Here is a 57,671-nt window from a genome sequence, read left to right as displayed (position 1 = left end):
GCCCGCCGCCTCGGAGTCCGGGATCGGGTGGTGGCCCGCCGCCGTGGCCGCTGCCGCCGTTCTGCTGGTTGTTGTCGTGATTGCGCTGCTGCGTAAGCGAAAGAAGGTCAAGTCGTGAGCATCCCCGTAGTCGCGGGCCTGATCCTGCTGGCGGTCCAGGGCCCGACAACCACCGCCACCACGACGACCACCACGCCCCCGCCGACCACGACGGTCACAACCGTGCCGTCCCAGAGGGTCGCCGCTGAGACCACCACCACGACCGCCCCGGGCTGCGACCTGACCCCCGCCAACGCCCGCAAGGGTGACTTGATCTGGGGCTTCAAGAAGAGCTTCCGCCAGTACGTGGGTGTCGGCCTGGCAGGCGCCACCGGCAACTCCATCACCGCCACCAACGGCGCCACGATCACCGCCCTGGACGAGGTGGTCCGCGACGGAGTCCCCAACCCGAGCGGGATCCCCACCGGCGCCTACCGCTTCACCTTCGACTCAGCCGATTACACCAGCCCGACCCAGTTCACCGCCCGCTACCGCGGAACCGTGACGTTCGCCTACCCCACCCACTTCTTCACCCTCTTACTATTCGATCCCTGGGTGACCACAGCCAACGGCACCACGATCCTGCACGCCGACATCGAACTCAAAGCGACCCCAGGCGCCCCCACCCAACCCACCAACCTCCCCGACGTAGACCTAGCCCGAGTGACCCCACCCGCGGCAACCCCCACCAACGGACTCCTGACCTGGCAGGCAGCTCCCGCCACTCTCACCAGCGCCGAAGCCTTCGCGGGTTTCTACCAAGCAGGCGCTGCCATGGACCCCGTGGCCCTAACTCTCGCCGCAGATTGCGCCACAACCCCAACCACACCCCCCACCGCCAACCCGGTCATCCCCCCGGCGGCCACCCCCACAGAGAACCTCATCCCCACCGCGCGTTTCCGCCCCACCCCGGGGTTGGCATCCACCGGCGTCGCTACCGAGCACAGCCTGTGGGCGGGCGTTGTTCTCCTGCTGGCCGGTATGGCCTTGGTACTGGCCGCATACCGTCCGGGTCGGCGGACCTGACGTCCGCTGCGGTCATGGTTGGTGGCTCTCGGACCGGACCAGTTCCTCTACCCGGGCACGGGCCGCGTCCAGGGAGGAGCTGGCTTGTGGTTGGGGCGGGACCTGACGGGGGCGGGTCGGCACCGGCGACTCCGAGTGTCTAAGTAGCTTGCCAGGTGGGCTGGGGCGGATCTGACGGAGGCTGAGGTGGAGTGGGGCACGCGGAGTGGCGGGTGTTGCCGGAGGTCGACTGTTATTGGTGGGCTGGCAACTGTTTCCCAAATCGGGAACCCGGGGCCCGTGAGCGGTGTAGAACCATGATCAGTGGAACGAGGATCACCGCTTCGGTGGAATGACCGGGGTTGCTCGGGTCCACCACAATTTCGGGGTTCTCGAAGGGGGAGCCGAGTGGGTCGCGATCCGGGGTTCGACGAGTTTGTGCTGGTGGTGGCTCGGGGGGTGGTGGCCGAGCTCGCGCCGGATGAGTCGGTTGTGGTGGATGTCGTGGGGCGGGAGTTCCTGCGCGACCCCGATCGGGTGTTGGCCGGGGGTGGGCGGGCGCCGGTGCTCGGGTCTGGGATCGGCACCGTGGTGACGATGGTGACGCCGGTGGCGTTGGCCGTGGGGGCCTCGGTGTACCAGCACCTGGTGGACAAGGCAGGCGAATCGCTGGTCAAGGGGAGCGCGAAGCTGGTGCGCAAGATCTTCCGCCAAGAGGAGAGCGCCTCAGACGACGTGCGGCGGGTTGTGGTGGCGCGGGCGGTGGAGTTGGGCCGGTCGGCGGAGGACGCGGAGCGGATCGCCGATGCGGTGATCGCTGAGTTGGGCCGTGACGACGCCGCCTGAGGGGCGGCCCGCTGGGGCTGGGGTTCCGGCGGGGACCACGTTCCGGTTCTTGACGTTGGTGGGGCTCGCGCTCGCGATCACCACCTACGTCGCGGACCACTTCGCCACGTTCGCCGCCTCCGGGCAAGGACTGGCCAGGATGCGCTGCCAGGTGACCAGCGACCTCTACGCGGGCGCCATGATCGTGCTCGAGCCCGACGAGAGCAAGTGGCGCACGTACTACGACTGCATCTACCGCCTCCGCGCGCCCCAGATGCTCTGGGTCGGCGGCGGCCTCCTGCTGCTCGCCCTGGTGGCCTGGCTGTTCTACGTGGCCCAACCCGCCTGGCGGATCCGACGCGGCAGGCTCGTGCTGTTGCGCGAGGTCCCCGCGTTGTGGGACCGGCTTGAAGGGACCCTCACCGAGCTGACCGGCAAGGCCGGGCTGGCCACGATGCCCGAGTTCCGGCTCGACGCGCGCAGCACCAAGGCGGGGGGTCTCGCGTTCGGCACCCACCGCAGGCCCATCGTCTGCCTTGACGTCGGCCTGGTGCTGCTGCACGACCGCGACCGCCCCGCCTTCGAGGCCGTCGTGCTGCACGAACTGGCCCACCTGCGGCACCGGGACGTGCCGATCACCTACGCCACGATCGCGATCTGGCGGTCCGTGCTGCTGGTCGCCGTCCTGCCGTTCATGGTCAGCATCCTGCGCGACGCGTTCGTGCGGCTGGGGCAGCCGAACTGGCCGTACCTGGTGTGGTTCCCCGCCTTGATCGCCCTCGCTTACATAGCCCGGCTCTCGGTGCTGCGCGCCCGCGAACACCACGCCGACGTTCTGGTCGCGCACTGGACCGGGGCGCAGGACCCCTTCCGATCGCTGCCGGACCTGGCCACGCCCCGGTTCGGCAACCACCCCGGCCGCACGGCACGGGCGGCCATCACGGCCAACCCCGTTCTGTTGCTGCGCCCCGGGTTCTGGCCGTTCTTCCTCGGGGGCCTCACCTGGCAGGTCGTCGCCAACACCGCGTCCTTGGGGCTGCAACTCCTGTGGCTGCGCGCGGACTCCCCCGGGCTGGTGGTCCAGGACTGGGCGTGGTCGCTCGGCGCGGCCGCCCTCGTGTGCGTGGCCGCCTGGCGCGGTGCGGAATACGTGCGCTTGGGCGGGGAACGTCGCCGGGTCTTCGTCCAACCGGGGCTCGGCATCGGTCTCGGGCTGGCGGTGGGCGTCCTGTTCGCGCCGACGGTCCTGGCCGATCCGCAGAACCTGCAGGTGTCCCCGCTTTCCCTGGCGCTGCGGGCGCTGGGTGTGGTCGTCGCCGTCCTGCTGTGCGGTTGGGCCGGGTGGTGCGCGTTGCGGTTGGGCGAGCGCGCCCGTGGCGTGCGGGGTGCCGCTGTCGCTGCCGCGACCCTGGTCGTGTGTTGGGGTTGCTTGGGGTGGCTGCCAACCGCGCACGCGTACACGCTGTCGTGGGACACGCACCTGGGTCCCGCCGCTGCCAGGCTCGGCGAGCTCGCGGGTGGCGGGTTCGACGCGGCGGTGCTGAAAGCGGTCTTCCTCACGTTCATCAGCAACACGGACCCGATCGGCAACACCATCGCCCTTACCTTGGTGTGGTTGGTGCCCGCGGTGCTGGTGCGCCCGCCTCGGGCCACGTTCGTTGTCGGCGCGGTGGGCATGGCCGTCGCGGCAACGGCTGTCACCGTCCTCGCGTGGACGGGTAAGACCACACCCGAGGGCGCGCTGGCGTTGACCGCGGCGCAGTTGGTCGCGGTCGCGATCGTCCAGTTGGGAGCGGCGTTGGTGGCGCGCCGCGCCGGGGTCACGTCGGCGTTGATAGCGGCGTGGCTCACCGGTATCGCGGGATGTGCGGCGATCTGGGTCGCGCACGGTGCCGCGGGCGGGGTCGACGCGATCCTTGCCAGGCGGCCGATGCAGGTGCTCCCGTTCACCGCGGTCGCCGCGGCCGTACTGGCAGCGCTCCTCCTGCGGCGCAAGGCAATGTCCCGGCCGGTGCGGCGGGTGGCGGTGGTGCCCGTGGTAGTGCTGACCGCGATCGCGTTGGTGTACCACCCGGTGGCCGTACCGCCCGCGGTGGCCCTGCTGCCACCGCAACCGACCGCCGCGGTGCTCGATCCCCAAGCCGCGCTGGAGATCTGGACGCACGGGGGTGGGTTGTCGTTGCTCAACAACGCTACACGGGCCCAGTACGCGGCGGCCATCGGCATGACGACGACCGACCGCGGCGCGGAAGTGGTTCGCTGCCAAGAACTCCTGGCCCACGTCGATGCGGCCCGTGCGTTCCCCGGCCCGCCGGTGCCGGAGGCTCGGCGACACTGGGACGCGATCCTGGACGCGCAGCGGCGCGGTGCCGACGAGTGCGTCCGCCTGTTCGCGAGCCCTGGCGGCGACCCGACACCCGTCACCGAGGAGTTCGCCGACGCCAACACCGAGATCATGGCGCTGCTGCGCCTGCTCCCCTTCGGCGAGAGCTCCATCCAGGCCGCGATGCCGAGTACCACCCCCGCGCCGAGTACCGCCCCGACGACCAGTGCCGCCCCGACGACCACCACCGCGCCGCCGCCAGTGGAATTGGGCCCGTCGCTGCTCACCGCCACCGACCTGCCCGCGGGGTCCAAGGAGGACCCGCCGTCAACCGGTGGCGGTGGCTCGTCGGAGGTCAAGCTGGAGCCCGCCGAGTGCGGCGCGACGATCGGTCCCCCGACGGAGAGCCAGGTGTCGCGGAAGTTCACCCTGCCAGACGGGGCGTGGTTGACCCACACCATCTACCGGTACCCGGGCGACGCCGCGGCGGTGTTGCGGGAGGTCGAGGCCAACTACACGCGTTGCCACCGCTACCGCGTGATTTCGGGCTCGATCGTCCAGGACGTCACCACCGACGTCGTTGGCGGTGTGCCCTGGGTCGCCGACGTGACCTACCGCGGCCCCTATCTGACGCTGCACAGCCGCCAGGTCTGGATCCTGAAGGGCACCACGCTCAGCGTCGTTTCCCACATGGGGAAGCGGGTCGTCAAACCGTCCCTTATGGACAGCCTGGTCGCGACGGCGACGGCGCGGTTGCCGTGACGGGTCTCAGGCGGGCAGCACGCCGCGGGACACGCGCTCGGCGATGGCGGCGACCATCTTGCGCGGGCGGCGCGGGGAGAGGTGGGCGTTGGCGGCGTTGAGCAGACCCGGCACGAGGTAGCCGCGGTCGCGGTCCAGCGCGCGCAACGTTGCGGCGACGACGGCTTCGGCCGACATGAACTTTCCGCCGATCGCAGCCTTGCGCCCGACCTCCACCGTGTCGAAGAACAGCGTCTCGGTGGGGCCGGGGCACACGCACAGCACGGTTGCGCGCCCCTTCAGCTCCGCGCGCAAGGCGAGGCTGAAGTTGAGCACGAATGTCTTGCCCGCCGCGTACGTTGCGAAGTACGGCGTCGGTTGCAGGGCGGCGGTGGACGCGACATTGATGACCGCGCCCCCGTTCGCCAGCACCTGCGGGATCAACGCCCTGCTCAGCGCCACCAGGCTGACCACGTTGACCATCAACTGGTCCCGGTCCCGGCCGTCGGCGATCTCCTCGAACCGGCCCGCCGTGCCGAACCCGGCGTTGTTGACCAGGGTGTGCACCGAGATGCCCTTCGCGGTGAGCCGCCCCACGATCGCGGGCACGGCGTCGGCGGCGCTCAGGTCCTGCGCGATCACCTCCGCGCGCACCCCGTGGGTGTCGCGCAGGCGCCGGGCGAGCTCCTCCAAGCGCTGTTCGCTACGCGCCACCAGCACGACGTCGTACCCGCGGGCGGCGAACCGCTCGGCGAACTCGGCACCCAACCCGGCGGACGCCCCGGTGACCAGTGCTGTGCTCATGGCCCCACTCCTCTACGGCTCGATTATCTGCACCATATGTGTAGCAGATAAGTAGCTAACTGCACCAGCTCTGTCGCAGTTAACGGTCGCGAGGTAGCGTACGGTCGTGGCCACCCAGGAGCGCCCCCTGCGCGCCGACGCCGAGCGCAGCGTCCGCACCATCCTCGAAGCGGCGGAGCGGGTGCTGGCGGCCAACCCGGCCGCGTCGCTCGAGCAGATCGCTGAGGCCGCGGGTGTCGCCCGGACCACAATCCACCGCCGCTTCGCCAACCGGCAGGCCCTCGTGGACGCCATGGTCCGCAACGTCCTCGACCAACTCGACGTCGTCATCGAGTCGGCCCACCCCGACACCGCGCCGCCCCTGGTCGCCCTGCACCAGATCACCGCCGAGGTCCTGCGGGTCAAACTGGGCTGGCCGTTCGCCATGACCGAGTCGTTCGCCCCCGGCTCCAAGTGGGCCCAAGGCCAACAACAACTGGTGACCCGCTGCGTCGCCCTGCTCGCCAGGGCCCAAGCCGCGGGCCTGGTCGCCGCCGACGCCGACCTCCCGTGGACCTGCCAGGTCTACTACGCCCTCATCGGCGAGGCCGCCCACAACACCACCGGCACCGACCCCCACGAACTGGCCACCAAAGTGATCGACACCCTTCTCCACGGCGCCGGTCCACGCCCCTGATTTTGGTGACACCCCGCGCCAAATAGGGCACCCTGAAGCGGCGACCTCGGCGATTGTGAGCGCCTTGGCCGTGCTCTCGATTACCTCGCCAATCGGCGGATGCAAGTTCGCCGGGAACATCACCGAATTCGCTCCGGTCGCGCGGAGTGGGAAATCGGTAACCCATTCGCGGTGCGGGAATCCGCACCGCGGCGTACTTCCCTGACCTGCGGTGTGGATGACTGACCACACAAACAGGAAGTGAGAGGTAGTCCAGCTTTCCGGCGGTCGGCGAGATATCGCCACCGGAACCACCTGTGCGGGTGATGTTCTCCCGTGAAGCGGGTCTGCCTTGCGCCGAACTTCCGCCTTTGCTGTCCTTGTCGGGCGCGTGGCGAATGTCCACAACTTGACCACTGGCCCGCCGTAACGGCCACCTGGGTAGCGCGATCTTGTGAAGGCGAGTGGGGTGCACGCGACATCGCCAACCCGAGCGGAGGTGGACGGGGATGACCCGAATTTTCCTCAGCTACTCCTCCGCCGATTCCGAGATCGCGACCAGGGTCGCCGGGGTCCTGCGCGAGCGCGGTGCCGAGGTCTACTTCGAACCACCCCAGGACCGGGGCACCCGGTCGCCGGGGGCCATTGCCCAGGAGGTCGAGCGGGCGGACGCGTTCGTGGTGCTGATGTCGCCCGCCGCACTGGGTACCGAGTACTGCCAGGTGGAGCACCAGATGGCGGCTTACCGCGAACTCAAGGAGCAGCGCAGGCTCCTCTACAAATACAGGGTCGCCGAGGGGAGCAAGGACGGCTGGGGGCGGCTGTGGGACCAGGTGGATCTCCTTCCCCCCGTCTCGCAGAACGAACTGGTCGACGCCCTGGGCGTCGTGCCCATCGCAGGCAGCCCTGGACCTTCCGTCGAGCGATCGCGGGAAGGGCCTTTCCGCAACCGCCACGACGAGCTCAACCGGGTGTTGGACGCGATGAAGACGTCGGGCGAACACGACTTCTGGATCGTGACGGCACCGCCGAAACTGGGCAAGACGTGGTTCCTCACCAAGGTGTGCGCGAAACTCGCCGAGAACTACTCCGACAAGCTCACAACCACCGTCGACCTGCGCGAGCAACCGCTTGACCTGCGCCACGACGCCGACCGCCTGCTCCGCTTGCTGTTCAACGCCGAAGCCGACCCGCAGGGCTCGGCCGATGACCTCGTGGGCGACCTCGTGCGGATCATCCTGAAGCGGGGGCGCCACCACATCGCGGTGCTCGACAGCGCGGAACTGCTGGACCGCTCGACCGTGGAGTCCTTCCGGATCCTGGCGAGCCGGGTGTTCGACGAGGTCAACTCCAAACCCAGCAAGCCCGACACCAGGATGACCCTGGTGGTGGCCAGCCGACGGGCGGGCGAGTGGTCCGGGATGAACTGCCAGGGGGAGCCCGTCCTGGACTTCCGCGTGGTGAACCTGAGCGAATTCGGCGACCGCGTGGTGCGCGACATGCTCAACGAGATCTCCACCGACAGCCAGGTCGAGTTCCAGCGCGACCACGTCACCCAGTGGACCGCCGCGCTGCAGCAACTCAGCGTCGGACTGCCCGCGCTGCTGGTCCGCTCGGTGGAGTGGGCGCGGATCGATCAGTTCTACGACTCCGACGCCTGCTCGGACTACCGCGTGTTCGACACGGTGGTCCGCCCCTACGTCGAGGGGGAGCTGCTCTCGATGCACACGCTGGTCGAACCCGGCGACAAGATCGCCGAACGCTACGGCGTGCTGCTCAAGGCCCTCGAGCTCATCTCGGCGTACCGGATGGTCACCACCTCCCACCTCAAGCACCACCTCGACCACGACGCCGAGTTCGGCGCCGCGCTCACCGAGGCGGCGTGGGCGGTCGAGGACCTGTGGGACGCCATCGGCAAAACCGCGCTGGTCACCGGTGTCTCCGATCTGTGGCACTCGCTGTTCCCGCCGTTCCGGGCGTTGCTGTGCAAGCACTTCCACCGCGACGACGAGCGCAGGCGGGTCGTGCACTCCAGCGCGCGCGAGCTCTACGAGGGACTGGCCGCCAACGGCATCAACGGCAGCGATCGGGTGCGGGTGTTCCTAGAACTGATCTGGCACGAGGCGATGCTGCTCCAGTGCACCGACGCGGGTGGCCTGGCCGCCAAGCTGCCCGACACGGCGGCCGCGCTGGCCAAGCGGGTCATCCAGCCGGACACGTTCGGACCCGCGTTCGGACCCGCCGAGTTCCGCGCGTCGGTGCGCCGACAGCTCCGCGAGGACCGGGAGTTCGCGGCGCTGACCAAGCCGCACAACGGACTGTTCGACGCGGTGCTGACCAGCGTGGCGCAGAACATCGGGGGAGGCACCTGATCATGTCGATGCCCGAGTCCCACTACGTGCCGCGCGCCGCCGAGGGCCTGCTGCTCGCCGAGATCGATCAGGTGCGCGACACCGGGCAGAGCAAGGTGGTCCTGCTCTACGGCCCGGGAGGTGTCGGCAAGACCAGGATGTTGCGCGCGCTCGCGGCGGCCGGGACGCGGGGAGCCACCACCTGGTTGGAGCCGTTGGACGTCGACGACTCCGAGTACTGGGCGCTGGAGAACGTGCAGCGGCGGGTGGCCGAGGGGCTCGACCCCGACGGGATCCACTTCGGGGACTTTCTGCGCTACCTCACCAGCGCCGCCGCGACCCCGGGCGGCGGGGAGAGCGCCTTGGCCGTGCAGACCAGGACCCGCGCCGAGTTCCGCCGGTGCTACGAGAGTTTCCGCGACCGCACCGGCGCCACGGTCGTCATCCCGCTCGACACCGTCGAGGTCATCCGCGACTCGTACCTGCTCACCACCCTGGTGGCCTGGATGGCCGAGCTCCCGGCCACGGTGTTCGTGCTCTCCGGCAGGCCCGCGGACGGCGCGGACACCATCGCCGAGCAGGTGAGCACCGCGGCGGGCGAGCTGACGACCGCCGTGCTGGACCTGGGCGGCTTCACCGAGCAGGAGGGGCGGCTGTTCCTCAGCGACAGCGAGATCGGCCGCCGCCTGCCCGCGGACCTGGTGACCGCGCTCGTGTCGCTGACCGAGGGCCACCCGCTCTGGCTCGAACTCGCCGTCGACTACCTGCGCGGCAACAGCCCACCACCGGAGACCGCGGTCGCGCCGCCGCACCACGAGTACCAGCGCGAGTCCTTCCGCCGCACGCTGATCACCCCCTTCCGCGGCAAGGGCTTCTGGTCCGAGGCGATCAAGCGGCTCGCCGTGGTCCGCCACAGCGTCGACCAGCGGGTTTGGCAGGCGATCATGGCCGACCGGCCGCTGCCCGACGACGCGCCGGACTGGCCGCGCGCCTGGGCGGCGCTGCGGTCGCGGCCCTGGATCCGGTTGCGCGCCAACGGCCAGGACGTCACCCTGCACGACGCGCTGGCCGAGGAGCTCATCCGCAGGCTGATCCCGTTGCACGACCACGACACCTCCTGGCGTCGCACGCTGTGGGCGGCCGCGGCCACCGCGTTCGCCGTGGAGGAGAGGAGCTACGACGACGTCGTCAACGCCATCGACGCCACGCTCGTGGACGACGACCCGCAAGAGCGGGGCAGCGTCAAGACCCAGCAGTTGGCCAGGCTCGATGTCTACAAGCGACGGTTCGACCGGCAGCGCGCGGCCCGGTTGCACTACCTGCTGCTGTCGGACTTCGAGCGCGGGGCCGAGCAGGTCGCCACCGAGTTCCGCGCCGCCGCCGCGCGCGACGACCTGCGCTACATGCAACTCGTGCACCACGAGATCCGCCGGTTCCTGCCCGCAGGCGACCAGCGACCCACCTTCGACGCGATCGGCGTTGTGGTCCAGCGGTTCCGCCTGTGGCTCACCGGCAGACCCGAGAGCTGGCTGGACATCGCGCTGAACGTCGCGCGGTACTTGGTCCAGACCTCGCAAGCGAGGCCCGCCGTGGCCCTGCTCGACGGCCTACCGGCGGTCGACGACCCCGAGTTGGCCTACCAGGTGGCCAGGGAGCAGGGCAACGCCTGGATGCGGTTGCCCGGTGAGATCGTCGTCGCCGACCGGCACTTCCACGCGGCGCTGGGGCACGCGCAGTCCTGTGCCCAACCTCGCCGGGAGCGGCTCACCGCCCAGGCGCGCAAGGAACTCGGCTTCTTCGCCCGCAACATCGGCCGCTGGGACGAAGCCGACGAGCACTACGGCTACGCGTCGGCGGCGATCAAGCGGGCGGGCGCCGAGTCGGAGGTGCTCGGTGAGCAGGCGTCAATCTCGACGAACTGGGCGTACCTGAAGGCGCTACGCGGGGACTACGCGGAGGCCGACGGCCTGGTCAGCGAGGCGTTGCGGGTGCGCAAGACCCTGGGCAGCCCGCTGGGCATCGCCATCTCGCACAGCACCGCGGGCGAGGTGTGCCGCTACGGCCAGCGGTTCGACGAGGCCTGGGGCCACTACCTGCACGCGGAACTGCTGCTGGTGGGGATGGACAACCAGCCGTGGCTCGGGCAGATCTACCAGGAGCAGGCGATCTGCCTCCTGCAGGCCGCGCGCGAGGGGACCGACCTGGAGGAGGACCCGCTCGAGCGGGCCAAGGAACTCATCGACCAAGCGCTGGAGATCTGCCGCGAGCGGGCCATCCGGTGGTACCCGTCGGCGCTCAACCGGGCGGGCCGCATCCACTCGGGTGACGACGCGGACCTCGGGCTGCGGTACCTGCGCGAGGCGATCTGGAAGGCCGAGGCGATCGCCGACGGCTGGTTCCAGTCGGCCAGCCTCATCGAGTTCCTCGAACTCAACTACGCCACCTGGGAGAACACCCACGACGAGGTCTACCGCACGACCATCACCCAGTGGGCGCCGAAGGTCCTCAGCACGATGGAGCAGTTCGAGTTCGCCGACCTGCGCCCCCGCTGGGAGCTGATCAACGCCCACCTCGCGGTGCACGACGCCCTGGGACAGCGCCAGGTGAGCGGGCTGGACGACGTGGCTCGGACCTACGCCCGCGCCCTGCTCACCTTGAACCGCAACCGGGTCGGCTCGCACGGGGCCGCCGCGCTCGACAGCGAGTTCGACCGGTTCGGCGAACTGTTCGCGCGGCTGCCCGCGCCGGTGCGCGGCCAGTGGTACGAGCTCCTGCACGCCGAGTGGGCGGTCCCGGCCCGGCGGCTGGTGGAGCGCCTTGACCGGTTGCGCTGACCCGAACCCCGAGATGGCCGCGAAGCCCGCGCTGTGAAAGGCTCCTGTGATGACGTCGACGGACCGGCGCGTGGTCGTACTGTCCACAAGGGATATCCCGGGCGACCGGGAGCACGTGGTGCACAACTGCGAGGACTGCGCCTGCCCGGTCAGCGGCGAGCGCACCGCGCGCGACCTGCCCGCGCTGGTGGCCGACCCGCTCGTGCGCGCCGGTGACGTGGTCGAGGTCCCGCTCGACCAGGAGCACTTCGCGCTGTTCAGCCCGAACGGCGACGGGGGAGTCGTGGTGCTCGACACCGCGGGCCGCGCCCTGCTCGACACCTTCGCCGACCCCACCCCCGCCTCGGCCGTGGTGGCGGGCTCACCCGCGCTCGAACGGGCGATCCAGACCCTCGTCGGGTTCGACGTGCTGCACCCGGTCGGGAAGCCGCCCACGCCGCGGTTCGAGTCGAGCACCGAGTTGACCGCGTGGCTGCACGTGACCAACAAGTGCAACCTGCGCTGCCCCTATTGCTACGTGCACAAGTCCGACGACTCCATGGACGCCGACGTCGCGAAGGACTCGGTCAACGCCCTGGTCGCTTCCGCGCAACGGCACGGGTTCCGGTCTCTGCGGCTGAAGTACGCCGGTGGCGAGGCGAGCATGAACGCCGCGGTCCTGCTGCACCTGCACGACCACGCGCTGGCGCTGTGCCGGGAAGCCGGGTTGGGGCTGTCCGCGGTGCTGCTGAGCAACGGGGTCGCGCTCAACGGCGCGCTCGTGTCCGCGCTGCGCACCCGCGACATCCGGGTGATGATCTCGCTCGACGGCCTGGGCGAGACGCACGACGCGCAACGCCCGACCGTGGCCGGGAAGCCTTCCGCCGCACTGGTCCTGCGCACGATCGACCGGTTGCTCGCCGCGGGGATCTCCCCGCACCTGTCCATCACGGTCACCAGCCGCAACATCGACGGCATCGCCGACGTCGTGCGCATGGCGGTGCGCCGCGACCTCACGTTCAGCGTCAACTTCTTCCGCGACAACGACTGCTCTGCCTCCTTCGACGACCTCCAGTACGAGGAACAGGCCATGGTGGACGGTCTGGACCGCACCTTCGCGGTCATCGAGGAACTCCTGCCCCGGCGCAGCGTGCTCGGCTCGGTGCTCGACCGGGGTCAGCTGGTCGCACCCCGCAGGCGGGCCTGCGGGGTGGGCGACGACTACGTGGTGATCGACCAGAACGGCGGGATCGCCCAGTGCCACATGGAGATCGCCCGCGTCGTGGGCGACGTCCGCACCGACGACCCGGTGTCGGCCATCAGGTCCGGCACCGGGGTGCGCAACCTCCTGGTCGACACCAAGTCCGGCTGCCGCGACTGCACCTGGCGGCACTGGTGCTCCAGCGGCTGCTCGGCGGCCACCTTCCGCGCGACCGGCCGCTGGGACGTCCAGTCGCCCAATTGCGGGATCTACCGGGCGATCTACCCGCGGGCGGTCCGCTTGGAGGGCTTGCGGATCCTGCGCTACGCCACCACCGCGGACTAGGGGCGGCGGCCGGAGAGGTCCAGCAGGCGGTCCTGCGGTGAGCTGTTCTCGTCCAGCGCACCGCTTGGGCCGGAGCCGAACATCCCAAGCCCACCGATGACCGGCGCCAACCCCCGCATGCCCTCCCAGGTCTGCTCAACGAGTCCCGCGTCGAGCCGCTCGTCGACGCCGAGGGCCCGAGCCAGGTCCCAGGCGTGCACCAGGTACTCCGCGACTCGGAAGCTGACGGCCTGGTGGCCGGGAACAGGACCCATCGGGTGCGGCACAACCCGCTCCAACACCCCGTCCACCGCAGCGGCCCGATCAAGCGCTTCACCCGCTGCGGCAAACACAACCACCGGGTCGTCGTCGCCGATCCAGTCCGCCCCGAGTGCTTGAACCGCGGCCTCTGTGGTGCCACCTTCCAACAGGACGACGGTCATCTGGTCCCCACCAATGACGTGGTTGACCAAGTCGCGGACAGTCCAATCAGGACACGGGGTGGCGGCCCCGAAAACATCGGGCGTGACATGGACAAGTCGACGCCGGAACTCGTCGCGGGGAGCGTGCAGCACAGGATCTCCTATTCGGGGATACGGGAAAGCGGCCAACAAACCTCAGTACGCCTGTCTTCAACGCCAAGCTCGGGGTCGAAATAGATCTCCCGCAACGGCCCCGCCACAGCCAACCCACGCGCCGCGACATGCGCCCCCAGCGGCCCGTAGGTCTCGTCCAAGTCCTCATACCGCCCCCGGTGCACCGCCACAGCCACCATGGCCCCCGGGATGACCAAGGTCGCCGGAACCGCGCTGACCGGCCGGAAGGCGGTGACCTCACCCGCCCCCTCGGTGAACAGCTCCTCGGGGAACAACGCCCCCAACGGCCCCGTCCCATCATCGGGCAACGCCGCGAACGCCTCCTCGCAGAACCGACCGACCTCGATCCGCTGCACCCACCTGGTGAGCCCGACCGCGGGCAGGTCAGGAATCACCCGGTACTGGACCCCCACCGCGCTCGCTGACCCCTCCAGCAACCGCCGAAGCCCCGCGATGGCCACCCGGGTCCGCTCAAGCTCCCCCTCGAGGTGGTCGAGATGAGCCAACAAGACCCGATCCCGGTCATCAGTCCCCGCCGCCCCCAACACCGCCTTGATATCGGCGAGCGGCATATCCAACTCCCGCAACCGACGTATCGTCCGAGCAGGCGTGACCTGCTCCGAGTCATACATCCGCAGCCCGGTATGCGGATCAACCCGCCGAGGCTCAAGCAACCCCAACCGGTGATAGTGCCGCAACGCCTTGACGGTCAGGTGCGTCATCTTGGCGAACTCGCCGATGGGAATCGTGCCGGGCATGGGTTGAGCATCCACGCTCCCCTAAGGGGAGCCGCAACCCCCTCTTTCCTTCCACTCTGCGTAGTCACCCAGCGCCCCTCAGCTGCCCTCAACACCCCCTGATACGGGAATACCCGCCCCCTTGGACACTCGAACGCTGTTGGGTGCCAGCCCAGCTTCTGTCAGGACCAGCCCCACAACCCGGTTCCTGGCCCCTCTGTTGCCACCCCACCCCCCGTCAGCTCCGCCCCTACCCACCTCCCAGCCCGAGGACACTCGACCGCCGCTGTCACCCCAGCTGTCGTCAGGTCCGCCTCAGCCCACAGTGCCAGCCCCTGGACACTCGGAAGATCCGGTGCCATCCCAGCCCGCCCTCGTCGGCCCTGCCAGCCCGGCCCCGCGCTCCTCGGAGTCGCCGGTGCCAGCCCGCCCTCCGTCAGGTCCACCCCAGCCCACCTGCTCAGCCCCTGGACACTCGGACCCTGCGGTGCCAACCTGCGCCCCGTCAGGTCCGCCCCAGCCCACCTGCTCAGCGCGTGGACAGTCGGAGTCGCTGGTGCCAGGCCGGCTCGATGGGGCGGACTTGTTTTGCGTGGGGGGACGGCACCCGTAGCGTCGGTAGCGGACAGGGCCATGCTTTTCGGCCCCTGCTTTGCGGTCCTGCCACGGGTGTCGTAGGGGCCCCACGCAAAACAAGTTCGCCCCATCGAGCTCTTCGCATTGTCGCGGATCTGCACCGATGGCGAAGCCGAGGCGGTTACCGGAGCCGAAGGCGGAGGCCCGAATCCCTTGCCCCGCACTCCCAACCCCGGCCTACGCCAAGATCAACCTGATCGAAAGCCCCCAAATACACAGCTTACCGAGACGCACCGACAACCGGGACCGGCAACCAGCACCCTGTGGACAACCGAACCCGTTGTGGAAAAACACCCTCCGCAAGATCAACTACCCCAAGAGCCCCCAATACACAGCCTACCGCCGCACACCGACAATCCAGCAGCAGCGACCACAGCCTGTGGACAACAGAAGACGTTGTGGACAACCCCGCAAAGATGTCGCAGAACTGTCCTCCTCCCGTCGTTCCCCCACCCCCACTCCACCCCCCATCATCCCCCCATGCGGGCCCCACCATCTTCCTCAGCTACACCTGGTCCGACCAACCCCACATAGCCCGCATAGACCGCGCCCTCCGCCGCATCCCCACCATCCGCGTCTTCCGCGACACCGACACGGCCAGGTTCGATCGCATCACCTCCACCCTGGCCGCTGAAGTCGACAATGCCTCGCTCTTCGTTGTCTTCTACTCCCGCCGCTACCCAACCCGGTATGCGTGCCAATGGGAGTTGACCCGCGCATTCCTGGCGGCGAGCGCCCACGGCAACCCCATGCGCCAGATTCTCGTCATCAACCCCGAACCCGATGAGCACCACATCGCCCCCGTCGAGCTCACCGATGCCGTCTACTACGACTGGCACCGCGATCCAGACCCGCGCAAAGTAGCCGACCTCGTCGCCAAAACCGCAGTAGGGCCCATCGGCAGTCTCGCGGCCAAAGACCTCGACCCGGAAGTCCTCAAGCCCAGGCGCTTCGTGGGTCGATATCAAGACATGTGGACAGTCCACAGTGCACTCCACGGTGGCAAGCTCGCAGCGGTGGTCAAGCCATACGCCCACTCCGTCGCCGTCCTGAAAGCGCCGACGGGCATGGGCAAGAGCTCCACGGCTCGCCACTACGCCTTCCTTTTCCGGGACGCGTACCCCGGCGGTGTCCTGTGGCTGCACATGGATGGCAGTGGGCTGCGCCTCGCGGGCAAGGACGTGCTGACCCACTTCGCTGAGCAGTTGCGGGCGGCGACGCGGTTTGGGGAGCGGTTGGCGGGGTTGTCGCCGGAGCGGGTTGTGCGGGTTGTTGGGGATCTGCTCACCGAGGACGTGCTCGTCGTGGTTGACGATGTCCCGCCCGGGTTGGAGCCGGAGGTCTTGGACCAGCTCGTCGTCCCCTCGCCGCGCGCCCACACGATCATCACCGCGCGCTCCATCACCGCCCGCTGGCCCGTCACCCAGGTCGAACTCGGTGGCCTGGGCGACGAGGAAGCCGAGGAGCTGTTGCGTGTCCACTGGCACGACCTCGACGACCGCGAGCGGGCCGCGGTTCACGTCTTGGTCCAGCGCTGCGGTGGACACCCGGCGACCCTGGCGATCGCCGTGGCCAGGCTCGCCGCGGCCAAGGGGACCGGGGCGATCGAGCGGTTCGACCGGGAGTTGGCGGCGATCGCGCGCGACGGTGTCGACCTGCACGCCGCGCAGATCGACGCCCAGTCCGCGGTCGCGCGGCTGGTCCTCGGGTTCACCGCCGCCCTCGCCGACGCGCCGTTCACCGGTGGGCTCGCCCGCCTCGCCGCGCGCACAGTCGCGGCCTCCCTGCGGACCGACCCCCCGTCCCCGCACCTTCTCCTGCACGCTCGTGTCCTGGCGGGAAACGGCGCCGTACCAAGAGATGAAGCGCTGGAACTCCTCCGGCTCACCGCGGCGAGGCACGAGGACCTCGGTGACGCGCCCTCCGCCCGCGACGCCATCGAGCAGGCGATCCGGCTCGCCGGGCCGCTGTGCCCGACGGGTGACCTGCTCACCGCCGCCCGCCTCGCCGTCGCCGCGCACGACCGCACCGCGATCGACCACGCCACCCTGGCCGTCGACCGCGCCGCCGCGTCAGGTGATCGCGAAACCGAGTACCGCGCCAGGTTCCTGGCCGCCACCGCGCACGACCAGGCAGGCGACTACCACGCCGCCGATGCCGTACTGCCGGCCGAGATTCCGGGGTGGCTGCCCGAAACCGAGCGCCAGAGCGCCCTGGTGGCGCGGTCGGCGGCCCTGCGGCGGCGCGGCGACTTCCGGCGGGCCCTGGCCGTGATCACCGAGGTGTACCCCGGTATCCGCCGCGAACACCCCGGCGGTGCGCACCGGGGGCCGTGGCCCGCCGCGACCGTCGAGCTCGCCGCGGCACTCGTGCTCGCCGGTGCGGTTGAACGGGCACGCGATCTCACCCGTTCGGTCATAGAGCTGTTCGCCGAGGTCGGTCTACCCGAGCACAGCGTCGCCAAGGATGCCGAGGCGACCGACGCCGACGCCGAGATCGCGATCGGGTTCGCCGACCGCAACTGGACCGACGAGCGGTGGCGCGTGGCGACCGACCGCCTCGGCGCGCTCGCCGCGCGCTCGGGCGAGTGGTTCGGACCAGACAACCCGAGGACCCTCGACCTGCGCGTGCGGCGTGCCCAAGCCCTCGTCGCGAGCAAGCGGTCGCGTGAAGCGCTGGACTTGCTGTCCCCGCTGGACACCCGCTTGCTCGCCGTCCTCGGCGCCGACCACCCGCTGCGCCTGCGCGCCCGCTCGATCGCGGGGGCGGCCCGGGTCGCGGTGGCTGACTGGGAGCGTGCCCGCGAGATCCTCGCCGACGTCCTGCCCCGCCAGGTGGCCGTCCTCGGTGCGGCCCACGTGGACGCGATCTCGACCCGCTTCGAACTCGGCGTCGCGACCTTCGGCTGTGGACGCTCCACGGAGGCGTCAGTACTCACCGACCACGCGGCGCGCCTGCAACGGGACAACTACGGGGCGACCACCGAGCGCGCGCTGGAGATGACCGTCCTCGGCACGATCCTCCCGATCACACCGCGGTTCCTCCTACCCGGCCTCCTGCGCCACCGCAGACCCCGCTGACGCCGCGCGCGTTGCGGCGGTCGGGTGAACCCGGCCGCCACGGCGCAACACGCCCGCGTGGGTGAGCGAACAGGTATCGCGAGCGCGCCAAGATGGCTCGCGCGGGGCACCGCTGCCTCCCCGGTCGGTGTCCGCGGAAAGGACCCGCATGACGATCACCCCCGAGGACCTCGTCACCGACCTCAAACCGCTGCGCCAACGCCGGGGCCTGGGCAGCCCGCACGTCGCGCGGCAGATCACCGCCCAGGTCCGCGAGGTCTTCGGCCTCGACGGCGACGGCGCCAGGATGGTGACCGTACTGGCCGAACGGCTGCGCGAGTTGGCCGAACCGTTACCCCACGACCTGCGCCAGGCCGTTCTCATCGCGTACGCCCTCACCCCGCACAGCAGACTGCCCACGCTGACCGACCGGATCGGACTGATCGCGGGCGAGCTCGAGCGCGACAGCCGCACCGCGGTGCGCCGCATCGACGACGGCCTGCTGCTGATCGCCCAGGCCGCGCTCGCCGTCAGGTACCGGCTGCCCGACCCGCCGCCCGCCGAGACCCCGCCGTGGCGCACCACGACGCTGTCGAGCACGGTCGTGCTCGACCAGAACACCCCGGAGGTGTACGAGCGGTGGCGGGTCCTGGTCACCGGCGAACCGCTCGCGGCCATCGACCTGGAGTTCTCCGTGCCGGTCGGCGACGACGTCGGCGGGCTCTCCCCGGACAACCCCGCCGTCGACGTCCTCTACGGCGGGACGCTGACCACCCACCTGCGGCATTCCCGCTCCCGCCTCGGCTACCAGCTGATCCTGCCGCGCGAACTCGACTCGGGCACCGAGCACGAGTACCTGCTGCGCTACACCTTCGCCGACCGCGCCACGATGTCGCCGTTCTACCTGTGCACGCCGCGCTACCCGTGCGCGCGCTTCGACCTGCGGGTCCGCTTCGGCCTGGACAACCCGCCGGTCAAGGTGTGGCGGATCGACGGCGTCCTGCCGACCGAGGTGGACGACCACACCGCGCCGCGCGAACCGCTCGACCTCGACCCGGTCGGCGAGGCGCACCTGGGCTTCACCAACCTCAAGACCCGGCTGTCCTTCGGCGCGGCCTGGACACCGTGACCGGCTCACCGCGAACCCGGACCTGACCGTGCCAACCGCCGCGCGAGCGACAGCAGGAACACCGCCGCGAGCGCGACCAGCACGCCGCCCGAGAGCAGCCACCACGGCGCGCTGTGGCGCCACAACGGGTCGTCCTGCGCGCCGGGGAACCCCGCGAGGTCCACTGTGGACGAACCGGCGGCGTAGCCCCACCTGCTGGGGGCCAACCAGGACACCTCCGCCAACACCGGTCGCCCGGTCACCGGGATCATCCCGCCGCACAACACCAACTGCGCCATCACGACCACCACCAGCACCGGCATCGCCTGCTCGGCCGAGCGCACCAGGCTCGACAGGAACAGCGCCGCCGCGCACGAGGTGAACCCGGTCAGCAACGCCGCGACCGCCAACTCCAGCGCCGGGCTCACCAACAGCACGGCTGATTCCGGCGCGGGCTTGGCCAACACCGTCCCGCCCACCAACAACGTCGCCTGCACCGCGCACACCACGGCGAACACGACGGCCTTGGCCACAACATAGGCCAGCACGGGCAATCCGGCCGCGCGCTCCCTGCGGAAGATCGCCCGCTCCGCGACGATCTCCCGGATGCCGCACGCCCCACCGGTGAACGCCGCGCCCACGAACAGCAACACCAGCAGTTGACCCGCTTCCCCCGGGTCGTCGGGATCCGGTGGGCCGAACCCACCCAACCCGGGCACCGCCAACGCCAGAACCGCCAGCACCAGCGGCATGCACAGCAGGAACGCCGCGTACGCCCGGTCCGCGGCGATCAGCGCGGCGTGCCGCAGCACCAGCGTCCTGGCCTGCGCCCGCCACGAGCGCACCGCGGGCGCCGGGCCCGACCCGCCCGCGCCACCCGGGCGCCGGGCGAGCGCCGCCCGCACCGGTTCCGGCGCGCTGTGGCGCGAGGCCTCCTCGAAGATCTCGGCCCAGTCCGCGGTGCCGAAGCGGATCCGCAGCTCAGCCGGTGGACCCAGGAAGATCGGCACACCGCCCGGTGCCGCCAGGATGAGGATCCGGTCGCACCAGGCCAGGTTGTCCGTGCTGTGCGTGACCACGACCACCGACCGGCCCCGGTCGGCGATGGAGCGCAGCGTGCTCATGATCTGCCGGTCCAGGTTCGGGTCCAGCCCGGAGGTGGGCTCGTCGAGCACCAGCAGCGGGGGAGAGGTCAGCAGCTCCATCGCGATGGACACCCGCTTGCGCTGTCCGCCGGACATGTCCTTGACCCGGGTATCCGCGTGCTCCAGCAGATCCACTTGGGACAAGGCACCGTCCACAGCGGCTCGTCGCTCCGCTCGCCCGGTGTCGGCGGGCAACCGCAGGGCGGCGGTGTACGAGAGCGCCGCGCGGGCCGAGAGCGAGGTGTGCAGGACGTCGTCCTGCGGGACGGTGCCGATCAACGTGCGCACGGCGCCGTGGCCGCACACGTCGGTGCCGTCGTAGGTCACCTGACCCGTGCTGGGCGCGAGGTCGCCGGTCATCACCTTGAGCAGGGTCGACTTGCCCGAGCCGGAGGGCCCGACGACCGCGACGAACTCGCCGGGTGCGATGTCGAGCGACACCCCCGACAGCAGGTTCCTGCCGTCGGGCAGCGCGAGGGTCACGTCGTCGACCACCAGGTGGTGCGCCGACCGCGGCACCCGGCTCAACCCGTGCTCGGCGACCACGATCTCGCTGGAGCCGAGGGTCAGCGTGTCGCCGACCCGCGCCAGCGTGTCCCCGGTGATCGCCGTGCCGTTGAGCAGCGTCGGGTTGCGCCCGCCCAGGTCGGTGACCAGCCAGTCGTCCCCGCTGCGCCGCGCCGCCGCGTGCCTGCGTGAGACCATCGGGTCGACGAGCACGATGTCGTTGTCCGGCGCGCGCCCGATCCGCACCTCACCACCCGGACCCGGCGCCCGCCCGCCGACGCGCAGCACCACCTCCACGGCGTCGGCCAGGCGCACCACCGCCTCGTCGGCGACGGTGAACCGGGACACCCGCGCCCCGCGCAGGCTCGTGCCGCCCGCGGAGGAGCTGTCGCGCACCACCCACCCGCCGTCGTACTCGGCGCGCAGGTGCTCCCGGGACACCGCCGGGTCGTCCACGACCACGTCGCAGGTCGGCGCTCGACCGATGCGCACCACCACCCCCGGCGCGAACGCCCAGCGGCGCGCGCCGGAGGTGACCACCAGGTCCAGATCGGACGGTGCCATCGGCTCAGCCGGTGGTGGTCGTGGTGGGGCTGGAACTCCCGTTCGGCGTCGTGCTCGGCCGCGGCGGCAACCCGGAGACGGGCACCTCGCTGGCCAGGCCGAGCAGCTTCGCCTCGCCGAGGACGAGGGAGTTCCGGCCACAGGTCTTCGTGGTGCTGGTGACGATCCACTGGAACTTCAGCCGCAGCACGTTGGTCAGGTCCAGTTCAAGCGGTACGACCTTGCCGAACTCGATCCGCACGCTGGTCAGCTGCCGCCCGTCGGCGAACACCTCCAGTTGCAGGGTGAAATCGGTGACCTCGGAGTCGTCGGACAGCCCAACCGTCGCCAACCCGCGCCGGAAACCCTTGGACAGGTTGTACTCGGCGGTCCGCGTCTCCCGTGTGCAATAGGAGTCCCCGCCGTAGCTCAGCGAGTGCAGGTACTGCTTGCCGTCCATCGCCGCAGGGCCCTTTTGCGACCACCCGCCCGCGGTCGTGGGGAGTTCGTCGAAGTAGACGGTGACCGCGGGGCGGGCGACGATCAGTTTGGCCTTGCCGTCCACCTTCTCCCCGGCGGCGGGCTCTTGACCCAGCACCGTGCCATCGGCCTTCTTGTCGTCGATCTGGTCGACGATCTCGACCTCCATCGACTGCGGGAGCTTGTCGCGCGCCTCACCCAGCTTCAGCCCGACCAGGTCCGGCATGGACTCCAGCCGGATCTCGGGTCGGGTGGTCCGCTGGGCGGTGGTCGTGGTCTTCCCGCTGCGCGTCGTCGTCTCGGTGTTCTCCTCGGAGCTGCCCCCGGTTTGCACACCGGCCGGGCTTGCTGAGTTCTCCCGGGTGGCGAGCGCCCACCCCCCGCCCGCGGCCACGGCGAGCAGCGCGGCCGCGAGGGCGATGAGCGGCAAGCGCTTGCGCTTCTTGCGCGCGACAGGCGGGGTGACCGGTCCGGGCATGCGCAGCACCGTCTCGTTCGTGTTGCCCTGCCCCATGGGCACCCCGGCGGGCGGTGCCTGCAGCCGCGGCGCGACCGGGATCTGCGCCTGCCAGAAGCGTTGTGCCAGGCTGCCGAGTGCCGCGCTGACCTGCGCCGCCGACCGCGGCCGCGCCGCGGGGTTCTTCTGCAGCAGGCCCCAGATCACCTCCCACAGCTCGTCCGGGATGCCGTCCGGGCGGCCGGGCAGCTTCTCCGCGTGGCTGCGCAACACCTGCAGCACCGTCTCGCCGTGGAAGGGCGTGACACCGCAACACATCTCGTAGAGCGTGATCCCGAGCGAGTACAGGTCGGCCGCCGGGGTCACCGACTGGCCGTCGGCGACCTCGGGGGCGACGTACTGCGGTGTGCCCGCCATCAGCGTGCTGCGCCCGACCCGCGACCCCTCGGCCATCTTCGCGATCCCGAAGTCGGTCAGCCTGGGCGTGCGGATGGGCGCCGCGTCGTCCATGAGCACGTTCTCCGGCTTGACATCGCGGTGCACGATGCCCGCCTGGTGCACCTCGTGCAGCGCGTTGGCGATCCCCGAACCGATGCGGGCCACCTCCGCGGGCAGGATCGGCCCCGTCGCGGTCAGCTGCTCGCGCAGCGTCCCACCGGACACCAGGTCCATCACGATCGCCGCGGTGCTGCCCTCGATCACCAGGTCGTGCACGGCGACCAGGTTCTCCCCGCGCAGCGTGACCAGGATGGACCGCTCCTGGTGGAACCGGGCGACGAAGTCCTTGTCGTCCACCAGATCACCGCGCAGCAGCTTGAACGCGTACTGGTTTCCCTCGTGGTCAGCCCCCCGGTAGACCTGTCCCATGGCGCCGGAACCGAGGAGCTCTCCCAGCGTGTACTGGCTCCCCAACGCTCGTACCATCGTTGTCCCTCACATCCTCAGCCGCGCGGCCGCCCACCCGCAGACGCGTCATGCCGCCCTCCCCGGAGCGGATCGCTCAATCGCAGCACCCGGGTACGAGGTGCGTACAGGACAACTACCGGAAGAAAGGAGGACAAAAGGCGGAGTCCGCCTGGGTGCGGAATCTTTCTCCCTCAAGGATTCCTACCAAGGCAAGCCTTCCACAGTCCGGTCGGGCTAGATTCCTGGCATGGACTGCCGCCACGACGTCTTCCTGTCCTACAGCGGTGCCGACCGCGAGCGCGTGCTGCTGCTGCACCGCGCCCTCCGCGTCGCGGGCTTGGAGGTCTTCCTCGACAAGCGCGACATCCGCCGCGCGCACAGCATCACCACAGAGATCATGGACGGCCTGCGGACGTCGAAGACCTTGCTCGCCTACTTCTCGAACTCCTTCGCCCACCGGTCGGCCTGCCAGTTCGAACTCCACCACACCTACCTGTCCGCGTTGCGCGCCAACGAGGTCGAGCGGCGCATCCTGGTGATCAACCCGGAGGACCCGGCGACCGGGCACCTCAAGCCGCTGCACGTGCGGGCCCACCGGTACTGGAACACCTGGACGTCGGACCGCGAACTCGCCGAGCTGGTGGCGCAGGTGAAGGCGGCCGTAGGCCTTGTCAGCACCCCCTTCCCGGGACTGGACTTCACCGAGCCGGTGACACCGCGCGAGAGTACGCCGACCGTGTCGACCGCCAACTTCGTTGGTAGGTATGACGATCGTTGGCGCCTGCACAGCGCGCTGCACCGCGGTGAGGAGCCGCTGGTGGAACGCGCCAGCGGCCCGCCGGTCGCCGCGGTGAGCGGGATGACGGGGATGGGCAAGAGCGCACTGGTGCGTTCCTACGGCCGCGACTTCGGCTTCCTCTATCCAGGAGGTGTCTACTGGGTATCCCTTGCCGGGGCCGGTGTCGACGAAGTCCGGTACCGGCACACCTCGGAGTTGGTGGCGCTGGACTCGTCCATTGTGGATCAGTCGAGGTCCGGCGTGCTCGCGTGGTGGAGGGAACGGCTCGTCGAGCCCGCGTTGTGGGTGGTCGACGACGTGCCGGGTGACCTCGATGAGGACCTGTTGGCTGAGCTCGTCCTGCCCGGTCCGCGTGTGCACACCGTTCTCATTGGTAGGCATGAGTTCCCGCAGGGATTCGCTGAGCAGGTCCGGGTGCTCGGGTTGGACGCCGAGGAGGGGCAAGCGCTGTTCGCCGCGTACCAGCCGTATGCGGAAGAGGAGACCGCCGCTGTTGCCGAGCTGGTCGCCAGGCTCGGCGGACACCCGTACGCCATCCTGCTCGCGGCACAGGGCGCTCGTGGGCGGGAAGGGTTGTGGGAACTGCGGGATCGGGTCGGCGAGTTGACCTCTGACGCTGCTGTGCTCGATGTGGCGCTGCATGCGGTGCGGCAGGCGATTGTGGGGATCGAGGGTCCACGGCGGGTAGTCCTGGCCCTTGCCGTGATCTGCGCGTCGACACCGCTACCCGCACGGCTGATCGACGAGGTGCTCGCCGTCTTGGCTCCTGGAGTGAGTACCCACGCTCTGCTCGCCGAGATGAACAAGGCTCACTTGGTGGAGCGGGCAGGCGCTGCTTGGCAGGTCCACCATCTCGTGCGTACCGCTGCCAGGCACGACACCGACCCGGGCGCGATGCTATCGACGGCCGCGGTGGCCGCGCACAAGCTGCTCCAACTCGCCGAAGACGACGTACCCGGTCTCATCGAGCATGCCGTCGCATTGCTCGACCACATCAGGGGCTCCGCCTACGCCGAACCCCTGAACGTCCTTGCGGTCAACCACTACGAGTCTCACGGCGCGCCGGCGATGGCGGCCCCGCTGCACGAGAACCTGGCCGAGTTGCACTCGCAGGATCCACGGCATTTGTTGCGTGCCGCCCAAGCGCGAAGGGCCGCGGGGCAGCTGGACGAGGCATCGGCGCATGTCGACCGCCTGGACGCGATGGAACTGGATCCCCAGACACGGCTGCTGGTCGAATCCGTTCGCGCGCAGGTACTCGACGACCTCGGGTCCCACGGTGCGGCGGAGACCTGCTGGCGAGCGATCCTCGCAGGCGAACTGCACACGTTGAGCGTCGCGGAACAGGTTCAGATCCGCACCGCGCGGATCCACAACGTCCGCATGCTCGGGCACCTGCGGCAGGCACGGGATCTGGCCCGCGATCTCGTGGCCTTGCCCGCCCCGTTCGAGCTCCTGGTCCCGGCACACCTGGAGCTCGCTTGGCTGGAGGCCGACATCGGCGACCGCGCGGCCGCACGGGACATCGCCCGTCGGGTCGTGGACTTCTACCGGGAGCGGGCCATGCCCGAGCACCAGAACGCCATCGACGCGGCCATCCTGCTGCACGCCGCCCAGTTGAAGATCTTCATCCTGCAGTCGATCCCGGACCGCGACACCCAGGTCGCTGCCGAGGTCGAGCTCCGTGACCAGTTGGCCGCCGCTCGCCACCAATACGGCCCGGAGAACCCGAGAACACTAGCGCTCGCGGTGACCCACATGGAGGTATTGATTGCCTTGGGGGAGTCGACAGTGTTGTTGGAGCGCTACACGAGCCTGCCCGCCCGACTCGCTCGGCGCTTGGGCGCCACCCACCGGCTTTACTTGCGTTCGCTGTTCCTCATCGGGCAGGCGCACAACCAACTTGGCGACCGTTCCGCCGCCGGGCCGCACTTCACCGGTGCCTATGGCAGGCAGCTCGCGACACTGGGGCCGAACCACCCGTTCACGCTGGAGACCAGCTACGAACTCGGCATGCTGGAGTGGCACGGTGGAAATGCTCCGCGGGCCCGCGAAATCTTCCGAACCGTCATGGCGGGTGCCGACCGGGAGATCGGCCGCGCCAACGACATCTACGGCAAGGCATTTTTCGCGATTCCCCTGACTTTCGCCCCCAGCGGGCTGTTGCGTTTTTTCTGACCGCGTAGAAGTAGAGCACTTCTGGCCCGGCCTGGGGCGTGGCGCTAACGGATGGCATCCAGCAGGCGACTCACCGGCTGAGGTGATCGCATGTCGAAGCCGTTCCTCTCGACTGAGGGCAAGAAGCGGTTGTTTCGCCTGCTGTCCGTGTACGCGACCGCGTTCGGGGCTTGTGCGGCGCTGCAACAGTTCTTCGAACCGTTCACCGAGAACGGGGTGTGGGCGCTGATCACCGCGAGCGCCGGAACCGTGGTGATCGGCATCATGATCCTGGCTTATGTCCTGTTCCGGGAGCACAGCGGGCGCCGCACGGCCTTGTCGGTGTTGGTGCAGGCGGTGCTGGTCGTGGTGGGGGCGTTCGGCGGAGTCCTCGTCGGTGCGTTGCTGCGAGCACCCGTCACCCCACCCGCGGACGGCGCGTCGGGCGGCACCACCACAACGATCACCACCACCACGACCGCGGCGGCCGTCACCACCACATCCGCGAGTCCGACTTCCGGGTCGGGGAGTGCCTTGCCCGAGCCGACCACCGCCGCGCGCACGGACGCCCCGCTGCCGGCCACGACCAAGCCCGAGGTGACCACCCCGCCCGCGTCAACCACACGGCCCCCGCCCCCGCCGCCCTCGTTCGGCATCAGCACCCCGAGCCCAGTCACCTTCTGCACAGACATTGACGGTTGGGGCGACCCTCCCGCGGAAGGCCGAGCCGTGATCCTCGTCCGACAGGTGAAGAGCACCAACGTCTTCTACGAACAACCCATCGACTTCCACGGCGACGGCACCTGGACGGCGAAGGAGGTCCACGTCGGCGACCTGGGCCAGGAAAACGACTTCATGCTCACTGCCCAAGCCATGACCCAAGCGGACGTCGATTGGTACAAGCAGCACTACACCAACTCACAGAGCCCGGTGTCCACAGTCTACGGACGGCCATTGGCCGCCAAGGAAGTCCACCGCTCCAACCAAACCAGCCCCTGCTGACCAGCACCACTGTGCCCACCGTCGAGCGCAAGCCCCGAAGCGGCCCCGCGCGAGTTGACGCGCGGAGCCGTTTCCCGAAGCCGCACAACCGATCCCGGTTAGTGCGCCCTCAGTGCTGCATCCGCCACATCACCAGTAGGCACCGTCGTAAGAGAGATCATCACCCTCGAGTTTCCCAACACAAGGATGTCCACTCACCGATCGTCCTCCCACTTGCTCAACACCGCACCCTCTGGGTCAGCGGACTCCGCGGTCATCGAACCCCATCAACCCGGTGACTCGGACCCACACCGCGGCCCTGGAAGGGAACCATCGAGCTCGGCTACGGCTGGTTGAACTGGTCGACCTCGGCCCAGAAGCGGGCGCGGAGTTGGTAGCGGATCGGGTCGCTGAGGTCCTGTAGACCCGAGGCGTCGGACAGGTCGCGGAGCAGGGCGCGGTCGACCTCGCGGGGGATGGAGGGGCGGGCGGTCTCCAGCTCGGCGAGTTCCTCCTTGCTCCGGCCGCTCGACCAGGAGGTCAGGACGTGGCGGGCGACGCTGTCGATGGTCTCGGTGAGGTCCGCGGGGAAGGCCAGGGCGGTGGTGCTGGAGTACACGAGTCCGGTCGGCGGTGCGGGCTCGGTGCGGGTCGGCGTGGGGCGGGGTCGGTTCGCCAGCAGGGCGGGCGAGGGGACCGGTGCCTGCGCGGTCGCGCCGACGGCGGGGGTCGGTGCGTGTCGCCGGGTGATCGCGCTGTCGAGGTCGTCGGCGGCGAGCAGTTCCAGGTCGTCCGCGGCGGCGTGCAGGTGGTGGCTGACGCCGTGCGGGGCGCCGGTCCGGCCGGGGACCGCGAGGATGATCACCTGCAGGCCGTGCGCCTGCGCCTCCTCCACGGCCTCGGTGAGGTCGTCGTCGCCGGACACGAGGTAGGCCGAGTCGATGGCCGCGTTGCGCGCGTGCGCCACCAGGTCCAGCCCGATGCGCAGGTCGACGCCCTTCTGCTCGCCGTCGAACCCGATCCGCCCCAGCCGCAGCTTGACCCGCGACAGCAGGCCGATCTTGCGCTGGGTGGCGTCCGGCACGCCGTTCTCCGCCGCGTCGTACCAGTGCACCCGCAGCAGGGGCAGGCCCGACCGCTCCTCGGCGTGGGCGATCAACGCCGCCACCAGCCGCTCGTGGTCGGCGCTGATCCCGCCCCGCAGGGAGGTCCCGGTCGCGCGCGTGGCGGCGGCCGCCAGCAGGTACCCGGCGTCGACATACACAGCGCAGCGCGGCGTCACCGAGCCTCAACTCCTCAGCTGTCACGAACGCGCGCGCGAGTGCGCCACGACAGCCCCCAAGATAGTCCGATCGACACCGCCGTGTCCTGCGCGGCGCACCGCGCCGGTGGTTCAGACCTCGACGATCACCTGGTCCAGGTCCTTGCGGACCAGGTCGGGCACCACGGCATCCGCTGCGGGGTAACCGATCGGGATGACCGCGAACGCCTTCTCGTTGCGCGGCCTGCCCAGCACCTCCGACAGGAACCGCATCGGGCTCGGCGTGTGCGTCAACGCCGCCAACCCGGACAGGTGCAGCGCGGTGAGCAGCATCCCCACGGCGATACCGACCGACTCGCCCACGTAGTAGTGCTTGTGCTGCTCCTCCCCGTCCAGGAAGTAGCGCTGCTCGAAGACCACCAAGAGGTACGGCGCGTCCGTGATGTGCGGCTTGTGCATGTCCGTGCCCAACGGCAGCAACGCCGACAGCCACTCCTCGCCCAACCGGCCGTCGTAGGAGACCCGCTCCTCCTCTTCGGCTGCCTCCCGGATCCGCGCCCGCACCTCGGGATCGCGCACCAGCACGAACGTCCAGGGCTGCTGGTGCGCTCCGGACGGCGCCGTGGCCGCGACCGCGATCGCGTCGAGCACCAGCTGCTCGGGAACCGCCTCGTCCGAGAACGCCCGGACCGTCCGGCGCTCCTGCATCCGGGCCCGGAGATCCGCCGCGACCCGCAGGGACTCCTCGACCGGGATCCGTGCCGGGCGGTAGGGGACCGGCGTGTACGGCCTGCTGTGGATGGGAGACCAGGTAGCCATGGCCCGATCGTAACCACGCCGGTGCCCGATAGCACCAGCCCGAAATTGTCAGACCTGACTGGCAGGCTGGGCCGGTGCCAGTTCTGTTCGAGGGTGACCTGCACGTTCACTACGGGCAGTTCTACGTGGAGAGCCAGCCGGGACTCAACATCACCGGGCAGGTGCGCGGCGGGCAGGTCAACGGGCTGTGCGGCGCAGCTGAGCCCGGCACCCTGTTCCTCATCACGGGGCTGCACACCGGCGAGGTCCACCTCACCGTCGAGCTCCACGACGAGCAGGTGCCGGTCACCGACGAGTGGGAGGAGGTCGTCGAGGTCTCCTTCCGGCCCGAGACCGAGTCGGTGCACCTCGTGCAATGGGCGGGGGAGGCGAGTTGGCCGCTGCCCTTGCCCCAGGTCGACTACCGGGTGCGCTACTGCGCGAGCGGGATGGACGCGGCGAGCGACCAGGACAGCCGGTTGGACGACGAACCGCGGTTCGACCGGTACCTCCTGCAGTTCTGGCCCGGGCCACCCGCCCCGGACGTGGTCGTGCGAGAGACCAGCGAGAGTGCGGCCTACTGGAACGCCCACGCCAAGACCCTCCCGCCGCCGCCAACCCCGCAAGAGCGGGCCGAGGCGGAACTACGGGAACGACTCGCCCGCGAGCAAGCGACCAAGGACGCGGTACACGCCGCCGAGGTGCGGCGGTGGGGTGGCAGGTTACCGAGCGAGCGGGTCCGCGCGGTCAACGGCAGCCTGACCATGGTGCAGTTGGACAGCGATCTCGTGGCCGCGATCGAGGACCTCGACGCGGACACCCAGCGCGCCCTCGGCCGCTGGTCGGCCCGCCGGGCCTGCGTCGCGGCACACCTGGCCGAGGTCGACTGGGTCGCGCGGGCACTCACCGCGCTCGACCACGACCTGCCGCTGCCGCAACCGTTCGACGACCACAACGCCGCGTTCGACCTCCTGATCGCCGACCCCAACGCGCCGCACACCACTACCACCTCGCTCGACGGTCAACGCGACAACCTCTCCCAGCAACACATGGCGCTGCCCGCGGTGTGGTCGGCGGCCGCGTCGGATCCACTGGCGGCCGGGCTCGAATCCTTATTCCACGCCATGGTCGCTTACGGCGCGGACTACCCCGCGCTCTTGGCCGAGGTCCGCCAGGAGTTCCCGCGGCTGCGGACCGCGTGAGCTCTCTGTTGGGGTGTAAGGACTTCGTTGTCCTAAGTCGAGGTTGCGTACCTGGCGGCGATCTCGGCGGCCCGGTCGTGCAGCGCGGCGCGCAACCAGTCCGGCGCCAACACCTCCGCGCTCGTGGCGAGTTGCCACATCGCCCACACCGCGTGCCGGGAGTCTTGGAAGGTCACGTCCAACCGCGACCAGCCATCCGGGTCGGTGACCTCGGACCGGACGCCCAGCGCGGTGCCCACCAGGTCCTCCCGCCGCGCCGGGTGCACCCGCACGAGCACGCTGACCTGGTCGCCGCCCTCCCGGAACCGCGTGCTGCGCTCCTGCCAGGCCTGGTCGAGGTCGACGTGGTCCGGTCGCTGCGCGGGTTCGTCGAGTTCCTCGGCGGCTAGGACCCGGGACAGGCGGTAGGTGCGGTCCGCGCCTTCCCGCGTCGCCAGCAGGTAGCCCTGTTCCCGCACCGTGACCAGGCCGATCGGGTCCACCGTGCGCCACTCGGGCGGCTGGTTGGCGGCCGCGTACCGGATGCGCAGCCTGTGCCCGGCGAACACCGCCCGCCGGATCTCGGCCACCACGCTGTCGGGAACCTCCTCGGGGACCACCCGGCGGGCGAGGAGATCGGTGCCCGGGTCGATGAGCAACCGCTGGACCGCGCCCGCCGCGCTCGTCCGGTACCCCTCCGGCAGCGCGTCGACCACCTTGCGCATGGCTGAGGCGAGCGCCCCACCCAGTCCGAACGCCTGCGCGCCGCGCCGCGACCCGGCGACCACCAGCGCCAGCGCCTCGTCGTGGTTGAGCCCGGTGAGCTCGGTCTGGAACCCCGGCAGCAGGGCGAACCCGCCGTGCCTGCCGCGCTCGGCGTAGACCGGGACCCCCGCCGCGGACAGCGCCTCGATGTCGCGCAGGACGGTGCGGGTGGACACCTCCAGCTCGCGGGCCAGGGCCGTCGCGGACAGCCGACCGTGCCTGCGCAGCAGGAGGACCAGCGAGACCAGGCGGTCGGCGCGCATCCGACAACTCTACGGGAATACCTGACACAAGGTGTCGTGATTGGCCGCCAGGCTCTTGCCCGAACGGTGTACACGAATCCAAATGGAGTGAACGTGGCGATGCAGAGAACGGCGATCAACCCGGTGACGTGGTCATCGGAAATGGGCTTCAACCAGGGCGAGGTCGTCTCCGGACACACCCGGACCCTCTACATCTCCGGCCAGACCGCCACCAACCCGCACGGCGCCCCCCAACACGACGGCGACCTAGCGGCCCAGCTGACCCTGAGCCTCGCCAACCTGGAGTCCGTCCTCACCGAAGCGGACATGACCCTCACCAACCTCATCCGCCTCACCATCTACACCACCGACGTGGACCAACTCCTCCGCCACTACGGCCTCCTCGCGGCCCATCTAGCCGCCGCCAAGTCCGCACCCCCCACCACCCTCCTAGGCGTAACCCGCCTAGCCCTCCCCACCCTCCAAATCGAACTAGAAGCCACCGCCGTCGCTTAGTAGCTCCATCCCGGCTATCCAGTGCACCTTGTGGACCCGCTGACGCCGCTCGGGTCCACAAGGTGCACTGGATAGCCGCGACCCGACCGGGTGACTGGCCTCAGGCCGGGGGGCGGGCCGCCGATACGAGGGCCGAACCGCCACCGCCTGCCTCAGGGAGCGTCCGCATGTCGAGTTTCCGGGGCCGTTTGCTCGTCGTGCTCGTCCCGGTCGTGGTCATCGGCTTGGCCGTGTTGTCGGCCTTCGTCGTGCTCAGCGCCACGACGCTGGAGGAGGACGCGCAGCGGGGGCACGGTCGTGATGTCGCGGAGAGCCTGGCCCGGCAGGTCGAGACCCAGATCTCGGCGGCTCGCGCGGCGGAGCGCTCGATCGTCGCCGCGGGTGCCGCGATGCCGGTGGAGAGCCGTCCGCTACTGGACGAGGTGGTCCGCGGGGCGCTCGCCACCACGCCCGAGATCTACGACATGTACCTGTGCTTCGACGCCCCCGGCGACCCGCGCTACCCGTTGTCCAGCGTCTACCAGTACCTCTGGGTCAAGGACGGGAGCGGCACGCCCGTGCGGCAGGACCTCGACGACGCGGCGAACGCCGACGCCATCACCTACGCCTGGTACACCGAGCCCAAGCGCACCGGCGCCGAGAGCACCGTCGAGCCGTACTACGACGAGAACCTGAAGGCGCTGATGACCTCGGTGACCGCGCCGATGGTCCAGAACGGTCGCACGATCGGGGTCGCGGGCGTCGACGTCACCCTCGACCAGCTCTCCAAGAAGGTGAGCGCCGCGAAGGTGTCCGAGCACGGCTACGCGGTGCTGCTGTCTCGCGCGGGCACCCTGCTCGCGGCGCCTGACGCGTCGGTCGTGGGGTCGAAGACCTTGGAGCAGGCCGCGTCCGAGTCCGCGCGTGACACCGCCGCCAACCTCATGCGCTCGGTGGCCAACGGCGGCAGCGGCACCCTGGACGGCAAGGACCCGCTGTCGGCCGACGCGGGCGACGCGGTGCTGACCTGGTCGCCGGTCGAGGGGACGGGCTGGACGCTGGCGACCGTGACCCCCATGAGCGACGTCCTCGCCCCGGTGAGCGCGTTGCGGACGAAGCTGATCGGGTTCGCGCTCGGCATCGCCCTGGTCCTGCTCGCGACCGTGTGGTTCACCACCCGGCGGCTCACCGCCCGGATGCCGGTGCTGCGCACGGCGGCGCTCGACATCGCCCGCGGTCGCCTGGACGTCACCCTGCCGCGGGCCGGGCGCGACGAGCTGGGCGAGCTGTCGGCGGCCTTCGGCGAGATGGTGACGACCCTGCGCGGTACCGCGGGCCACCTCCGCCGGATCGCCTCGGGGGACCTCTCCGCCCCGATCGAGCCCGCCGGTGCCGACGACGAGCTCGGCATCGCGCTCGTGGAGATGCAGCGCGGGCTGACCGCCTCGGTGCGCGCCGTGGTGGAGACCGCCGAGGCCCTCACCGGATCGGCCGAGGCGCTGCGCAGCCAAGCCGACGAACTGCGCGACAGCGCGACCGTCACCCACACCCAGTCGGCCGCCGCCAGCCTCGGCGCGACCGAGTTCAGCGACAGCGTCGCCGAGATCGCCTCGACCGTCTCGCGCGGGGCCACGCTGGCCATCGAGGCCGAGCAGGCGACCGCCACCATGACCGAGCAACTGCACAGCCTCGCCGGGTCCTCCGCCGCCATCGCTGGTGTGGTCGACGTGATCACCAGGATCGCCGCCCAGACCCACCTGCTCGCCCTCAACGCGACCATCGAGGCATCCCGGGCAGGCGAGACCGGCCGCGGCTTCGCCGTCGTGGCGACCGAGGTCAAGGGCCTCGCCGAGTCGACGACGACCGCGACGGTGAGCGTCACCGACCGCATCGCGGCCATCCAGTCCGATGTGGACGGAACGGTCCGGGTGATCGAGCAGATCGGCACCTCGATCCGCGACATGGCCGAGCTGCAGGGCACGATCGTCGCCGCGGTGGAGGAGCAGTCAGCCGCCTCGCACTCGGTCCGCGAGAGCATCGGCCACGTCACGAACGTGGCCGCCCGCACCGAAACCAACGTCCAAGCCAGCCTCGGCCTCGCCGACGACTTGGCCACCGCCGTCCAGCGGTTGGAGCAGGTGAGCAGGAGCTTCCGCCTACCGAACTGACCGGCGCTCACCTTTGCCAACGGATCCCGCGCAACAGCCGCCGTTCATGCGCGCGATTGGCAGTGCGAACCACATAACCTGAACTGGCGGGCCCGGTTGGAATAGCACTGTGCCTGCGGATAGCGCACAAGATCTTGGGGGTGGGTGGACGGAAAGCGACAGTCTCGGGCTGTACTGCTTGGTGCGCGCCAACATCCGGCTTGATGGCGCTAGCGTGAGGTGGGTGCGCACCGAGGAGCTTTCCAATCACCCGTTGGCACAGGTTCGAGCCCTGCAAGCCTCGATCGCCGAGGTCGATGCCCGTCGGGCCGAGCATCTGCGGGCGGTAAGGACGTTGCGCCGTGATAACGCGGCATCTCGGCGGTGGTGGCAGTGGGGGCTGTGGTGGCGGCATCGACGCCAAGAGGCGGTGATGCTGGCGCGGATTCCGCGGGTAGACCCGGCTTTGCAACAGGAGTTGGCCCGGTACCAAGCGGGAGCGGCAGCGGAGGAGCACGCCGCGTGGGAGTTGATGGCGTGCTTCGACGACAGGTGGGCGCTGTTCCTGGGCTACCTCAACCGCCGCGGTGAGGTTGACCTGGTGCTGGTCGGGCCAGGTGGGGTGTGGGCGATCGAGGTCAAGGGCCGCGGCGTGCGTGTGCACGTTGATGGTGAGGAATGGACTTTCGAGAAGTTCGACCGCTACGGCAACCTGGTCGACGACGGAAGGCTCTGCGATCGGAGTGGGCGCAGCTGGGGCCGCCAAGTCCGCGACGTGGCCGGTGCATTGGAAGCATTCCTGCTCAAGCGGGGTGTTCCTGTCCCCGTCAACGCCGCCGTGGTGGTCATGCACGACCGCGCCGAAGTCGGCTCTCTCTATGACCTGCCGATCGTGCTCAGCATCGGCACCGATTACCTGGTCGATCAAATCCGCAGCGTCCCCGCCACTCTGAGCACCCACCAACAAGCCGACGTCGAGCGCTTGATCCGCCAAGACCACGAGTTCCACCGCGAACGCCGCAGCCAACGCCGCCGCTGACCGGTCGAGCCGGGGCGCATGACCGATGCTCCGATCGGGTGGGTGGTCGGACGGGGCCCGTAACGCCAAGATCGTTCCCTCCGACCACTTCGGACGTGGGCCGTCGGCCCGAAGTGTGACACCGGCTCTCGAGGAGGGGACATGCCCACGCTCCGCCGTGGTATGCGGGTCCAGCGTCAGGGGATCAACGCGCAGTGCTCGGTCGGCCCGTTCTTCCAGGGGACCGACGCCACCTACTTCCTCACCGTCCAGCACGGGGTGACCGGGCCCGGGAACAACCGGGTCGTCGAGGCGTGCTTCGACGGGTTCGCCTACACCCGGGTGGGGACGTACATCACCGGGATCCAGGACGAGGCGGTGGACTGGGCGATCGTCAAGATCGACCCCGGCATCACCGTCGACGCCGCGGTGCCGGTGGGGCAGACGGCGGCGAAGTTCGCCAGTGTCGCGGCCCAGAAGAAGCTGACCGCGGTCGGCTACAACTACCAGCAGGGTGGGCCCGCCCTCTTCGAGTCCGCCGACTTCACCCACGGCGACCTCAACGGCAGGGTCGACAACAGCCCCACCTTCCGCCAGCAGTACCAGTGCCGCACCACCGGCGAGCGCCGGGCCAACTCGGGCGACTCGGGCAGCGCGGTGTTCGACCAGGTCGGCAAGCTCATCGGCATGGAGTGGGCCATCGAGTGGGACGGCACCCGCGACCGCCACCTCTTCTACGCCCAGCCCATCATCACCGTCGCCGTGTCGCTCATCGGCAGGCTCTGGGACCTGGAGGTCAACCACCCGGACCACCCGGACTGGCCGCTCGCCAAGCCCATCTCCCAACAACTGGGCTCCGACAAAGCCCGCGTCAAGCAGACCGACCCACTCGTGGCCTTCACCTTGAGCCTGATCCACTGATCTGCGGCGGCCGTGTCGGGCGGTTGAGCACACCCGACGGCTAGCCAACCCTGCTCTCGGCACAGACAGATATATCTCCGTGCGGTGCCTGCCCGCTTCACTGAGCGGGCAACGCTTCCGCGGAGGTCACCCAATCCCAGAGCTTGCAGGCTGGTCCTCGGCGGTTTGATCGACGAGGGCCAGCCCGTCGCGGCCAGCAGTCGGTCAGCCGTGGAACACGGTGAGTTCGCCGTAGGTCGACAGGGTGGCCGTGAGGTCGCTGGATCCGTTGCGCAGGACGGAATCCAGGAACGCGAGACTGGTGGCGGCGACGACGTGGGGGCTTTCGGTGCGGCCGAGGGTGCCGACGATCGAGGGGAGCGGGGGCAGGTACAGGGGGCCGTCCATGAAGGTGAGGTGGGCGGCGCCGGGGATGGTGAGGCGGTAGTTCTTCGCCGTGCCGCGGGTGAGGACGTCGGTGAGTTGGGGCACGTAGCGCGGATCGGTGTCCGGGGTGATGGCCTGGGTGAGCGCGAGCGTCGGCTGGCTGAGGTCGGGCGACAGGGGACCGCGGGGGTAGCCGTCCAGGTCGATGACGGCGTCGAACCGGTGGTCACGCCTGGCGGCCTGCAGTGCGGCGGCGCCACCCATGGAGTGGCCGGTCGCGGCGACTCGGCCGGTGTCGAGGTGTCCGGCCAAGGGGTCGGCGGCTTGGTCGAGAGCTTCCAGCCGGGTCAGCGCGAAGCTGAGGTCGGCGGCCCGGATCGACGTCCAGTCGTCGGCCAGGTGGTCGTCCTGGTCCCGGTCGCCGGAGGAGACGGTCGCGGTGGTGATCGTCCGGCCGTCGGCGAGGACGACGGCGGCGGAGTCGTACGGGTGGTCGAGCGCGGCGACGACGTAGCCGTGGCTGGCGAGGTCCTCCGCCCACGCGGTGTTCTGGGTGCGGACCCCGCTGGACCCCGGCGAGAACAGCACCACCGGGAACCGTCCGTCCGCCGCCGGGGCGTCGGGAATCGCGTGGGTACGGGCGAGCGGAACGCCGTCGAACAGGAAACCCGGCAGGCCGACCCCGCCCGCGAGTGCCTCGGCGACGGTGCGCGCCTCGTCCTCGGTGCGCCCGAGGTACTGCGCGCGCGGTCCCGTTGAGCCCTTTCGCGCGGGGTACCAGAGCTGGGCCACGACCGTGCGCCGGTCCTGCGGATCGGTGGTGAAGGTCTCGGGGCGGTCCGGGTCGGTCCACTGCAGGACGCGGGTGCCGACCGCGAAGTCGCCGGAGGGCTCTGGGAGGACGGGGACGGGGAAGGCCCACGCCGCCACGGGGCCGGTGATGATCAGGCAGGCGCAGACCACCGATCCCGGCAACGCCAACCACCAGCGGACCCGCCGGGCACGGCCTCGCACCAGCGGCATGATGGCGAACGGCGCCGCCACGATCGCACCCGCCAGCACCGGCAGCAGTTGCCAGCGGAGCCCTGTCACGCCGAGCACCACCACGGACAGCAGGAACACCGCCCCCGCCGCGATGGTGAAGCGTGGGCGGGCAGCGGCTGGCAGCCAGCGCGCCACCACCAGAGAGATGGCGCTGAGCACCGTCAGGACTTCTAGTGGGGACAGGTTCAGTCCCGTGATGATGTCGGTCACCTGGCCATATTCAGCGCCGGACCCACGCGCCCACATCGCTCCTTGGACTCGAACCCGGTGCCGCCCCCAGTGGCAATCGAGCACCCCGGCTGACCGGCCGCAGTACGACCACAGGAGGTATCGGGACTCCTACCGTGGTCGCAATCCGTCCCGTCGACGTCAGACGGTGGGCTCATGTGCGCGGCGGGGCCGTCGACCTACCATCGCCATATGATGTCCGAGCTGCGCTGGGCGTCCCGACTGCCGCTGGCGGTGTGGGACTCGCTGCTCCCTGCGCTCCTCCTGCTGAACGTCTTGACCATGTGGACACCCGCGGAGCTACCCGTGGCCGCCGCGCTCACCGTCGCACTCGCGCTGCCCTTGGTGTGGCGGCGCCAGGCCCCGCTCACAGTGTTCGGTGTAGTGGTGGCCGCGGCCTTCGTCCAGTTGCTTGTGGACATCCAGCTGCCCGCGGACGTCGCACTGCTGGTGGCTCTGTACACAGTGGCCGCGAACGCGAGCAGGCGCGTCACGCTCGTCGCTGTCATGGTCGTGGAGATCGGGGCGGCCTTCGCATGTCTACGCTGGGCGACGGACGGCGCGTTCCTGACCCCGTTCGCCGCGCTCACCGCCTTGGTCGTCGCCGCGGCCGCCCTCGGTGTGAACGACCGGACCACGCGCGCCTACCTGGAAGCCTTGCGGGATAGGGCCGTCGTCGAGGAAAGGGCCAGGATCACCAGGGAGATGCACGACATCGTCACCCACAACCTGTCCGTCATGGTCGCGCTCACCGACGCCGCCGTCCACGCGCAGCACCGGTCGCCGGACAAGGCCACCACCGCGATGCTCCAGGTCGCCGAAACCGGCAGGCAGGCATTGACCGACATGCGGCGCTCACTCGGCGTCCTGCGCACCGACGAACTGGACGCGGCGCGCCACCCGCTGCCCGGCATCGCGCAACTGGAGACCCTCGCGGGTCAGATGTGCGCCGCCGGGCTCCCGACCAGCCTCGACATCGACGGTGGCCACACGCACATACCCGCGACCGCGCAACTGACCGTCTACCGCTTGGTGCAGGAAGCCTTGACCAACACCCTCAAGCACACACCCACCGGTACACATGCGACGGTCCGGATCGCGTGCGCCGCCGAGGCCGTCACGGTCGATGTCACCGACACCGGCCCGCAGGCTTCCCTCGTCACCCCCGCTGGCCACGGCATCACCGGCATGCGCGAGCGCTCGGCGGGCTACGGGGGGACGGTGCTGGCCGGACCGCTTCCCGGTGGTGGCTGGGGAGTGCACACCCGCCTCGTCTTCGGCGGCCCGGCGGCGTCCGCATGACGATCCGCGTCCTGATCGCCGACGACGAGGCGTTGCTGCGCATGGCGTTCAGCATGGTCCTGGAAGCCCAGCCCGACCTGGCGGTGGTCGGTGAAGCCGAGGACGGTGCCACCGCCGTCCGCCTCGCAGCCGACCTGCGCCCCGACGTCGTCCTCATGGACGTCCGCATGCCGGGGACCGACGGGATCGAGGCGACCCGGCAGATCGTGCAGACCTGCCCGCAGACCAGGGTGCTGGTCCTCACCACCTTCGACGTGGACGAGTACGCCTTCGCCGGACTCAAAGCCGGGGCGTCGGGTTTCCTGTTGAAGAACACCAGGCCCGAGGAACTGCTCACCGCGATCCGCACCGTGGCCGCGGGCAACGCGGTGGTCTCCCCGCGCATCACCCGCCGCCTGCTGGAGAAATTCCGCCCACACATCCCCGGCGCCGCCACCGCCGCCCGCGACGAGCGGTTGAGCAGGCTCAGCGCGCGTGAGCGCGAGGTGCTCGTCCAGGTGGGCTCCGGTCTGTCCAATGTGGAGATCGCCGCCACCCTGCAGCTCGCCGAGGCGACGGTGAAGTCCCACCTGGGGCGCATCCTGCACAAACTCGAACTCCGCGACCGGATCCAGGCCGTGATCTTCGCCTACGAGAGCCGCCTCATCCAGGCTCCGTCCGCCTAGCCGGGCAGGCGCGAGCGGGGGGTGTGTCGCCAAGCCGAGATGCTGCCGGTACCCGCACAGCCGGTCCGGCGGTCGCACTGTCGCGGGATCGTCGGTCCACCGCAGAAGGGCGCCTCGCACGCCCGGGGGCGATCGGGGTGCGAGGCGCCCGCTTCAGGACACCGGGACAGGTCGGAGCGTGCCTGCCCGGGCGTCACGTGCGCGGATCGGTCAGGGACCTTCGATCTCGCGATAGCGGCTCAGCGGTGAACCACCACTGCACAGGATCTGGTTGCGCACGACCAAGTGCCCCGCGTCGGTCAGCGCGAAGGAGAACACGCAGCCGTCGCGGTCGACGGCGGCGGCGGGTTGGTCGACGTGCACCGAGCCGACGTCGGACCACGAGGTGGCATAGCCCGCGTTGGGTCCGGTTTGCCTGGTCGTGCTCTGGCCGGAGCCCGCGTTCCCGGTGAAGACCAGGATGCGCGAGTCCGCGACCGGCGTGGAACCCGCCCAGGGACCGGGCGCGTCGCTCGCGGCAACTGCACCGACGCCGCCGTGGCCGCCGATCTGCTCGCCGTACGGGCTGAACGTCTCGTCGGCGCGCTGCCACGTGTGACCGACCAAGCCCGCGAAGTCGTTGCCGGAGTTGGTGGCCAGCCGGTAGAACACGTCGAGCCTGCCGTCCTTGTTGTGCACCACCGAAGGCGGACCGGAGGGCTCGTACCCGGCCAGCTTCGGCTGCGCGACGTAGTCCTGGCCGGGTGCGGCGCGCCAGCGCCGGATGGAACCGACGCCGTTGTCGATGGAGTACGCGAACACGTTGACGCCGTTGGTCCGGTCGACCCCCAGAGCGACCGGGTCCTGCACGCCCGGTCCACCGCCGAGGTCGGCCCAGGTGGTGTTCCACGCCCCGTTCGCCACGCGCTGGGTGATCAGACTGACCCCGCCGCCACCGTTCTTCACCGCCACGCGCAACAGCCCGTCCTGGCCGAGCACCGCGACCGGGGCACCGACCTGGGCCTCGGTGTTCGACCCGGCGTTGGGGTTGCCCAGCGACGCCCACTGGCTGGAGAACACGTCGTTCGCCCGCACCTGCCAGGTCGTCACGACCTCGAAGGTGTCGGCGCGGCGGGCGAACACCTGGAGCCGGTGGTCGGCGTTGCGGCCTACGGTCAGGCCGGGCAGCAGGGGCCACGGGGTGGCCAGCACCTCACCCCGGCCGAACTCGCCGTCGGCCCCCTGGTACCAGGTGACCAGGCGACCGCTCAGCACGGCGAACGCCTCCAAACGGCCGTCGGCGTTCGCGCCGACCCAGGTGGTCCCGGTCGGGTACCGGTGGTACATGCGCTTGGTCCAGCCCAGGTAGGTCGAGCTGGTGGGGGAGGTGTAGAGGTCCCAGCCGTCGTAGGCGAGGTAGGCGGCCGCCTTCTGGTCGCGACCGCCGTCGGGCCGGTCGGCGAGCCCGGTCAGGTTCTGCTGTCCGTCGGAGATGTTGTAGTCGCGGTAGTTGACCAGGTCGACAGCCGCGTTGCCCGTCTCGTCGGTGTGCGCCCCGGCCGCCTCGGCGGCGAAGCGGGCGGTGCGGATGTGGTCGGCGTGGTCACCGGCGTACCTGGGGTCGGGTTCCGGGTCCTGCGCCCGGATGACGGTCGGGTGGTAGTGGTCGAACAGGCCGCGCAGCACGTCCACCAGCCGGTCGTGGTCGTAGCTGTAGCGCGGCGCGTAGGTGCCCCAGGTCAGCACGGTGTTCGCGGTTCCGGTGCGCTCCCACAGGTGGACCAGGCTGCCCTCACCCTGCGGGGCGACGTCGGGGTGACCGTCGGCGTTCTCCGGCAGGTTGAGGAACACCAGCGCCAGGTCGGGCCTGCCGCGCAGCGTGTACTCGTCCACGGTGACCGGGCCGTCGCCGGTGTCGACCGACACGGTGCCGTGGTCCCACGCGTCGGCGCGCCCCGCCATCAGCGCGTTCGCGGCCATGGCGCCCCGCTGCCTGCAGTAGGCGTACTCCTCCCGGACCAGGTCGTCGCCCGCCTTGCAGGTGCCGCGGTCGGGCAGCGGGCCCTCGGCGCCGGGGCCGTGCGTGTTCTCCCCGGCGGTGACGAAGATGGTCTTGACCGGCCGCCCCACCCGGATCGAGTTCTGCAGGTCGGGGTTCATGAACAGGATGTCGTCGTCCTGGTGCGCGACGACGTGGACGATCACCGGGGCCGGGCCCGCCGCGGTCGCGGGTGCCCCGGCCGCGGGCACTGTCGCTCCAACCGCGAGCGCCACCCCCACCACGGCGACGACGGCCGTGAGCCTTTTCCTCATCACTACTCCTCCACGGTGTCGCGTGGTCGGACCTGCCGACCACGCAGATTCCCCCATCCGAAGGGCCATCCACTCTTCGCGGGCGGCCCCCGGGGATCAGTGCAGCACGCGATCACGACGGGGAACACGAAGAACGACAGGCAGGAATCAGTGCGCCACGCGGTTGTCCGTTTCGCCTGTACCACAACGGTTTCCCAGAAGCCCTGGCACGTACTGGCTGTCGCCTGCGGCCTTCGGCCGCGCTGGGCCCGCAAGCCTTGTCGCGCCTGGCTCCGGGCGATGCGGGCAACACGGGCACACGCGGTCGGCCACCGTGGGAGACTCCAGGCCACTGGTCGCCGGGAGGGAGCCCACCGCATGGCGAGCGCGGCGTTCGGGGACCTGCTGCGGTTCCACCGGTTGCGGGTCCGGTTGACGCAGGAGGAGTTGGCCGAGCGCACCGGGGTCAGCGTCCGGGCCATCCGCGAGGTGGAGAGCGGTCGAGCGCGCAGGCCGCAGCGCCGGACCGCGCGGCTGCTGGCGGGCGGCCTGGGGCTGGCCGGCGACCGCGAAACCGAGTTCCTGGGATTCACTGGCGCGGTCCAGGGCGGGGATACCTCGCCGCACGCCGGGATGTGCGCGTTGCCGCCGGTCGTGCTTGAGGTCACCGGCCGCGACAGCGAGCTGCACGAGCTCGAGGCCCAGGCCGAACAGGCCGCCGCCGGGCCGGGTGCGCGGACCGTGCTGGTGCACGGACTGCCGGGGGTGGGCAAGACCGCCTTGGTCGTGGCCGCCGGTCACCGGCTGGGGCACCGGTTCGAGGGCGGGTGCCACTTCCTGGACCTGCGCGGCATGGGCCCCGACCCGCTCACGCCCGCGGCCGCGGCGCACCGGCTGCTGGCCGCGTTCGGCGTCGACGAGCGCGCGGTCCCCGACGACGAGGAGGACCGGCTGGCCCTGTACCGGTCGCTGGTACGCGACCGCCCGCGGCTGCTCGTCCTGGACAACGCCGCGACGGAGGCGCAGGTGCGGCCGCTGCTCGCGGGTGGCCCGGGATCGGTGGTGCTGGTGACCAGCCGCGGCACACTGGCCGGATTGGCGGTTCGGCACCGGTTGGCGGTGGGGGTGCTGTCCACCGAAGCCTCGGTCCGGCTGTTGGCGGCGGTCGCGGTCGCGGGTCGGGTGCTGGCCGAACCCGCCGCCGCGGCCCGGGTGGCGCGGCTGTGCGGTGGCATTCCGCTGGCGCTGGTCATCGCGGGCAACCGGTTGACCAGCCGCGGTCGGTGGACGATCGAGCACCTGTGCGGGCAACTCGAGGGTCAGCGGCGCAGGCTCTCCGTGCTGGCGGCCGGTGACCTGCGCGTGCGCACCGCGTTCGAGCTGTCCTACCGGCACCTGCCCGCTGAGGTGGCGCGGGTGTTCCGCGGGCTGGCGCTGGTGGCGGGCCGCGAAACCTCGGTGGAGTTGGCCGCCGCGGTGTCCGGTCTGCCGCCCGAGGCGGCGGAGGCCGCGCTGGAGGAGTTGGCCGACGCCGGGTTGATCGGCATCGCCGAGACCCGCGGCCGGTACACCCACCACGACCTCATCCAGCTGTTCGCGCGTGAACAGCTGGAGTGCGACGGCGATCCGGTGGTGGCGGCCCGCGTCGGCCCCGCCCGCGGCGCGGTGCCCGATCTGGTGCTGGAGCGGGAAACCGTGCCCGGGTGCCCGGTCGACGCGCTGCCCGCGGCGATGACCCGGCGGAGGTGATCGAGGGGTGCGCACGGGTGATCAAGCTCGTCCCGGTTCAGGCGACCGCGCGGCAGAGCTTGGCTGGCGCACCCCGGCTCCCGCTCGGCTGTCCCGGCCGAAGTGGCGGGGTGGGCACTCGGCGGTGCCGTGGATGATCGCCGACCGGTGCGGCGGGCACCACGCGCAACGACCGGCGGGAATGGCCCGGGCAGGCAGGAGTGCGGAACCCGGGCCCCTTGAGGCCCAGGCCCGGCCATGATTGATTGGGCGCGTGGTGAAGGCACCGGATGACCCGCGTCCCCAGGACCTCGGGACGGTGGTGCGGGCGCGCCGGGAACGCGCACGGCTGACGCAGGAGGAACTGGCCGAGCACGCGGGGATCAGCGTCCGGGCGATCAGCGACATCGAGCGCGGGGTCGCCAGGAGCCCGCAGCGGCGCACGATCGCGGCGCTGGCAGGCCCGTTGCGGCTCTCCGAGGTCGAGCTGGGCGGCTTGCTGGCGACCGCGAAGGCGGCCCGACCGCGCCCGGAGCCGACCGCGCCCGCCACCGCGACCGCGCCGGTGTTCAGCCCGGCGGTGGTCGGTGTGCTGCCCCCGGAGGTCGACGACCTAGTCGGGCGCGCGGCGGAACTGGCCGACGTGCGGGACCTGGCTGAGGTGGCCGCGGCGGGCGGGCGCGCCGGGGAGGTCCTGGTGCTGAGCGGCCCGCCCGGCACGGGTAAGACGGCGGTGGCCACCAGCGCCGCCCACGCGCTCGGCGGGCTGTTCCCCGACGGCCGGATCTTCCTCAAGCTGCGCGGTATGGCCGAGGTGCCGGGCACCCCGGCCGACCTGTTGCACGTCGTGCTGCGGTCGCTGGGCGTCGACGGTGTCCGGGTACCCGCCGAGGTCGAGCAGCGCACCAACCTGTGCCGGTTCCTGTTGCGGGACCGCCGAGTGCTGATCGTGCTCGACGACGCCGCCGACGAGGCGCAGGTCCGCCCGCTGCTGCTCGGCGGGAGCCGGAGCCTGACCCTGGTGACCAGCAGGCAGATGCTGGTCGGCCTGGCGGGCGTGCACCGCGCCGCGCTGGAGGTGTTGAGCCGCGACGCGGCCGTGGAGCTGGTGGTCTCGATCGTCGGCCCGGCGCGGGTGGCTGGCGAACCCCGGGCGTCGGCCGAGCTGGTCGAGCTGTGCGGCAGGCTGCCGCTGGCGCTGCGCATCGCGGGCAACCGCTTGGCCAGCCGACCGCAGTGGCCGATCGACCGCCTCGTCGGCCAGCTGCGCGACCGCGGCGGGAGGCTGACCGCGCTGACCGCGGGGGACCTGCGCCTGCGCGGCGTGTTCGACATGTCCTACCGGCAGTTGCGCGAGCGGGCGGCGACCGCGTTCCGCAGGCTGTCCCTGGTACCCGGTGCCGATTTCGCGGCGGGCGCGGTCGTCGCGCTCACCGGGTCGGACGAGGCCGACGACCTGCTGGAGGAACTGGCCGACGCGAGCCTGCTCCAGCCGTCGCCGGAGCAGGGCCGCTACCAGTTCCACGACCTGCTGCGCGTCTTCGCCGCCGAGTGCCTGGTGCGCGACGAGCCCCCCGAGGTCGCGCGGGAAGCCGAGGAACGGTTGACCGCGTGGCTGGTGCGGACCGCGACCGGCGCCGCGGGCAGCCACTTCCGCCCCTCCGGCACACCGAGGGTGGCCTGCGCCGAGCTGCCGGACCACGTCGCGGCGGGCCGGTGGCTGGAGGTCGAGCGGACCAACTGGCTCCCGGCGCTGCGCCGCACCGCCGCGCGCGGTGCGCACCGCGAGGTGATCGCCCTGGCGCGGGCGATGCACTGGTACTCCGAGATCGGCGGCACGGCGGCCACCTGGCACGAGGTGTTCGGGCTGGGCCTCGACTCAGCGCTGGCCATCGACGACCGGCTCGCCGAGGCCGCGCTGCGCAACTTCCTGTCCTGGACCGAGTTCACCCTCTTCGACCGCCCGGCTGAGGCCGCCGAACTCGCCAGATCGGCCCGCACCGCCGCCGAAGCGGCAGGGGATCTACGAGAACAGGCCTGGGCGCGCGTTTACCTGACCAACTGCGACCCCGACGCCGACCACAAGACCCTGCTGGACGAGGCGATCGCCCTGTTCACCCGCGCGGGCAACGCCCTGGACCTGCACATCGCCCGCATGCACCGCGGCACGCGGCTCCACCAGTCCGGCGACCACCAGGCTGCCGCCGTCGAACTGGCCGCCTGCATCGACTTCTTCTCTCATCGCGCCGGGGAGAACACCCCGGTCGACAGCACCATCCACGGCTACCTGATGTGGCGCTCCGCCGAAAACCTCGCCGCCATCGGATCCCCAGAGCTCGCCCTGCGGCACTGCGAACAGGCGCTGGCCCTCTTCCGCGCGGGCACGGCCACCATGGGCGAGGCGACCGTCCTGCGGACGTGGGGAACCCTGGCACACTCCCAAGGCGACCTACCCGAGGCCCGCACCCGGCTACTCGAGGCCCTAGACCTCTTCGGCCAAGTCGGCCAACCCCGCCGCCAAATCGAGATCCTCGACGAAATAGCCGATATCACCCAGCGTTCAGGCGACCCCCGCACCGCAAACCACCACCGCCAACATGCCGCCGCCCTGACCGAAGCAAACTACGAACCACCCACCGAATGACAACACCCACCAAAGCAACCCCGGCCTGATGTCGGGGAAGCAGCTTGCCTAGCGCCTGTTGCCAGCTGCCATATCCGAGAACCCTCGCCGTCGGTGTAAGCGATGACATCCCCGGTTCGCTGTAGATGCCCACCAGCCCGATCCCCTCGACGTCACTCCGACAAGCAGTCGATCACCACCGCGGGCGACCTGCTCTCGCCCACCTGCGTGCACCCCGGACCCCTCGATCTGAGGGTGGTGACGTGATGTGGTCCCCAGATGGTCCCAAAACCGTCCGAAGTGGATCAGTTCAGGATCATGACTAGCTACACAAAGAACGCCCCCCACCTGCGAAAACTCGCGGATGAGGGGCGTTGCTCCGACCGTCGACCTCCTGCGCGGCTACTTGAACAAGCCTGATTTGCTGTCTGACCTGCAAGAATCCATCCGCCAGCTGGCTCTGGCATTGGAAGCGGATGAGCCGGGCGTGAGCGTGAGGGCTAGGCCCCAGCGGACCGCGACACGGCGACCGGTGGCGTCTCGGCTTACTCCCCAACAGGTAGCCGAGCTCGTGGCATCGTTCGAAGCCGGTGAAGCTACCCGGATGCAGCTTGCTGAGCGCTACGGCATCGGGCGGAGCAGCGTGGCGAAGTTGTTGCGGGAGAGTCGGCAGTCGTAGAGATTGCTGGACTGACTGGAGAAAGTGAGTGGCCATTACGCCGCTCGCCGCTCCAAGCGGCTAATGTGGCGTTCGTGATCTTGGTGCTGTTGTTCTGCTGTATGGAGGGATTCACCTACGGCTTGTTGGATGGTGTCTAGTTTGGTGTCCAGGTCGGAGATTTGGTGGACTACTTCTCTGAGCGCAGTTTGCATCTCTTGACGCAGGCCACTTACCTCCTGCGACACGGTAGTCGCAATGAATTGCTTGAGATCTCGGAATAGGTCTTCGTTGGTCATATTCAGGCAGTATGAGCTTGTTGCGTAGGCAGGTCAAGATGGAATGCACTTTGCTAACAACTTAGCAAAGTGTCGACAACTCGTCCGACCCTATTCGAAGAGTCGGCTAATCGGAAAGTGACATTCACCTGTCTCATTGGCATGGCGCTTCTTGCGCCGTAGTACATCGTCTAGGCGTGCACGCTGTTCGAGTACGCAGATGATGTCGGCGTGGTCCATGGTCATGAAAGGCGTACTTCGCTTGTACTCATCCAGCGCGCCAGCGGTGAAACCATTCACGCTAACTAGCAGCCCGAGAGCGTTCTTTCCCTTGTTTCGTACCTTGGTTGCAAAGTGATTCGCTTGCGGAACGTCTACCTTATCCTTGGTCCATTTCGCCTCAAGAACGTAATCATCGGTATCAAAGCTAAAAGCGCCGTCAATCTGCTCATTAGTGAGCACGTAGGACAGACGAGGCTCAAGGTCGAATAACTCAAAGAGATGGTTCAGAAACTTCTCAAAGTCGCGCCCTCGCTGATGAGGATTTCCATCTCCCTGCGAAGCAAGCCGATAGAAGTCATTCTTGAGGGTGTCCAGCTCGTCTGAGAACCTTCTCGCCAACTCGGCTTGCTGCGAATGCGCGTTGCGTTCCGCTTCCGACCGCTCCCGCTCGATTATCAGCTGCTCGTGCTGCGAAGTATGCCGTTGCAGTTCAGCAACCGCTTCCTTGGCTTTGCGGACTAGATTCACACTGTCTTCAAGACGCTCAAGTTCTGGGAACTTGTGCATATTTGCAACCTCCATCATTAGCTGGAGGGTGACCGACTGGTAGATGTGTTCATCGTGCATCAGCCGATCCACAAGCTCGTCTGCTACTTCGCGCTTGCTCAGATCAAAGTCGATGCCAGTTAGAAGCTGGGGATGCTGACGCAGAGCTGTACGGAGATAGCGATTGAACGACTTCTTATACCAAACGACAACTGGTAACGCATCTCGTAACGCCTGGTAGGCGCTGGTAGATATTCGTTTGGTTTGGCCGGTCATCGCAATCCCTTTCTGCTAGGCGATCTTCCTGCAGTACGCTCAACGATGGCTCAAATCAACGATTCCCTCAGGACGCCAACGAACCTCTCCCACAGGATCGTTTTGCTGGCACCCTCTGGCCGCACCAACTCATTCTCCAGCACGGCCACACCCCACTGCTCCAATTTGACCAAGCTCTCTCCAAAGGCCGGATGGGCTGCCAGGGCTGGCTTGGCGTAGGGCGCAAGGTAGGTAGGAATCCGGAGGCCAAGAGCCTCGTTAAGTACTCCTAGGGCGAAGTTGTCGGATACGACTGCTGTCCATTTGTTTACCGTGTTAAAGGTTGCAGGACAGACCAGCGCAGCATCGGCTTTCGGGAGTGAGCGGGAGTCATCAGGGTGACGTGGTGTGCTCTGTACCGGGAAGCCAGTCTGTGCGGCCAAGGCTTGCAGATCGATCCACTCGGCAGCTGTCGGCGTGGGGATGACGCAGACCCGCCAACCGAGAGGCTGAACGAGAGCAATGAGGCTGCCCAGGTCGCGGACAGGTGGTGCGGCACAGCCGACCAGGTACAGCACCGGATCAGACATGGACACCTGCCCGCTGGGCTAGTGCCCGCAGCCCCGGAGTGCTGTTGCGCTGCTCCCGACCTAGCAATGTCCGGATAACTTCGTGGGCTCCTACGATGCGAGAGACGGCTTGCTTGGCGACCCGTTCCGCTTCGAGTAGGTGCAGTACGGCTAGACTGTCATCCTGTCTGTTGGCAGCGGCGCGGCTGAGATCCAGGTGTACCTGGGAGCGGCGGCCGATGAGCACCGCGGGCAAGCGGTCGGTGTCCAGCGCGGCGCTGAGCTCTTGAGCTTGGTCATCGTCACCGAGCTGTACGGCAACAGTCAGCTCGTGGATGGCCACGTTGGTACGGCCGAAGCCGGTCCACAACCAATTGCCGTCACCACCGAGGCCATCGGCCAGCTGGTGGGCTTGGGTCAGCAGTTCCCGAGTGCTCCGGTGTTGCTCACTGCGGGCGGCCATAACTGCCGACAGCAGGAGGAGCGAACCGCGAGCCGAGAGGATCAGCCAACCGTCCTCCTGCTGCGGTGCAGAAGCCAACTCATCCGCAGCGCTGGCAGCAGTGTCCTGGGCATCGGCGAGGTGGCCGCTGCGCAGCTGGGCACAGGCCACCTGGTAGCGGGCTGCGGCGATCAGTGCTGGGGCATCGGCTTCCCGGGCAGCTCGTTGTGCCCGATCGGCGGTCACCCATGCCGTATGCATATCCCCGAGCTTGGTGGTCAACTTGGCAGCCGCGATGTAGCTGCTAGCGGTCCGCACAGCCGCAATACGGCTCGCAGTTTGGTTGTCGAGCTGGAGCAGTAGCGGGGGTAGGACCCGGGCTGTGGCCTCGTAGTCAGCGTGCTGGTAAAGCTGGTGCGCCCGGTTGACGAGCGGGGCTAGCGCCGCGCCATCTGGCAGGTGGTCGGTCTGCCTACCTGCCAGCATCCGGCGCAGAGGACCGAGTACCGGTGGCGACTGAGATGGACGAGCCACGGGGGGCGCAGTGCTGCGAACCCGGGACGACCCGAACAGCGCCAGAAGCTCACTTCGGTCTATTCCGAGCAGCGCGGCTAGCTTGGGCCACAGGTAGGGCTGAGGCTCGTTGCGTCCCGCTTCCCAGCGGTAGAAGGTTATGCGGTCGATGTGCAGTTGCGCGGCCAAGCTCTCCTGGGTGTAACCCGCTGCCTTACGCAGCCGGGCCAGAGGGGAACGGGGCGGTGCCATGCCCTTCAGTGTCCCACACGGTCAGTAGGCAGTCGTTTACGCAGGTCATCGGCGGCTGTGCAACGTTCCTGTCGCCGAAGTGCCGCTGAAGTGCGCTGTATCCGGCCGGGGCGAACCGCAATGGTCAAATGCAAGACACCCGGTACTCGTTGAGTCCCCCTCTCGTATAGGACGACTGAGCCACGTCCTTGACCCCGGTGCGCGGGGGTGTGGTCGCTGGTACCGGGTGTCGCCCACCTGCCGACTGAGCCTTGCGGGAGCCGCACCATGTCTGAATCGGGCATCACGGTTGCCGATGCGCTGCTCAGATATCCCGAGTTGTCTGACCTGGTGCTGGTCCAGGATGCCGGGTGGGGGTTCCGGCTGTTGGTCGATCCGGACGGCGCTCTGGTGGGCCTGGTGGGTACCCGCCATGTCCGGCGCTACACCAATGCCTTGTGGATCTACAGCTACACCGAGGTCATCGCGCTGCGCGTCCTGGCCGAGGAGTTCGGCGGCGGCGGCACGGTCTGGAAGTACGACCGGGGTGGCCTGACCGCCGCCGTCCAGGAGCTGCTGGCGCTTCCCGAGCCCGGGGAACGATTTGCCCTCTCACTGGTGCGGGTTTCCTCCGGGCTGTGGGTGCCGTAGGCCTGAGCGACAGCGCAGAGTCTCCGCCAGGTCGCGCCGCGCGCCCGCGCGGGCGGAGCGCAGCGGGAGCCCGCGCCGTGGTGCGATGGATGTGGACCACCTGCGGACCGGGCGGGCCAGCTCGCGCCGCGCAGGCGGCGCGGCCTTGATCCTATAGAGGCAAGTTCAGCAAAAGTGGTCAGTGCGGTTGCGTTGACAGAGTTGGAGATCGTTCAGCTTTGTAAGGATCTGGGCTAGTTGTCTTTCAATCGTCTCCAAACTCGGCGCCCCGGTGTTCTCCGCTATCTGGCCAGCGGGGGAAGGTTGTTTACCCAGGCGGACGTCGTTGAGGTGGTTTGGGTGCAGGCCCAGTGCGATGGAGAGTGCTTCGAGGGTGCGTGCGCTGCGTCGACGTCTGGTTGTGTTGTACTGGAGTTCGCGGATGATGGCTTGGGAAACCTGGGAGCGTCGAGCCAGGTCGCGCTGGCGCCAGCCGAGTAACGTTATGCGGTCGTCGATTGTTCTAGCGACTGATACCCAGTCGTCGGGTGCGCTGGCATCTTGGGTGCTCATAAGAAGATTGATGACTAACGGCCGATGCGGTGGCCTAGTTCGACCGCCTGTGAATTGGTCGGGTGTCTTTCGCTGGCAGCACGCATGACCTCTAGGCGTTCGACCAGGCGGTTGGAGCGGATGTGGGCTGCCGTGTCGGCGACCTGGTGGCCGATGTGAGCTCCTGCTTCCGGGTCGCCGCCGGTGAGGTGGGCGGTGGCTAGGTCGGTGAGGAGGAAGGCGAGGCGTTTGGTGCGGAGGGTGTGGGGCTGGCTGGTGGTTTCGGTGAGGGTGTCGATGGCTTGGGTGGCGTAGGTGGGTTGTTGGGTGGCGAGGGTGGTGTAGATGAGGCCGGTTTCGCCGGTGAGGAGGGTTTGGGTGTAAGTGCGGGGTGCTGGGAGTGGGTTGTCGGGGTTGGTGAGGGCTGATTCGGCGCGGATGAGGGTGTCTACGGCGCGTAGGGGTTGGCCGGTAGAGGCGTGGGCTTGGGCGTGGGAGGCGTAGACCAGAGCTTGGGTCTGGCCGGAGTCGGCCTGGTCGGCGGACAGGGTGGCGAGGGTGAAGGCGTTGTGGGCCTCGGTGTAGTTGCGGGACTGGGTGTAGATGCGGCCGATCTGGTTGAGGGCGAGTGCGGCGCGCATGTGGTCGTTGGCCTGGCGGGCGATGGTGAGGGCTTGGCCGGTGTAGCGGAGAGCTGGCCCGGCTAGGCCGACGCCGTGGGAGGACCAGCCAGCGAGAGTCAGGAGGTCGGAGAGGACGGCGTGGAGTTGGTGGTCGACGTTGTCGGTGTGGGGGGCGTTGAGCAGGGTTCGGGCCCAGCCGAGTTGGGCGATGACTGCGTTTCGGACGGCGCCGCCGCCTAGTTGTTGTTCTTGGGTCCAGAGGACGCGGGTGAGTTCGCGGAGTTGGTCGACCTCGGTGGTGCCGACGCGTGATGGTGTGGGGGTGGCGACGGCGGGGCTGCTCAGTAGCGCCAGGTCCGCGGTGGTGAGGGTGGCGCCCATGGCGATCTTGGCCAGTAGTCCCATGAACTCTCGTCGGTCTGGCACGGTCGGCACCGGCTCTCTGGTGGCGGGTTCCTCGGTGGGGGTGTGGGCGAGGCCCATGAGGCCGCGGGGATGCCGAGGCCGTCGGCGATGCGGGCGAGGACGTCGTAGGTGATGACTTGGCGACCGCGGGCGATGGTGGACACCTCGGGTTGGGCTTGGCCGGTGAGGTGGGCGATGCGGCGTTGGGAGATGCCGTGGCGCTTGAGGGTGCGGTAGACGGTGACGATGTCGCGCTCGGCGAGGGCGGCCCGCATGACGGGGTGGTCCCAGATCGCCGGGTCGGGTCTGTCGTTGGGGTCGCCCCAGGTGCTCATGCCTGCTCCCGCATCAGCGCTGGTCACGCCATCGGTAGCCAGCCAGGTACCCACGGTAACAACGCGTAGGGTCGCCCGTCACGCCACAACCGCGCCGAGATGACCGCCCTATATGCCCCACATATCACGTGGTGTCGATCTCGGGCTTGCATTCTGCTCGGGCGTCACCATCACCATGTGACGGAATGGAGTCGTGCGGCTAGATGAGGGTCTCGCATCCGCTCGGCGCTGGTCGCCACCCTTGGATGCCCAGTTGTCAACCGTTTGGAGCGCGTGTGAGCACACCGCAGATCGCCCCGGCCAGTCCGACCAAGCAGGTCGGCGCCCCGGAGAACCCGCCACCATGGCCTGGGGCCATCCCGAGTCTCATCGAGGAGATCGACCAGTTGGTCACGTTCGCCGGGATGGTCCGGGCGAGCCTGGATGACGGCACCCTGGGCTTGGGGATCGAGATCGACGAGTTCGACACCGCCTCGAACCGCATCGTGGAGGCGTGCCGCTGGCTTCAGTACCACCGGGCGGACGTCACCGTATCGCGGCGGCGAACCTGGTGTGGGACGAGCTGGCGCGCCTGAACCACACTGTCCGCCACCACCTCTACTGGCACGACGAGTTGACCATCAGCAGCGTCAACCTGTTCAGCACCAAGCGCCCGTCCAGCCGAGTCGAGATCCACGTCCCCGGCGACCGGCCGGAAGCGTGCACGCAGATACTCGCCTGGCGCAACACCCTGCTCGACACCTCGCTGCACCTGGAGGTCGGTGACGACCCGGGCGAACCCAAAGTCAGCGTCTACGGCTACTTCCTCGACAGGACGCCAGTGACGGTCACCGCCGCTCTGTCCGTCGAGGACGTGAACTGCCTTGACAGCAATCAGTTCGGCGACGACGTCCTCACCTGGCTCCAGGCCCACGCGGCCTGACATGTGAGTCGCACGCCAGGGCCAACCCTGCCCCTGGCGTGCGACCGGCTACGTGAAGTACGGCGCCTGTCGCTGGCTGCCGTGGAGTATCCGGAGTCGGATGGACGGGTGGATGTTCAGCTCGTCGAGGGAGTCAGGCGAACGCCACAGGACTTCCTTGCTCTCGTCACTGGTCCGGAGCGTGCCTCCGGTCGCGTGAGCTCGGAAGCAGATCGAGAACTCTTGGCGGACCTCGCCATCGGTGTAGGCGATGACATGGCCCGGGTCGCTGTAAATGCCGACCAGGCCGGTCACCTCGACATCAATGCCGGTCTCCTCCTTGACCTCCCGAACCACCGTCTGCGTAAGGGTTTCGCCCACGTCCAGCGCTCCGCCGGGGATTGAGTAGAGGTCGTTGTCGGTGCGCCGGATCAGGAGTAGCTGCCCGTCGGTATTGGTGATGTAGGCGGTCACCGCGACGACGATGCTGTTCGGGGTGGGGGCGTTGGGGTCGTGGTAGTAGTCGGTGCGGGCCATGGTGGTCTCCTACCACTTGGGGATTTTGGCCAAGCCCCAGACGCTGTCGAAGCTCTCGGAGTAGGTCTCGAACAGGTCCCCGCCGGAGAGACGGCGAAGGTGGAGCAAGGGCGCGTGCCCGGCCACGAAACCGTAGACATGGGTATTGACGAGCATGTCGTCGTCATAGCGGTAGATGCTGTTGTAGAGGGTCGTGCCGTGGACCCGGACCTCGGCGCCTGGGGTGTCGGCGAGCGGGCGGAAGAACGCTAGTGAGTTGCGGGCCTTGGCGGGGATGGCTTCGCGGCCGATGCCTTCCTCATCGCCACGCAGGGCGAGGGCCCGGGCGGCGGGGTCGCCGAGCAGGATGCGAACCTTGACGCTCTCCGCGGCTTTGGCCTGCAAGGTGCGGATGAACCGGGGGTTGTCGGCGAGGAACATGCCCGCGTAGATCAGGATCTCGATGTGCCGGGTGGCGCCGTTCAACAGCCGGTCGAAGGTCTCCGCCGGTACTGAGTGGCGGTGGGGGTAGAGCTTGACCACCTCTGACGTGCCGATCTCGGTCTTGCGCTCGGGGGCCACGGCGTCGGGCCATAGGTAGTTCTCGGTCTCGCGGACCATGGACGCGATCGTGTGCCGGTGACGCGGGTACGGCGTCCGCCCCTGGGTGATCCAGCGTTCGACGGTCTTCGGGTCGACGTTGGTGGCCTTGGCGACTTTGTCGAGGTCGAGGCCGTTCCTGAGCAGTGCGTCGCGGAGCCGTTCGTTGGCCATGGTCACCCTTTCCGGTGACGTTTAGGGACGTCTTAAGCTAGCATGAGACGTCCGTAGATGTCCCGCCATGCGGTGCTCCCGTCCTCCATTTCGGACGAAAGTTAGGTATGCCCGGGAACAGGCCCGGGCGCCTGACCAGGAGGAACGGCATCATGCCAGTCATCCCCACGCGATTTCAGGTCCAGTTCGGGGAGGTGTTCCCCGTGGGCGCGTTCGTGCTCGGTGTCGAGCCGTCCATGGCGTTCTCGGACAACCCGGCCGCAGCCAAGCAGCAGGAGCGGGACAAGGAAACCGGGCAGCTCGTGTGGATCGTGCGGGCGTTGGACGCGAACGAGGACACAGCGCGGTTCGGCGCGGAGTTCAAGGTCAAGGTAACCGCCGACCACCAGCCCGTACCGCCGGAGAAGGCCAACGGTTTCCCCTTCGCGGCTGTTGAGTTCGAGGGCCTGACCGTCACCCCCTACGCCAACGCCAAGGGGCGGATCGCGCACAGCTTCCGCGCCACCGGGATGCGCGCGCCCACCACCGGCCGCAAACCCGCTGGCGAACAGAAGACGGCTGCGTGAGCGACTAGAGACCGACATGCGCGACATGGTCCACGTCAACGTCACGGATGACCTGCCCATCAGGGCGAAGGCGCTGCCCTTCGCCGACCGGGTGGAGATCCGCTTTGGCAAAGCCTTCCCCGTGGTCCTCATCGTCGACCGGGACGCACTGGCCACGCTCGCCGAAGCGATCGAGACCGGTCGGGCTCAACTCGAAGCAGCCAACGCCCACAGCCAGGACGCGACATGACCGCTCCTCGCGACGAACCCCCCGTGATCTCCCAGCGGCCGTCCTGGCGGTCGCGGGCGCCGATACCGGACACGCTGGCTGGTGGCCGGGCCTACGTCACACCCGGCCCGCGAAGGAGCGCACCTCGGGCGGAGTGGATCGAGTACTACCGCTGGTGCCAAGAGGTCTTCCAGGCGATCGCGCGGACTGATGCCCGGCACACGCACGAAGCACTTGCGGAGGTCTTCATCGCGCGCGACTGGGAAGGGAGGTTGACCGACCCAGAGACCCTCCCAGGCAGCTACTACACGCCCTAGGTCCACAAGGGACATACCGCGCGAAGGCTCACGCGGCGATGCCGCACGCGTTCATGGCGGCTTCAGAACCGAAGGCACAGAAGCGGATTCTGGTTTGGCGACCCCATCCGCTCCTGTGCTGTCCACTCGCAGGAGCAGACAATGGCAAGCGTAGGTGATGGTCGGGGGGCTCACTCGGACGCGATGCGGGAAGAACACGAAGGGCAAGCGGGCGCGGTTGGTGCCGTTGATCGAGGAGATTCGACCGTTGGTCACCGAACAGCTTGATCGGGTGGGTAGAGACCCGGCTGTTCACGGGTCCGAGGGGCGGCAGGATCACCACCGCTGTTCTGCGGGATGCGACGCGCTGGGACGACGTCGTGGCCAAGCAGGGGTACGAGCATTTGAGGCGGCATGACCTGCGCCACAAGGGCCTAACGTGGATGGCCGATGCCGGGATTCCGGTGCACGTCCTACGGCTGATCGCTGGGCACGGCTCGTTGGACACTACGCAGCGGTACCTGCATCCGAGCAATGATCAGTTCGCCGATGCGGGAGACCTGCTGTCGGCCTACCTCCAGCGGGCCGCGCAGGTCGGGCTCAAGGTGGTGAGTTGACCGTGTCCCACACTGGCTCGGAAGTGGATCAACGACAAAGGGTCTCCGAGCGGTGAAACACCAGCTCAGAGACCCTCTAGCCGACCGTCGGGCTGACAGGATTCGAACCTGCGACCCCTTGACCCCCAGTGGCGGCCGAACGTGCCCCTGACCTGCGGAAACGGAGAATCAGCTGCGAATGGGGGAGTGGTCGGCGCAGGTTGAGCGCACTTAACTGCCGGGTCAAGCAAGCACAACGCTCCAGTTCTGCTCCAGCTCCGGTGTGCGTTCGACTCCTCGGCAGGAGCACTAAAGGGTGGGAATAGGGCTGACCAAAGGACTTGTGTCGGCAGTCTGGTAGTCACGGCGCGATTCGCGCTGTGACGTTGTCGTAGACCGGCGTACAAGGCGGCCGGTAGAGAAGGTTCGAGACCGCGTGACGGACCTGGTCACTGGTGGCTTGGTTCGCCGGGCTTCGAACGTCTGCTACTGCCGACGAGCGGGCGTGTCGGCACGGCGACCTCGGTGGTTAGTTGGTGCTGCATATGAGGCTTGATCGCGCTATAGGCGTCGGCTGGATCAGTCGTTGTCGGTGATCTCTTTCACCACGATTTCGATGATGGAGCCCCGTTGTTGCGGGTTGAGATTGTCGGCGGGGAGTTCGAGGCGGGTGCGGCGGGCGATGGTGTCCGCTTCGGGTTTCGGGTTCGTGGTCCGGAGGTCTTGGTAGATGGTCCAGGCCAGGGTGGCGGCGCTGACGATGAGGGATGCCAGGGCGATGGGGTCGAGGTAGTGGCCGGGGGAGTGGTCGGGGGCGTGTAGGGCGGCAAGGACGTCAGTGCGCAGTCGCGGGCCGTGCTCGGCGGCGAGGCGGTCGGCAGCGGCGAGTGCTGCTTTCTCGATCGCGGGGTGTGGTGTGGTGTGCTCGGTCATCGGTTGTCGCCGCCGTTCGCAGGGGGGTGGTTGTGGACGTAGGTTCGGATGTGTTGGGGGAGAGTATGGTCGGTCAGTTGAGTCCAGAGATGCTCCAGCACGGACTCTCCGAGTTTGTGGGTTAGTCGTGCCAGCTGGCTGGGTGCGCTTCCGGAGTAGGGATGAGGAAAGTCGGGGAAAAGAACGATGCAGCGCAATGCCCAGTTCATCGCCTGGCGCTCGTTGCCCCGTTTTTCGGCGAGCAGGCCAAACTGGGCGTAGCTGCGGGCCATGCCGGGCCGGTCGCCGAGGTTCTCCTTAATGGTGAGGGATTGTTGGTACCAGCGTTCGGCGTCCTCCAACCGCCCACGATCCTGGGCGATCATGCCGAGTTGG

46 protein-coding genes and 1 pseudogene (1 of these 47 only partly in view) are annotated in these 57,671 nt (G+C 69.2%); 28 read left to right on the top strand and 19 right to left on the bottom strand.

The annotated features are described in order from the left end of the window. From LV75_RS08960 to LV75_RS08945, 4 genes are all read left to right on the top strand, one after another. On the top strand, positions 1–118 hold the final stretch of the coding sequence (locus LV75_RS08960; protein WP_253886334.1) for a hypothetical protein. Its footprint begins 968 nt before the window's first position; the window shows 118 of its 1,086 coding nt (coding positions 969–1,086); its start codon lies beyond the left edge, outside the window; the stop codon is at positions 116–118. Continuing rightward, positions 115–1,065 (top strand): HtaA domain-containing protein, encoded by a 951-nt coding sequence (locus tag LV75_RS08955; protein WP_253886333.1) that lies wholly within the window; start codon positions 115–117, stop codon positions 1,063–1,065. Before LV75_RS08960 ends, LV75_RS08955 begins: the two co-directional genes overlap by 4 nt. Before the next feature lie 387 nt (positions 1,066–1,452). Next, the gene (locus LV75_RS08950) at positions 1,453–1,890 is read left to right on the top strand and encodes a hypothetical protein (RefSeq protein ID WP_253886332.1); all 438 of its coding nucleotides are present in this window, start codon (positions 1,453–1,455) and stop codon (positions 1,888–1,890) included. A gap of 58 nt (positions 1,891–1,948) precedes the next feature. Next, the gene (locus LV75_RS08945) at positions 1,949–4,954 is read left to right on the top strand and encodes a M56 family metallopeptidase (RefSeq protein WP_253886438.1); all 3,006 of its coding nucleotides are present in this window, start codon (positions 1,949–1,951) and stop codon (positions 4,952–4,954) included. 6 nt (positions 4,955–4,960) lie between these two features. On the opposite strand, the gene LV75_RS08940 is transcribed toward LV75_RS08945, so the two are convergent. Further along, on the bottom strand, positions 4,961–5,737 hold the full coding sequence (locus LV75_RS08940; protein WP_253886331.1) for an SDR family NAD(P)-dependent oxidoreductase: 777 nt from the start codon (positions 5,735–5,737) through the stop codon (positions 4,961–4,963). Between the two features lie 106 nt (positions 5,738–5,843). On the opposite strand from LV75_RS08940, the gene LV75_RS08935 reads away from it, so the two are divergent. The 4 genes from LV75_RS08935 (at position 5,844) to LV75_RS08920 (ending at position 13,102) form a co-directional block, all read left to right on the top strand. Beyond that, the gene (locus LV75_RS08935) at positions 5,844–6,413 is read left to right on the top strand and encodes a TetR/AcrR family transcriptional regulator (RefSeq protein WP_253886330.1); all 570 of its coding nucleotides are present in this window, start codon (positions 5,844–5,846) and stop codon (positions 6,411–6,413) included. 488 nt (positions 6,414–6,901) lie between these two features. Beyond that, on the top strand, positions 6,902–8,764 hold the full coding sequence (locus tag LV75_RS08930; protein WP_253886329.1) for a toll/interleukin-1 receptor domain-containing protein: 1,863 nt from the start codon (positions 6,902–6,904) through the stop codon (positions 8,762–8,764). 2 nt (positions 8,765–8,766) lie between these two features. After that, positions 8,767–11,577, top strand: coding sequence for a tetratricopeptide repeat protein (locus LV75_RS08925; protein WP_253886328.1), 2,811 nt, complete (start codon positions 8,767–8,769; stop codon positions 11,575–11,577). Positions 11,578–11,626: 49 nt separating this feature from the next. Beyond that, positions 11,627–13,102, top strand: a complete 1,476-nt coding sequence (locus LV75_RS08920) for a radical SAM/SPASM domain-containing protein (protein ID WP_253886327.1) — start codon at positions 11,627–11,629, stop codon at positions 13,100–13,102. Here LV75_RS08920 and LV75_RS08915 read toward each other — a convergent pair. Together LV75_RS08915 and LV75_RS08910 are read right to left on the bottom strand one after the other, a co-directional pair. Further along, positions 13,099–13,656, bottom strand: a complete 558-nt coding sequence (locus tag LV75_RS08915) for a TIGR03086 family metal-binding protein (protein WP_253886326.1) — start codon at positions 13,654–13,656, stop codon at positions 13,099–13,101. The two genes, LV75_RS08920 and LV75_RS08915, sit on opposite strands and share 4 nt — an antisense overlap. Positions 13,657–13,664: 8 nt before the next feature. Then, positions 13,665–14,435: a MerR family transcriptional regulator gene (locus LV75_RS08910; protein ID WP_253886325.1), complete on the bottom strand. Its 771-nt coding sequence runs from the start codon at positions 14,433–14,435 to the stop codon at positions 13,665–13,667. Positions 14,436–15,448: 1,013 nt separating this feature from the next. Here LV75_RS08910 and LV75_RS08905 point away from each other — a divergent pair. Both LV75_RS08905 and LV75_RS08900 read left to right on the top strand, forming a co-directional pair. Then, a complete protein-coding gene (locus tag LV75_RS08905; RefSeq protein WP_253886324.1) occupies positions 15,449–18,130 on the top strand; it encodes a TIR domain-containing protein in 2,682 nt (893 codons plus the stop codon). A 148-nt stretch (positions 18,131–18,278) separates the two neighbouring features. Then, on the top strand, positions 18,279–19,238 hold the full coding sequence (locus LV75_RS08900; protein WP_253886323.1) for a hypothetical protein: 960 nt from the start codon (positions 18,279–18,281) through the stop codon (positions 19,236–19,238). A gap of 5 nt (positions 19,239–19,243) precedes the next feature. Here LV75_RS08900 and LV75_RS34805 read toward each other — a convergent pair whose 3' ends face one another. Then, the gene (locus LV75_RS34805) at positions 19,244–21,433 is read right to left on the bottom strand and encodes an ATP-binding cassette domain-containing protein (protein WP_301318856.1); all 2,190 of its coding nucleotides are present in this window, start codon (positions 21,431–21,433) and stop codon (positions 19,244–19,246) included. Positions 21,434–21,437: 4 nt separating this feature from the next. Continuing rightward, the gene (locus tag LV75_RS08885; protein WP_253886322.1) at positions 21,438–23,273 is read right to left on the bottom strand and encodes a serine/threonine-protein kinase; all 1,836 of its coding nucleotides are present in this window, start codon (positions 23,271–23,273) and stop codon (positions 21,438–21,440) included. A gap of 229 nt (positions 23,274–23,502) precedes the next feature. Here LV75_RS08885 and LV75_RS08880 point away from each other — a divergent pair, with 229 nt between their 5' ends. Both LV75_RS08880 and LV75_RS08875 read left to right on the top strand, forming a co-directional pair. After that, positions 23,503–26,232: a tetratricopeptide repeat protein gene (locus LV75_RS08880; protein ID WP_253886321.1), complete on the top strand. Its 2,730-nt coding sequence runs from the start codon at positions 23,503–23,505 to the stop codon at positions 26,230–26,232. Between the two features lie 90 nt (positions 26,233–26,322). Next, the gene (locus LV75_RS08875) at positions 26,323–27,213 is read left to right on the top strand and encodes a hypothetical protein (RefSeq protein WP_253886320.1); all 891 of its coding nucleotides are present in this window, start codon (positions 26,323–26,325) and stop codon (positions 27,211–27,213) included. Positions 27,214–27,535: 322 nt separating this feature from the next. On the opposite strand, the gene LV75_RS08870 is transcribed toward LV75_RS08875, so the two are convergent. Both LV75_RS08870 and LV75_RS08865 read right to left on the bottom strand, forming a co-directional pair. Continuing rightward, entirely contained in the window at positions 27,536–28,474 is a 939-nt protein-coding gene (locus LV75_RS08870) for an NYN domain-containing protein (protein ID WP_253886319.1), read from the bottom strand. 111 nt (positions 28,475–28,585) lie between these two features. Next, complete coding sequence (locus tag LV75_RS08865) at positions 28,586–29,272, bottom strand: nitroreductase family protein (RefSeq protein WP_253886318.1); 687 nt, start codon at positions 29,270–29,272, stop codon at positions 28,586–28,588. Positions 29,273–29,346: 74 nt separating this feature from the next. On the opposite strand from LV75_RS08865, the gene LV75_RS08860 reads away from it, so the two are divergent. Then, positions 29,347–30,453 (top strand): hypothetical protein, encoded by a 1,107-nt coding sequence (locus LV75_RS08860; RefSeq protein ID WP_253886317.1) that lies wholly within the window; start codon positions 29,347–29,349, stop codon positions 30,451–30,453. Between the two features lie 32 nt (positions 30,454–30,485). Here the strand turns inward: LV75_RS08860 and LV75_RS08855 are convergent, their stop codons facing one another. After that, positions 30,486–31,460, bottom strand: coding sequence for a helix-turn-helix transcriptional regulator (locus LV75_RS08855; RefSeq protein WP_253886316.1), 975 nt, complete (start codon positions 31,458–31,460; stop codon positions 30,486–30,488). A gap of 99 nt (positions 31,461–31,559) precedes the next feature. Between LV75_RS08855 and LV75_RS08850 the strand changes: the two genes are divergently transcribed. From LV75_RS08850 to LV75_RS08835, 4 genes are all read left to right on the top strand, one after another. Further along, a complete protein-coding gene (locus LV75_RS08850; protein ID WP_253886436.1) occupies positions 31,560–31,955 on the top strand; it encodes a RidA family protein in 396 nt (131 codons plus the stop codon). 167 nt (positions 31,956–32,122) lie between these two features. Further along, a complete protein-coding gene (locus LV75_RS08845) occupies positions 32,123–34,102 on the top strand; it encodes a methyl-accepting chemotaxis protein (protein WP_253886315.1) in 1,980 nt (659 codons plus the stop codon). A gap of 223 nt (positions 34,103–34,325) precedes the next feature. Then, positions 34,326–35,120 (top strand): nuclease-related domain-containing protein, encoded by a 795-nt coding sequence (locus LV75_RS08840; RefSeq protein WP_253886314.1) that lies wholly within the window; start codon positions 34,326–34,328, stop codon positions 35,118–35,120. 141 nt (positions 35,121–35,261) lie between these two features. After that, positions 35,262–36,020: a S1 family peptidase gene (locus tag LV75_RS08835; protein ID WP_253886313.1), complete on the top strand. Its 759-nt coding sequence runs from the start codon at positions 35,262–35,264 to the stop codon at positions 36,018–36,020. A 204-nt stretch (positions 36,021–36,224) separates the two neighbouring features. On the opposite strand, the gene LV75_RS08830 is transcribed toward LV75_RS08835, so the two are convergent. Then, on the bottom strand, positions 36,225–37,640 hold the full coding sequence (locus LV75_RS08830) for an alpha/beta hydrolase family protein (protein ID WP_253886312.1): 1,416 nt from the start codon (positions 37,638–37,640) through the stop codon (positions 36,225–36,227). 213 nt (positions 37,641–37,853) lie between these two features. On the opposite strand from LV75_RS08830, the gene LV75_RS08825 reads away from it, so the two are divergent. Both LV75_RS08825 and LV75_RS08820 read left to right on the top strand, forming a co-directional pair. Beyond that, entirely contained in the window at positions 37,854–38,960 is a 1,107-nt protein-coding gene (locus LV75_RS08825) for a sensor histidine kinase (RefSeq protein ID WP_253886311.1), read from the top strand. Beyond that, positions 38,957–39,625: a response regulator transcription factor gene (locus LV75_RS08820; protein WP_253886310.1), complete on the top strand. Its 669-nt coding sequence runs from the start codon at positions 38,957–38,959 to the stop codon at positions 39,623–39,625. Before LV75_RS08825 ends, LV75_RS08820 begins: the two co-directional genes overlap by 4 nt. 210 nt (positions 39,626–39,835) lie before the next feature. On the opposite strand, the gene LV75_RS08815 is transcribed toward LV75_RS08820, so the two are convergent. Next, a complete protein-coding gene (locus LV75_RS08815) occupies positions 39,836–41,917 on the bottom strand; it encodes a DUF8189 domain-containing protein (protein WP_253886309.1) in 2,082 nt (693 codons plus the stop codon). 357 nt (positions 41,918–42,274) lie between these two features. Here LV75_RS08815 and LV75_RS08810 point away from each other — a divergent pair, with 357 nt between their 5' ends. Both LV75_RS08810 and LV75_RS08805 read left to right on the top strand, forming a co-directional pair. Continuing rightward, positions 42,275–43,645, top strand: a complete 1,371-nt coding sequence (locus LV75_RS08810; RefSeq protein WP_253886308.1) for a helix-turn-helix domain-containing protein — start codon at positions 42,275–42,277, stop codon at positions 43,643–43,645. Between the two features lie 253 nt (positions 43,646–43,898). Further along, positions 43,899–46,268: an ATP-binding protein gene (locus LV75_RS08805; protein WP_253886307.1), complete on the top strand. Its 2,370-nt coding sequence runs from the start codon at positions 43,899–43,901 to the stop codon at positions 46,266–46,268. A gap of 1,026 nt (positions 46,269–47,294) precedes the next feature. Here LV75_RS08805 and LV75_RS08800 read toward each other — a convergent pair. The 3 genes from LV75_RS08800 to LV75_RS36010 are packed head-to-tail and all read right to left on the bottom strand — an operon-like array spanning position 47,295 to position 49,982. Continuing rightward, positions 47,295–48,227, bottom strand: coding sequence for a restriction endonuclease (locus LV75_RS08800; RefSeq protein ID WP_253886306.1), 933 nt, complete (start codon positions 48,225–48,227; stop codon positions 47,295–47,297). A gap of 50 nt (positions 48,228–48,277) precedes the next feature. Next, positions 48,278–48,796 (bottom strand): flavoprotein, encoded by a 519-nt coding sequence (locus LV75_RS08795; protein WP_253886305.1) that lies wholly within the window; start codon positions 48,794–48,796, stop codon positions 48,278–48,280. Further along, positions 48,789–49,982, bottom strand: a complete 1,194-nt coding sequence (locus LV75_RS36010) for a helix-turn-helix transcriptional regulator (protein ID WP_504923297.1) — start codon at positions 49,980–49,982, stop codon at positions 48,789–48,791. Before LV75_RS36010 ends, LV75_RS08795 begins: the two co-directional genes overlap by 8 nt. Before the next feature lie 267 nt (positions 49,983–50,249). On the opposite strand from LV75_RS36010, the gene LV75_RS08785 reads away from it, so the two are divergent. After that, complete coding sequence (locus LV75_RS08785) at positions 50,250–50,612, top strand: hypothetical protein (RefSeq protein WP_253886303.1); 363 nt, start codon at positions 50,250–50,252, stop codon at positions 50,610–50,612. A 566-nt stretch (positions 50,613–51,178) separates the two neighbouring features. Here the strand turns inward: LV75_RS08785 and LV75_RS08775 are convergent. Together LV75_RS08775 and LV75_RS36005 are read right to left on the bottom strand one after the other, a co-directional pair. Further along, entirely contained in the window at positions 51,179–52,249 is a 1,071-nt protein-coding gene (locus tag LV75_RS08775) for an NsdA family TPR-like regulatory protein (RefSeq protein WP_486303605.1), read from the bottom strand. A gap of 17 nt (positions 52,250–52,266) precedes the next feature. Beyond that, a pseudogene (locus LV75_RS36005) lies at positions 52,267–52,446 on the bottom strand (helix-turn-helix domain-containing protein); the annotation flags it as partial. 335 nt (positions 52,447–52,781) lie between these two features. On the opposite strand from LV75_RS36005, the gene LV75_RS08765 reads away from it, so the two are divergent. Both LV75_RS08765 and LV75_RS08760 read left to right on the top strand, forming a co-directional pair. Further along, positions 52,782–53,081, top strand: coding sequence for a hypothetical protein (locus tag LV75_RS08765; RefSeq protein WP_253886299.1), 300 nt, complete (start codon positions 52,782–52,784; stop codon positions 53,079–53,081). Continuing rightward, on the top strand, positions 53,057–53,428 hold the full coding sequence (locus tag LV75_RS08760) for a hypothetical protein (protein ID WP_253886298.1): 372 nt from the start codon (positions 53,057–53,059) through the stop codon (positions 53,426–53,428). The genes LV75_RS08765 and LV75_RS08760 overlap by 25 nt, the downstream gene beginning before the upstream one ends. A 48-nt stretch (positions 53,429–53,476) precedes the next feature. On the opposite strand, the gene LV75_RS08755 is transcribed toward LV75_RS08760, so the two are convergent. Then, positions 53,477–53,944: an NUDIX hydrolase gene (locus LV75_RS08755; protein ID WP_253886297.1), complete on the bottom strand. Its 468-nt coding sequence runs from the start codon at positions 53,942–53,944 to the stop codon at positions 53,477–53,479. 9 nt (positions 53,945–53,953) lie between these two features. Further along, positions 53,954–54,697 (bottom strand): XRE family transcriptional regulator, encoded by a 744-nt coding sequence (locus LV75_RS08750; protein WP_253886296.1) that lies wholly within the window; start codon positions 54,695–54,697, stop codon positions 53,954–53,956. Positions 54,698–54,849: 152 nt separating this feature from the next. On the opposite strand from LV75_RS08750, the gene LV75_RS08745 reads away from it, so the two are divergent. The 4 genes from LV75_RS08745 to LV75_RS08730 all read left to right on the top strand — a co-directional run bounded on the left by LV75_RS08745 (position 54,850) and on the right by LV75_RS08730 (position 56,384). Continuing rightward, entirely contained in the window at positions 54,850–55,263 is a 414-nt protein-coding gene (locus LV75_RS08745; protein ID WP_253886295.1) for a plasmid replication, integration and excision activator, read from the top strand. A gap of 16 nt (positions 55,264–55,279) precedes the next feature. Then, entirely contained in the window at positions 55,280–55,492 is a 213-nt protein-coding gene (locus LV75_RS08740) for a hypothetical protein (protein ID WP_253886294.1), read from the top strand. Further along, the gene (locus tag LV75_RS08735; protein WP_253886292.1) at positions 55,489–55,788 is read left to right on the top strand and encodes an AMED_5909 family protein; all 300 of its coding nucleotides are present in this window, start codon (positions 55,489–55,491) and stop codon (positions 55,786–55,788) included. Before LV75_RS08740 ends, LV75_RS08735 begins: the two co-directional genes overlap by 4 nt. Positions 55,789–56,051: 263 nt before the next feature. Continuing rightward, the gene (locus LV75_RS08730; protein WP_253886291.1) at positions 56,052–56,384 is read left to right on the top strand and encodes a tyrosine-type recombinase/integrase; all 333 of its coding nucleotides are present in this window, start codon (positions 56,052–56,054) and stop codon (positions 56,382–56,384) included. Positions 56,385–56,942: 558 nt separating this feature from the next. On the opposite strand, the gene LV75_RS08725 is transcribed toward LV75_RS08730, so the two are convergent. Further along, positions 56,943–57,296 (bottom strand): hypothetical protein, encoded by a 354-nt coding sequence (locus tag LV75_RS08725; protein WP_253886290.1) that lies wholly within the window; start codon positions 57,294–57,296, stop codon positions 56,943–56,945. After that, a partial coding sequence (locus tag LV75_RS08720) for a tetratricopeptide repeat protein (protein ID WP_253886289.1) occupies positions 57,293–57,671 on the bottom strand: 379 nt, incomplete at its 5' end. The genes LV75_RS08720 and LV75_RS08725, both read right to left, overlap by 4 nt.

The organism is Actinokineospora diospyrosa (assembly GCF_024171925.1).
Lineage (GTDB): Bacteria > Actinomycetota > Actinomycetes > Mycobacteriales > Pseudonocardiaceae > Actinokineospora > Actinokineospora diospyrosa.
The sequence above is the reverse complement of the archived record's forward strand: the minus strand, read 5'-3'. Positions and strand labels throughout refer to the sequence as shown.

What these genes read in the sequence shown, in the direction of transcription:
- LV75_RS08885 (WP_253886322.1), bottom strand. Translation starts at nt 23,273, where the DNA reads ATGGTACGAGCGTTGGGGAGCCAGTACACGCTGGGAGAGCTCCTCGGT.
- LV75_RS08800 (WP_253886306.1), bottom strand. Translation starts at nt 48,227, where the DNA reads ATGACCGGCCAAACCAAACGAATATCTACCAGCGCCTACCAGGCGTTA.
- LV75_RS08910 (WP_253886325.1), bottom strand. Translation starts at nt 14,435, where the DNA reads ATGCCCGGCACGATTCCCATCGGCGAGTTCGCCAAGATGACGCACCTG.
- LV75_RS08850 (WP_253886436.1), top strand. Translation starts at nt 31,560, where the DNA reads ATGCAGAGAACGGCGATCAACCCGGTGACGTGGTCATCGGAAATGGGC.
- LV75_RS36010 (WP_504923297.1), bottom strand. Translation starts at nt 49,982, where the DNA reads ATGGCACCGCCCCGTTCCCCTCTGGCCCGGCTGCGTAAGGCAGCGGGT.
- LV75_RS08930 (WP_253886329.1), top strand. Translation starts at nt 6,902, where the DNA reads ATGACCCGAATTTTCCTCAGCTACTCCTCCGCCGATTCCGAGATCGCG.
- LV75_RS08900 (WP_253886323.1), top strand. Translation starts at nt 18,279, where the DNA reads ATGACGATCACCCCCGAGGACCTCGTCACCGACCTCAAACCGCTGCGC.
- LV75_RS08815 (WP_253886309.1), bottom strand. Translation starts at nt 41,917, where the DNA reads ATGAGGAAAAGGCTCACGGCCGTCGTCGCCGTGGTGGGGGTGGCGCTC.
- LV75_RS08745 (WP_253886295.1), top strand. Translation starts at nt 54,850, where the DNA reads ATGCCAGTCATCCCCACGCGATTTCAGGTCCAGTTCGGGGAGGTGTTC.
- LV75_RS08865 (WP_253886318.1), bottom strand. Translation starts at nt 29,272, where the DNA reads ATGGCTACCTGGTCTCCCATCCACAGCAGGCCGTACACGCCGGTCCCC.
- LV75_RS08810 (WP_253886308.1), top strand. Translation starts at nt 42,275, where the DNA reads ATGGCGAGCGCGGCGTTCGGGGACCTGCTGCGGTTCCACCGGTTGCGG.
- LV75_RS08755 (WP_253886297.1), bottom strand. Translation starts at nt 53,944, where the DNA reads ATGGCCCGCACCGACTACTACCACGACCCCAACGCCCCCACCCCGAAC.
- LV75_RS08795 (WP_253886305.1), bottom strand. Translation starts at nt 48,796, where the DNA reads ATGTCTGATCCGGTGCTGTACCTGGTCGGCTGTGCCGCACCACCTGTC.
- LV75_RS08735 (WP_253886292.1), top strand. Translation starts at nt 55,489, where the DNA reads ATGACCGCTCCTCGCGACGAACCCCCCGTGATCTCCCAGCGGCCGTCC.
- LV75_RS08880 (WP_253886321.1), top strand. Translation starts at nt 23,503, where the DNA reads ATGGACTGCCGCCACGACGTCTTCCTGTCCTACAGCGGTGCCGACCGC.
- LV75_RS08785 (WP_253886303.1), top strand. Translation starts at nt 50,250, where the DNA reads ATGTCTGAATCGGGCATCACGGTTGCCGATGCGCTGCTCAGATATCCC.
- LV75_RS08925 (WP_253886328.1), top strand. Translation starts at nt 8,767, where the DNA reads ATGTCGATGCCCGAGTCCCACTACGTGCCGCGCGCCGCCGAGGGCCTG.
- LV75_RS34805 (WP_301318856.1), bottom strand. Translation starts at nt 21,433, where the DNA reads ATGGCACCGTCCGATCTGGACCTGGTGGTCACCTCCGGCGCGCGCCGC.
- LV75_RS08825 (WP_253886311.1), top strand. Translation starts at nt 37,854, where the DNA reads ATGTCCGAGCTGCGCTGGGCGTCCCGACTGCCGCTGGCGGTGTGGGAC.
- LV75_RS08875 (WP_253886320.1), top strand. Translation starts at nt 26,323, where the DNA reads ATGTCGAAGCCGTTCCTCTCGACTGAGGGCAAGAAGCGGTTGTTTCGC.
- LV75_RS08940 (WP_253886331.1), bottom strand. Translation starts at nt 5,737, where the DNA reads ATGAGCACAGCACTGGTCACCGGGGCGTCCGCCGGGTTGGGTGCCGAG.
- LV75_RS08775 (WP_486303605.1), bottom strand. Translation starts at nt 52,249, where the DNA reads ATGGGCCTCGCCCACACCCCCACCGAGGAACCCGCCACCAGAGAGCCG.
- LV75_RS08920 (WP_253886327.1), top strand. Translation starts at nt 11,627, where the DNA reads ATGACGTCGACGGACCGGCGCGTGGTCGTACTGTCCACAAGGGATATC.
- LV75_RS08855 (WP_253886316.1), bottom strand. Translation starts at nt 31,460, where the DNA reads ATGCGCGCCGACCGCCTGGTCTCGCTGGTCCTCCTGCTGCGCAGGCAC.
- LV75_RS08740 (WP_253886294.1), top strand. Translation starts at nt 55,280, where the DNA reads ATGCGCGACATGGTCCACGTCAACGTCACGGATGACCTGCCCATCAGG.
- LV75_RS08750 (WP_253886296.1), bottom strand. Translation starts at nt 54,697, where the DNA reads ATGGCCAACGAACGGCTCCGCGACGCACTGCTCAGGAACGGCCTCGAC.
- LV75_RS08835 (WP_253886313.1), top strand. Translation starts at nt 35,262, where the DNA reads ATGCCCACGCTCCGCCGTGGTATGCGGGTCCAGCGTCAGGGGATCAAC.
- LV75_RS08725 (WP_253886290.1), bottom strand. Translation starts at nt 57,296, where the DNA reads ATGACCGAGCACACCACACCACACCCCGCGATCGAGAAAGCAGCACTC.
- LV75_RS08845 (WP_253886315.1), top strand. Translation starts at nt 32,123, where the DNA reads ATGTCGAGTTTCCGGGGCCGTTTGCTCGTCGTGCTCGTCCCGGTCGTG.
- LV75_RS08820 (WP_253886310.1), top strand. Translation starts at nt 38,957, where the DNA reads ATGACGATCCGCGTCCTGATCGCCGACGACGAGGCGTTGCTGCGCATG.